Annotated in this window: 55 protein-coding genes, 1 tRNA gene and 1 pseudogene (2 of these 57 running past the window's edge); 24 read left to right on the plus strand and 33 right to left on the minus strand. The window is 69.1% G+C overall.

What is annotated here, in order from left to right:
• Both lysA and argS read right to left on the minus strand, forming a co-directional pair.
• On the minus strand, positions 1–1098 hold the 5' portion of the coding sequence (gene lysA, locus M3330_RS03875) for a diaminopimelate decarboxylase (protein WP_024103697.1). Its footprint begins 324 nt before the window's first position; only the first 1098 of its 1422 coding nucleotides appear in the window; the start codon lies at positions 1096–1098; its stop codon lies beyond the left edge, outside the window.
• On the minus strand, positions 1095–2747 hold the full coding sequence (argS, locus tag M3330_RS03880; protein ID WP_006552577.1) for an arginine--tRNA ligase: 1653 nt from the start codon (positions 2745–2747) through the stop codon (positions 1095–1097). The genes lysA and argS overlap by 4 nt, the downstream gene beginning before the upstream one ends.
• 155 nt (positions 2748–2902) lie before the next feature.
• Between argS and M3330_RS03885 the strand changes: the two genes are divergently transcribed.
• The 3 genes from M3330_RS03885 to M3330_RS03895 all read left to right on the plus strand — a co-directional run bounded on the left by M3330_RS03885 (position 2903) and on the right by M3330_RS03895 (position 4636).
• Entirely contained in the window at positions 2903–3724 is an 822-nt protein-coding gene (locus M3330_RS03885) for a DUF3105 domain-containing protein (RefSeq protein WP_255027046.1), read from the plus strand.
• A 2-nt stretch (positions 3725–3726) separates the two neighbouring features.
• Positions 3727–4440 (plus strand): DUF305 domain-containing protein, encoded by a 714-nt coding sequence (locus M3330_RS03890; RefSeq protein WP_006552575.1) that lies wholly within the window; start codon positions 3727–3729, stop codon positions 4438–4440.
• A gap of 120 nt (positions 4441–4560) precedes the next feature.
• Positions 4561–4636 (plus strand) — tRNA-Arg (locus tag M3330_RS03895).
• A gap of 68 nt (positions 4637–4704) precedes the next feature.
• On the opposite strand, the gene M3330_RS03900 is transcribed toward M3330_RS03895, so the two are convergent.
• The 6 genes from M3330_RS03900 to M3330_RS03925 form a co-directional block, all read right to left on the minus strand.
• Positions 4705–5067, minus strand: a complete 363-nt coding sequence (locus M3330_RS03900) for a limonene-1,2-epoxide hydrolase family protein (RefSeq protein ID WP_006552574.1) — start codon at positions 5065–5067, stop codon at positions 4705–4707.
• A complete protein-coding gene (locus tag M3330_RS03905; protein WP_064256599.1) occupies positions 5064–6062 on the minus strand; it encodes an MBL fold metallo-hydrolase in 999 nt (332 codons plus the stop codon). The genes M3330_RS03900 and M3330_RS03905 overlap by 4 nt, the downstream gene beginning before the upstream one ends.
• A 52-nt stretch (positions 6063–6114) precedes the next feature.
• Entirely contained in the window at positions 6115–7242 is a 1128-nt protein-coding gene (locus tag M3330_RS03910) for a 3'(2'),5'-bisphosphate nucleotidase CysQ (protein ID WP_006552572.1), read from the minus strand.
• On the minus strand, positions 7239–9074 hold the full coding sequence (cysC, locus tag M3330_RS03915; protein ID WP_024103692.1) for an adenylyl-sulfate kinase: 1836 nt from the start codon (positions 9072–9074) through the stop codon (positions 7239–7241). The genes M3330_RS03910 and cysC overlap by 4 nt, the downstream gene beginning before the upstream one ends.
• Positions 9074–10006, minus strand: a complete 933-nt coding sequence (gene cysD / locus M3330_RS03920; RefSeq protein ID WP_039587744.1) for a sulfate adenylyltransferase subunit CysD — start codon at positions 10004–10006, stop codon at positions 9074–9076. The genes cysC and cysD overlap by 1 nt, the downstream gene beginning before the upstream one ends.
• A gap of 115 nt (positions 10007–10121) precedes the next feature.
• A complete protein-coding gene (locus M3330_RS03925) occupies positions 10122–11063 on the minus strand; it encodes an IclR family transcriptional regulator (protein ID WP_255027053.1) in 942 nt (313 codons plus the stop codon).
• An 82-nt stretch (positions 11064–11145) separates the two neighbouring features.
• Between M3330_RS03925 and M3330_RS03930 the strand changes: the two genes are divergently transcribed.
• The 4 genes from M3330_RS03930 to M3330_RS03945 all read left to right on the plus strand — a co-directional run bounded on the left by M3330_RS03930 (position 11146) and on the right by M3330_RS03945 (position 14861).
• The gene (locus tag M3330_RS03930; protein ID WP_255027055.1) at positions 11146–12312 is read left to right on the plus strand and encodes a hypothetical protein; all 1167 of its coding nucleotides are present in this window, start codon (positions 11146–11148) and stop codon (positions 12310–12312) included.
• Positions 12309–13100: an SDR family oxidoreductase gene (locus tag M3330_RS03935; protein ID WP_024103690.1), complete on the plus strand. Its 792-nt coding sequence runs from the start codon at positions 12309–12311 to the stop codon at positions 13098–13100. The genes M3330_RS03930 and M3330_RS03935 overlap by 4 nt, the downstream gene beginning before the upstream one ends.
• 12 nt (positions 13101–13112) lie before the next feature.
• Positions 13113–14261 carry a sulfotransferase gene (locus M3330_RS03940; protein WP_255027056.1) on the plus strand — a complete coding sequence of 383 codons (1149 nt, stop codon included), beginning with the start codon at positions 13113–13115 and terminating at the stop codon, positions 14259–14261.
• Positions 14262–14333: 72 nt separating this feature from the next.
• A complete protein-coding gene (locus M3330_RS03945; protein WP_006552564.1) occupies positions 14334–14861 on the plus strand; it encodes a MarR family winged helix-turn-helix transcriptional regulator in 528 nt (175 codons plus the stop codon).
• Between the two features lie 76 nt (positions 14862–14937).
• Here the strand turns inward: M3330_RS03945 and M3330_RS03950 are convergent, their stop codons facing one another.
• The 8 genes from M3330_RS03950 to M3330_RS03985 form a co-directional block, all read right to left on the minus strand.
• The gene (locus tag M3330_RS03950) at positions 14938–15714 is read right to left on the minus strand and encodes an enoyl-CoA hydratase (RefSeq protein ID WP_006552563.1); all 777 of its coding nucleotides are present in this window, start codon (positions 15712–15714) and stop codon (positions 14938–14940) included.
• Positions 15711–16619: a 3-hydroxyisobutyrate dehydrogenase gene (mmsB, locus tag M3330_RS03955; RefSeq protein WP_006552562.1), complete on the minus strand. Its 909-nt coding sequence runs from the start codon at positions 16617–16619 to the stop codon at positions 15711–15713. The genes M3330_RS03950 and mmsB overlap by 4 nt, the downstream gene beginning before the upstream one ends.
• The gene (locus M3330_RS03960; RefSeq protein ID WP_255027057.1) at positions 16616–17680 is read right to left on the minus strand and encodes an enoyl-CoA hydratase/isomerase family protein; all 1065 of its coding nucleotides are present in this window, start codon (positions 17678–17680) and stop codon (positions 16616–16618) included. Before M3330_RS03960 ends, mmsB begins: the two co-directional genes overlap by 4 nt.
• Positions 17677–18831 (minus strand): acyl-CoA dehydrogenase family protein, encoded by a 1155-nt coding sequence (locus M3330_RS03965; protein ID WP_006552560.1) that lies wholly within the window; start codon positions 18829–18831, stop codon positions 17677–17679. Before M3330_RS03965 ends, M3330_RS03960 begins: the two co-directional genes overlap by 4 nt.
• Positions 18832–18842: 11 nt before the next feature.
• Positions 18843–20375 (minus strand): CoA-acylating methylmalonate-semialdehyde dehydrogenase, encoded by a 1533-nt coding sequence (locus M3330_RS03970; RefSeq protein ID WP_255027058.1) that lies wholly within the window; start codon positions 20373–20375, stop codon positions 18843–18845.
• A gap of 191 nt (positions 20376–20566) precedes the next feature.
• A complete protein-coding gene (locus tag M3330_RS03975; protein WP_200359858.1) occupies positions 20567–21118 on the minus strand; it encodes a DUF1360 domain-containing protein in 552 nt (183 codons plus the stop codon).
• A 108-nt stretch (positions 21119–21226) separates the two neighbouring features.
• The gene (locus tag M3330_RS03980) at positions 21227–21997 is read right to left on the minus strand and encodes an SWIM zinc finger family protein (RefSeq protein ID WP_255027059.1); all 771 of its coding nucleotides are present in this window, start codon (positions 21995–21997) and stop codon (positions 21227–21229) included.
• Positions 21998–24805, minus strand: coding sequence for a DEAD/DEAH box helicase (locus M3330_RS03985; RefSeq protein ID WP_255027060.1), 2808 nt, complete (start codon positions 24803–24805; stop codon positions 21998–22000). It lies immediately after the preceding gene.
• Positions 24806–24854: 49 nt separating this feature from the next.
• Between M3330_RS03985 and M3330_RS03990 the strand changes: the two genes are divergently transcribed.
• Positions 24855–25778, plus strand: a complete 924-nt coding sequence (locus M3330_RS03990; protein ID WP_255027061.1) for an NADP-dependent oxidoreductase — start codon at positions 24855–24857, stop codon at positions 25776–25778.
• 70 nt (positions 25779–25848) lie between these two features.
• Positions 25849–26520 (plus strand): HNH endonuclease family protein, encoded by a 672-nt coding sequence (locus M3330_RS03995; protein WP_006552554.1) that lies wholly within the window; start codon positions 25849–25851, stop codon positions 26518–26520.
• On the opposite strand, the pseudogene M3330_RS04000 reads toward M3330_RS03995, so the two are convergent.
• Positions 26518–26733 (minus strand): annotated as a pseudogene (locus M3330_RS04000) (enoyl-CoA hydratase/isomerase family protein); the annotation flags it as partial. The gene M3330_RS03995 and the pseudogene M3330_RS04000 sit on opposite strands and share 3 nt — an antisense overlap.
• A 104-nt stretch (positions 26734–26837) precedes the next feature.
• On the opposite strand from M3330_RS04000, the gene M3330_RS04005 reads away from it, so the two are divergent.
• Positions 26838–27656, plus strand: a complete 819-nt coding sequence (locus tag M3330_RS04005; protein WP_006552553.1) for a shikimate 5-dehydrogenase — start codon at positions 26838–26840, stop codon at positions 27654–27656.
• Here M3330_RS04005 and M3330_RS04010 read toward each other — a convergent pair.
• Positions 27593–28120: a hypothetical protein gene (locus M3330_RS04010; RefSeq protein ID WP_152641014.1), complete on the minus strand. Its 528-nt coding sequence runs from the start codon at positions 28118–28120 to the stop codon at positions 27593–27595. The genes M3330_RS04005 and M3330_RS04010 overlap by 64 nt on opposite strands.
• Positions 28117–28956, minus strand: coding sequence for a sulfurtransferase (locus tag M3330_RS04015; protein ID WP_006552551.1), 840 nt, complete (start codon positions 28954–28956; stop codon positions 28117–28119). The genes M3330_RS04010 and M3330_RS04015 overlap by 4 nt, the downstream gene beginning before the upstream one ends.
• 184 nt (positions 28957–29140) lie before the next feature.
• Between M3330_RS04015 and M3330_RS04020 the strand changes: the two genes are divergently transcribed.
• Complete coding sequence (locus M3330_RS04020; RefSeq protein ID WP_024103679.1) at positions 29141–29614, plus strand: thioesterase family protein; 474 nt, start codon at positions 29141–29143, stop codon at positions 29612–29614.
• 4 nt (positions 29615–29618) lie between these two features.
• On the opposite strand, the gene M3330_RS04025 is transcribed toward M3330_RS04020, so the two are convergent.
• Positions 29619–30107: an Lrp/AsnC family transcriptional regulator gene (locus M3330_RS04025; RefSeq protein WP_006552549.1), complete on the minus strand. Its 489-nt coding sequence runs from the start codon at positions 30105–30107 to the stop codon at positions 29619–29621.
• A gap of 166 nt (positions 30108–30273) precedes the next feature.
• On the opposite strand from M3330_RS04025, the gene pdhA reads away from it, so the two are divergent.
• Genes pdhA through M3330_RS04045 form a run of 4 tightly spaced genes read left to right on the plus strand, consistent with a single transcriptional unit; the run spans position 30274 to position 34881 of the window.
• Positions 30274–31371, plus strand: coding sequence for a pyruvate dehydrogenase (acetyl-transferring) E1 component subunit alpha (gene pdhA / locus M3330_RS04030; RefSeq protein ID WP_006552548.1), 1098 nt, complete (start codon positions 30274–30276; stop codon positions 31369–31371).
• On the plus strand, positions 31368–32351 hold the full coding sequence (locus M3330_RS04035) for an alpha-ketoacid dehydrogenase subunit beta (RefSeq protein WP_006552547.1): 984 nt from the start codon (positions 31368–31370) through the stop codon (positions 32349–32351). The genes pdhA and M3330_RS04035 overlap by 4 nt, the downstream gene beginning before the upstream one ends.
• Before the next feature lie 9 nt (positions 32352–32360).
• A complete protein-coding gene (locus M3330_RS04040; RefSeq protein ID WP_255027062.1) occupies positions 32361–33680 on the plus strand; it encodes a dihydrolipoamide acetyltransferase family protein in 1320 nt (439 codons plus the stop codon).
• Positions 33681–33711: 31 nt separating this feature from the next.
• Positions 33712–34881 (plus strand): MFS transporter, encoded by a 1170-nt coding sequence (locus tag M3330_RS04045; RefSeq protein WP_081263462.1) that lies wholly within the window; start codon positions 33712–33714, stop codon positions 34879–34881.
• A gap of 43 nt (positions 34882–34924) precedes the next feature.
• On the opposite strand, the gene M3330_RS04050 is transcribed toward M3330_RS04045, so the two are convergent.
• From M3330_RS04050 to M3330_RS04060, 3 genes are read right to left on the minus strand one after another with little or no spacing between them, the layout of a single operon-like run.
• Positions 34925–36349, minus strand: coding sequence for an NAD(P)(+) transhydrogenase (Re/Si-specific) subunit beta (locus M3330_RS04050; protein WP_255027063.1), 1425 nt, complete (start codon positions 36347–36349; stop codon positions 34925–34927).
• Positions 36349–36678, minus strand: a complete 330-nt coding sequence (locus tag M3330_RS04055; protein ID WP_006552916.1) for an NAD(P) transhydrogenase subunit alpha — start codon at positions 36676–36678, stop codon at positions 36349–36351. Before M3330_RS04055 ends, M3330_RS04050 begins: the two co-directional genes overlap by 1 nt.
• Positions 36679–37806, minus strand: coding sequence for a Re/Si-specific NAD(P)(+) transhydrogenase subunit alpha (locus M3330_RS04060; protein ID WP_255027065.1), 1128 nt, complete (start codon positions 37804–37806; stop codon positions 36679–36681).
• 437 nt (positions 37807–38243) lie between these two features.
• On the opposite strand from M3330_RS04060, the gene M3330_RS04065 reads away from it, so the two are divergent.
• Genes M3330_RS04065 through M3330_RS04090 form a run of 6 tightly spaced genes read left to right on the plus strand, consistent with a single transcriptional unit; the run spans position 38244 to position 41477 of the window.
• On the plus strand, positions 38244–38447 hold the full coding sequence (locus tag M3330_RS04065; protein WP_144376989.1) for a hypothetical protein: 204 nt from the start codon (positions 38244–38246) through the stop codon (positions 38445–38447).
• 22 nt (positions 38448–38469) lie between these two features.
• Positions 38470–39234 carry an NAD-dependent deacylase gene (locus M3330_RS04070; RefSeq protein ID WP_064256615.1) on the plus strand — a complete coding sequence of 255 codons (765 nt, stop codon included), beginning with the start codon at positions 38470–38472 and terminating at the stop codon, positions 39232–39234.
• A gap of 9 nt (positions 39235–39243) precedes the next feature.
• Entirely contained in the window at positions 39244–39684 is a 441-nt protein-coding gene (locus M3330_RS04075; RefSeq protein WP_050993456.1) for an HIT family protein, read from the plus strand.
• The gene (locus M3330_RS04080; RefSeq protein ID WP_006552911.1) at positions 39681–40535 is read left to right on the plus strand and encodes a maleylpyruvate isomerase family mycothiol-dependent enzyme; all 855 of its coding nucleotides are present in this window, start codon (positions 39681–39683) and stop codon (positions 40533–40535) included. Before M3330_RS04075 ends, M3330_RS04080 begins: the two co-directional genes overlap by 4 nt.
• A gap of 4 nt (positions 40536–40539) precedes the next feature.
• Positions 40540–41190: a Type 1 glutamine amidotransferase-like domain-containing protein gene (locus M3330_RS04085; RefSeq protein ID WP_255027070.1), complete on the plus strand. Its 651-nt coding sequence runs from the start codon at positions 40540–40542 to the stop codon at positions 41188–41190.
• The gene (locus M3330_RS04090) at positions 41187–41477 is read left to right on the plus strand and encodes a GNAT family N-acetyltransferase (protein WP_006552909.1); all 291 of its coding nucleotides are present in this window, start codon (positions 41187–41189) and stop codon (positions 41475–41477) included. Before M3330_RS04085 ends, M3330_RS04090 begins: the two co-directional genes overlap by 4 nt.
• 4 nt (positions 41478–41481) lie before the next feature.
• Here M3330_RS04090 and M3330_RS04095 read toward each other — a convergent pair whose 3' ends face one another.
• The 5 genes from M3330_RS04095 to M3330_RS04115 form a co-directional block, all read right to left on the minus strand.
• Positions 41482–43134, minus strand: a complete 1653-nt coding sequence (locus M3330_RS04095; RefSeq protein WP_255027073.1) for an ABC transporter permease — start codon at positions 43132–43134, stop codon at positions 41482–41484.
• Complete coding sequence (locus M3330_RS04100; protein ID WP_255027074.1) at positions 43131–44081, minus strand: ABC transporter ATP-binding protein; 951 nt, start codon at positions 44079–44081, stop codon at positions 43131–43133. The genes M3330_RS04095 and M3330_RS04100 overlap by 4 nt, the downstream gene beginning before the upstream one ends.
• Positions 44082–44091: 10 nt before the next feature.
• Positions 44092–44748, minus strand: coding sequence for a TetR/AcrR family transcriptional regulator (locus tag M3330_RS04105; protein WP_255027075.1), 657 nt, complete (start codon positions 44746–44748; stop codon positions 44092–44094).
• 102 nt (positions 44749–44850) lie between these two features.
• Positions 44851–46389 carry a carboxylesterase/lipase family protein gene (locus M3330_RS04110; protein ID WP_006552905.1) on the minus strand — a complete coding sequence of 513 codons (1539 nt, stop codon included), beginning with the start codon at positions 46387–46389 and terminating at the stop codon, positions 44851–44853.
• A gap of 93 nt (positions 46390–46482) precedes the next feature.
• A complete protein-coding gene (locus tag M3330_RS04115; RefSeq protein WP_228044996.1) occupies positions 46483–46797 on the minus strand; it encodes a non-ribosomal peptide synthetase in 315 nt (104 codons plus the stop codon).
• 341 nt (positions 46798–47138) lie between these two features.
• On the opposite strand from M3330_RS04115, the gene M3330_RS04120 reads away from it, so the two are divergent.
• Positions 47139–48173: an alpha/beta hydrolase gene (locus M3330_RS04120; RefSeq protein WP_255027076.1), complete on the plus strand. Its 1035-nt coding sequence runs from the start codon at positions 47139–47141 to the stop codon at positions 48171–48173.
• 25 nt (positions 48174–48198) lie between these two features.
• On the opposite strand, the gene M3330_RS04125 is transcribed toward M3330_RS04120, so the two are convergent.
• The 3 genes from M3330_RS04125 to M3330_RS04135 are packed head-to-tail and all read right to left on the minus strand — an operon-like array spanning position 48199 to position 50263.
• Positions 48199–48537 (minus strand): ferredoxin family protein, encoded by a 339-nt coding sequence (locus M3330_RS04125; RefSeq protein ID WP_006552903.1) that lies wholly within the window; start codon positions 48535–48537, stop codon positions 48199–48201.
• Positions 48534–50108, minus strand: coding sequence for an FAD-binding protein (locus M3330_RS04130; protein WP_255027077.1), 1575 nt, complete (start codon positions 50106–50108; stop codon positions 48534–48536). Before M3330_RS04130 ends, M3330_RS04125 begins: the two co-directional genes overlap by 4 nt.
• Positions 50105–50263 (minus strand): hypothetical protein, encoded by a 159-nt coding sequence (locus M3330_RS04135; protein ID WP_019288929.1) that lies wholly within the window; start codon positions 50261–50263, stop codon positions 50105–50107. Before M3330_RS04135 ends, M3330_RS04130 begins: the two co-directional genes overlap by 4 nt.
• Before the next feature lie 231 nt (positions 50264–50494).
• On the opposite strand from M3330_RS04135, the gene M3330_RS04140 reads away from it, so the two are divergent.
• A complete protein-coding gene (locus tag M3330_RS04140) occupies positions 50495–51928 on the plus strand; it encodes a hypothetical protein (RefSeq protein ID WP_006552899.1) in 1434 nt (477 codons plus the stop codon).
• On the opposite strand, the gene M3330_RS04145 is transcribed toward M3330_RS04140, so the two are convergent.
• Positions 51919–52449 carry an O-acetyl-ADP-ribose deacetylase gene (locus tag M3330_RS04145; protein WP_019288926.1) on the minus strand — a complete coding sequence of 177 codons (531 nt, stop codon included), beginning with the start codon at positions 52447–52449 and terminating at the stop codon, positions 51919–51921. The genes M3330_RS04140 and M3330_RS04145 overlap by 10 nt on opposite strands.
• A 61-nt stretch (positions 52450–52510) precedes the next feature.
• Here M3330_RS04145 and malQ point away from each other — a divergent pair, with 61 nt between their 5' ends.
• Positions 52511–54634, plus strand: coding sequence for a 4-alpha-glucanotransferase (malQ, locus tag M3330_RS04150; protein WP_255027078.1), 2124 nt, complete (start codon positions 52511–52513; stop codon positions 54632–54634).
• A 75-nt stretch (positions 54635–54709) separates the two neighbouring features.
• Here malQ and M3330_RS04155 read toward each other — a convergent pair whose 3' ends face one another.
• Positions 54710–56022: the 3' portion of a long-chain fatty acid--CoA ligase gene (locus tag M3330_RS04155; RefSeq protein ID WP_019288924.1), read on the minus strand. Its footprint extends 478 nt past the window's final position; the window shows 1313 of its 1791 coding nt (coding positions 479–1791); its start codon lies beyond the right edge, outside the window — the gene reads right to left on this strand; it ends in the stop codon at positions 54710–54712.

Consider the following 56022-nt stretch of genomic DNA (forward strand, 5'->3'; position numbering starts at 1 on the left):
GTCGCTCATGCCGCCGTCGACGCTGATGTAGCGGCGGACGTGCCCGGAACCGACCTCGACGTCCTTGAGGGTTCCCACCTCGTAGAGCGTCACTGTGCCCGGTCCGGCGATGGCGCGGCCCGGTTCGACCGCGAGGGTCGGGGCCGGCAGCCCGGCGAGCGCGGACTCGGTGCGGACGATGTCGCCCAGCTTCGCCGCGAGGTCGGCGACCGGCGGCGGGTCGTCGCTCGGCACGTACGAGATGCCCAGACCACCGCCGAGATCGACGATGTTCATCTGCGAGGTCTTGTCGACACCGAACTCGGCGACGATGTCGCGCAGCAGGCCGATGACGCGGTGGGCGGCCAGTTCGAAGCCGTCGACATCGAAGATCTGCGAGCCGATGTGGCTGTGCAGGCCGACGAGGCGGAGATTGTCGGCCGCGAAGACGCGGCGCACGGCCTGCATGGCGTTGCCACCGGCGAGCGAGAGCCCGAACTTCTGGTCCTCGTGCGCGGTGGAGATGAACTCGTGGGTGTGGGCCTCGACTCCCACGGTCACGCGGATGAGCACGTCCTGGACGACACCGGCCTCACCGGCGACCGCGTCGAGCCGGTCGATCTCGGCGAGCGAGTCGAGCACGATGTGCCCGACCCCGGCGGTCACGGCGGCCTGCAGTTCGCGGACGGACTTGTTGTTGCCGTGCATCGCGATCTTCCCGGCGGGGAATCCGGCGTGCAGGGCCACGGCGAGCTCACCGCCGGACGCGACGTCGAGCGAGAGCCCTTCCTGATGAACCCACCGTGCGATCTCGCTGCACAGGAACGCCTTCGACGCGTAGTGCACCTTCGCCGACGGGCCGAAGGCCTCGGCGATCTCCCGGCAGCGGGAGCGGAAGTCGTCTTCGTCGACGACGAACAGCGGGGTGCCGTACTTCTCGGCGAGCTCGGTCACCGGGATACCGGCGATGCGCATGACGCCGTCCTCGCCGCGCGCGGCATTGCGGGGCCACACGTGCGGGGCCAGCGCGTTGAGCGCCGCGGTGTCGGCCGGGCGCTCGGGCAGGTTGGGGGCGTGCGGGATCTGGGCGTGACGCGGTCCCGCGGGGTGCGCGTTCACATCCGCTCCGGGGCGGTGACGCCGAGCAGGCCGAGGCCGTTGGCGAGGACCTGGCGTGCGGCCGCGCACAACGCGAGTCGCGCGGTGTGCAGCGGTCCGGCCTCCTCGTCGCCCTGCGGCAGGATCCGGCAGGCGTCGTAGAAGCGGTGGTAGGTGCCCGCGAGTTCCTCGAGATAGCGGGCGACGCGGTGCGGTTCGCGCAGTTCGGCCGCCTTTGCCAGCACCCGGGGGTACTCGCCGAGGGTGCGGATGAGGTCGCCCTCGCGCTCGTGGGTGAGTAGCGAGAAGTCGGCGCCCTCGGCGGTCAGGCCGAGATCGGCGGCGTTGCGCGCGATCGACGACAGTCGTGCGTGGGCGTACTGGACGTAGTAGACCGGGTTCTCGTTCGTGGTGCTCGCCCACAGCTCGAGGTCGATGTCGATGCTCTGGTCCACCGAGGAACGCACGAGCGAGTAGCGGGCGGCGTCGACGCCGATCGCCTCGACGAGGTCGTCGAGGGTGATCACGGTGCCGGCCCGCTTGCTCATCCTCACGGCCTCGCCGCCCCGGACGAGGTTGACCATCTGGCCGATCATCACCTCGACGGTGTCGGGGTCGTCGCCGAACGCCGCCGCGGCGGCCTTCAGACGCGCGATGTAGCCGTGGTGGTCGGCACCGAGCATGTAGATGCACAGGTCGAAGCCGCGCGAGCGCTTGTCCTGGAAGTAGGCGATGTCGCCGGCGATGTAGGCGGCGTTGCCGTCGGACTTGATGACGACACGGTCCTTGTCGTCGCCGTAATCGGTGCTCTTGAGCCACCACGCGCCGTCGTCGAAGTACAGATTGCCCGACGCCTTCAGGGTCTCGACGGCCTTCTCGACGGCTCCGCTCTCGAAGAGGGAGTTCTCGTGGAAGTACACGTCGAAGTCGACGCCGAACTCGTGGAGGGTGCGCTTGATGTGCGCGAACATCAGGTCCACGCCGATCGAGCGGAACGTCTCGTGCCGCTCGTCCTCGGGGAGCTCGAGGGCGTCGGGGCGCTGCTCGAGCACGGAGGAGGCGATGTCGACGATGTACGCGCCGGCGTAGCCGTCCTCGGGGGCGGGCTGTCCGAGTGCGGAGGCGATGAGCGACCGGGTGAAGCGGTCGATCTGCGCGCCGTGGTCGTTGAAGTAGTACTCGCGGGTGACCTCGCCACCCTGGGCGGTGAGGATTCGTCCGAGCGCGTCGCCGACCGCGGCCCAGCGGGTGCCACCGAGGTGGATCGGGCCGGTGGGGTTGGCGGAGACGAACTCGAGGTTGATCCTCGTGTTCGCGAGGTCGCTGCCGGTGCCGTAGGCGGCGCCCTCGGCGAGCACCTTCGCCACGATCGCTCCCTGGGCGTCGGCGGCGAGCCGGATGTTGAGGAAGCCGGGGCCCGCGACCTCGGCGGAGTCGATGCCGTCGGCGGCGGTCAAGGCTTCGGCGAGCCAGGTGGCGAGTTCGCGGGGATTGACGCCGACCTTCTTCGCAACCTGCATCGCGACGTTGGTCGCGTAGTCGCCGTGCTCCGGATTGCGCGGGCGCTCGACGGTGAGGGTCTCAGGAAGAACGGACGCGTCGAGACCACGGTCGGTGAGGACACCGGCGGCGGTTCCGCGGAGCAGCTGAGCAAGGTCGGAGGGAGTCACAGGTGTCCATCCTATTGGCTGGTCGATCGCGGCGCCGACGCTCCCCCTACCGGCAGGTCCGGGCACCGCGCGAGAGCACGCCCGTAGAGTTGTGGGTGTTTGTGCGCCCGATGGGCGCGCGTCCGCCTGTCCACCCGTCGAAAGAGCACACAGCGATGCCCAGCGGTTCGGTTAGTGGCGGCTCCGGTAACAAGAAGACCGGAGCCAAGTCGTCGAAGGCCATTCAGGCCGCCAAGAAGAAGAGCGGCGGCGCTCCCGGGGTCCCCGCGCAGCGCCAGATCCCGTGGTTGACGATCGGCGGCGTGGCCCTGGTCGTCGTGCTGGTCGCCGTGATCGCTGTGAGCCTGATCCCGAAGTATCAGAACCAGCAGGAGATGTCGGCGTGGACGCCGTCGGAGTCCAACCAGGACCCGTCGGACGACATCGAGGGCGTGCTGAAGATCGAGTACCCGGCCGGTGTGCACGTCGCGCCGGGCCAGCGCGTCGCGTACGACCAGTCGCCGCCGTTCGGTGGCCCTCACGACTCCGTCTGGGCGACCTGCACCGGAACGGTCTACGAGCAGCCTGTGCGGAACGAGAACATGGTGCATTCGCTCGAGCACGGCGCCGTGTGGGTGGCATACAACCCCGATCTGCTCGACGACGCCGCGGTCGACACGCTCCGCGCGAAGGTCGACGGCCGCACCTACATGGTGATGTCACCGTATCCGGGACTCGAGGCTCCCGTCTCACTGCAGTCGTGGGGTCACCGGCTCGAGGTCGACAGCGTCGACGACGAGCGCATCGACCAGTTCATCAGCGCGCTGCGCCTGAACCAGTACACCTACCCCGAGGTGGGTGCGAGCTGCTCGACGATCCCCGGTTCGTTCGATCCGGCGAACCCGCCGGCCTTCGACGCCTCCGAGCCCGGCCCCGACGCGGTGCCGATGAACGCGGAGACCGCGGGCGCCATGCAGCAGGCACCGGCCGGGAGCTGACGATGAGCGAGACCTCCTCGGACATCTCCACCCCCGAGCGTGGTGGGCACAACCGGCTGCTGCTGGTGCTGCTCACCGTCGCTGCGGTCACCGTCGGTTTCCTCGCGGGGTTCCTGTCCCGGATCCCCTTCGAGGACTCCGCGCAGGCGGCGCCGGAGGCCGGCTCGGTGGACGTCGGATTCGCGCAGGACATGATCGTGCACCACGACCAGGGCGTCGAGATGGCCGCCGTGGTGGTCTCCAACTCGGAGGACGATCGGATCCGCAACATCGCGTACGACATCCTCACCACCCAGCAGAACCAGATCGGTCAGATGCAGGGCTGGTTGTCACTGTGGGGACAGCCGGCGCTGCCGACGGGCGAGTACATGGAGTGGATGACCGAGACGGAGACGGGTCACGGACACGGTGATCACGGTGCGACCGCCGAGTCCGAGGATTCGGACGGCTCGCACCTGATGCCGGGGATGGCGACCTCCGAGGATCTCGCGAATCTCCGGGCCGCTCGCGGTCCCGAACTGGACGTGCTCTTCCTTCAGCTGATGCTGCGCCACCACGAGGGTGGTCTGCCGATGATGGAGTACGGCGAGCAGTACGCGAGCACCTCGGCAGTGCGCAATCTGGCGGGCACGATGGTCGCGACGCAGCAGGGTGAGTCGGACCTGATGAGGTCGCTGCTCGCCGAGCGCGGCGCCGAACCGCTGCCCCTCAACTGAGTCTTCGCGCGGGCGAACCGCGACTTCGGGCCGAAAACCGGCTCTGACCTGGCGATGTGGAGTTGAGCGTTCGATGCGCTAGGCTAACTCCCGCACCTCCGGTCATCCGGTGGTCCGGATGCCCTCGTAGCTCAGGGGATAGAGCGCTTGCCTCCGGAGCAAGAAGTCGCAGGTTCGAATCCTGCCGAGGGCACCACGAAGGCTCCGCTTCTCATGAAGCGGGGCCTTCAGGTGTTCCAGGGCCTTCGGTGTCCCAGAGGCCGGTCAGTTTCCGGTGGTGAAGGGTGTGGGATCGAAGTAGTCGCGGCAGGCCGCGATCTTACCGTCGACGATCTCGAAGACGCCTGTGACGGGCAGCTCGATCGTCCGGCCGTTCATCGTGAACACATCGGTGCGTTCGTTGAGCACGACGTTGCCGGAGACCGCCTGGTGGTGGATGCGGTAGTCGATGGCCCCGAAGGACGTCACGAAGCCCACGATGTACTTCTCGATCGCCGCGCGGCCGCGGATCGGTTCCATTGGGATGTTGTGGAAGACCGCATCCTCGGCGAAGAAGGCCGCGAGCTCGGCAGGATCGGGATCGGCCCAGCGACGGCAGAACTCGGTGACCAGCTCGTCGGGGCTCATCGGGTCTGCACGCGCGCGAAGCGGGCGGGTTCCGTACCGGGCACGCGACGGACCCGTCCCCGCTCGATGAGCTGCCGGACGTGCGCCGAGCCCTCTGCGAGCGCCATCCGCTTGCCGTGCAAGGGAGTCTCGTCCCACGGCCGGTACCAGCGCATGCGGGCGGTGGCCTCCCACAGCGTGAGTTCCTCGTCGCCGAACGCGTCGTAGAGATCGTCGAGGCGCTGGTCGTGATGGGCGATCAATTCGCCGACGCGGTGCGGCAGGTCGTCGATCTGCTGCCGGTGCGCTGGCAGTGCGCGTCGCACGGACAGGCCGGCGACCGCGCGCAGCGAGTCGAGGTACTCCCCCAGCGCGTCGCGTTGCGGCAGAGGGAAATCGAACTCGCCGACGTGCGGGGTCGTGGTCGCGAGGACGTGGTCGCCGCTGAACAGCACGCCGTGTTTCTCGAGCAGGAAACACGCGTGACCGGCGGTGTGGCCGGGGGTCAGCACGGTGCGCAGGGATCGTCCCGTCAGCGGGATCGTCTCGTCGGCACCGAGTTTGCGGTCGGGCAGCGCGTCGGGACGGCCGACCGCCGGTACGAGGGTGGCCAGCGACTCCTCGATCGCGTCCTCGGGTGCCCCTGCGCGGCGCAGCAGTTCGGCTTCCTGGGGACGGCGATCGTCGTCGGAGAGCATGACCTCGAGGTGGGCGAAGTCGGCCTCGTTCATCGCGACCCAGCACCCGGAGGCCTCCCGGATGCGTCCGGTGAGCCCGACGTGGTCGGGATGGAAGTGGGTGACCACCACGCCCTCGACGTCGGTGACCGACAGGCCCGCCGTGGCCAGGCCGTCCTGCAGCGCCGCCCACGACCGGTCGTCGTTCCAGCCGACGTCGACGAGGACGACGCCGCGCGGGGATTCCATCACGTAGACCTGGGTGTCGCCGACGGGCAGGTCCGCCACCGGGACGGGAACGACGTGGATGCCGTCCCCGATATCACGCGCTTCGGCCATGGTGATGCCTCTCGATCATGGTGACTTTCGTTCGAAAGCTACAATAATGAATTCAACTATTACCCTGCGCGGGCTCGATGATCGCCACGATCGACCGGATCTCCCCCGCCGGGATGTCGAAGTGCTCGGTCACCGCGACCGACGTCTCGGCGCCCGGACCTGCTGCGATGTCCAGGACGAACCGCGCGACGACACTGTGGTGCCATTCGCGGAACTGCAGGTCGCGGACGCGGCGGATGGGCCGGTATTCCGGGCCGTTCTCGAGGCGGTCGCGGATCTCGATGCCGCTGTCGCCGGTGCGTTCCCCGTTCTCGACCCGCCAGGCGTCCTCGGCGAGCCGGACGTGGGACGCGTCGTGGCTGACCAGGGATCGGATGTATGCGCGTGCCATCGCGGCGCGGGGGCTGTCGGTCGGCCCGGTGGCGTGCGCGGCCAGCGCGGACATCACCTCCGGTGCCCAGTCTGCGCGGCAGATCACGAGGTCGGGCAGATACGGGTGCGGCCGGTTGTATTCGAGTTCGCTGCCGTCGATCCGCGCGCAGTGCAGACCCGCAGCGCGCGCGACCGCGACCGGCGCCGCCGAATCCCACTCCCACTGACCTCCGGCGTGGATGTAGGCGTCGGCCTCCCCGCGGACCACCGCCATGGCCTTGGCACCGGCCGACCCCATCCGGATCAGATCGGCACCGAGATCGCGGGCCAGATCGAAGACGAAGGCGGGCGGCCTGCTCCCGCTGATGACGATGCGGGGGCGACGGCGGGCCGGCCGCGGCGCCGGGACCGGATCTGCGGTGCTGTGGACGACACCGATCGCCGGTTGCGCGACCGCGGCGGCGGTGAGCCCTCGTCCTGCCTCCCAGAGCGCGATGTGGACCGCCCAGTCGACATGGTCGGGCATCCCGTACTCCTTCGACCCGTCGAGCGGGTCGATGATCCAGACGCGGTCGGCGCCGACCCGGGCCGGATCGTCCGCGGATTCCTCCGAGAGCACCGCGTCGCCGGGCCGCGCGGTCGCCAGCCGTTCGAGGATGTAGGTGTTGGCGGCGTGGTCGCCGCGCCGGCCCAGCTCGCGCCCGGTAAGGGCATCCGATTCGATGGCGCGGACCGTGAGCAGCAGTTCACCTGCGCCGGAAGCCGTCTCGGCCGCGAGCCGAGCGTCGTCGCTGTTGTCGTGCGTCATGGCCTCAACAATTCCACGACGAGGCCCGCCTGCACGGCAGGCGTGCCGTCGTGGGGGCGCACGACCAGCTCGGGATCGGACGGTGGTTCGTAGGGATCATCGACGCCGGTGAAACCGGTGATCTCACCGGCACGTGCCCGCGCGTACATGCCCTTCGGGTCGCGGGCCTCGCAGTCGGCGAGCGGCGTATCGACGAAGACCTCGACGAACCGGATCCCGGACTCCTCGTGCTGCCGGCGGATGCGGTCGCGGTCCTGACGGTAGGGACTGATGAGCGCGCAGATCGCGACGAGTCCGGCGTCGGCCATCAGCTGTGCGACCGCACCGACGCGGCGGACGTTCTCCGCGCGGTCCTCCGGACCGAAGCCGAGGTCGGCGTTGAGGCCGTGCCGGAGGTTGTCGCCGTCGAGGCGGTAGGCGGGGATGCCCTCGGCGAGCAGTCGTCGTTCGAGTTCGACGGCGAGGGTGGACTTGCCGGAGGCGGACAGCCCGGTGAGCCATACCGTCGCCCCGGCCCTCCCCCGTTCGGGCCGTGAGACCGCCGCCGAGTGCCAGACCACCGCCGTGTCGGCGAGTGTCGGGCCGGTGATCGTTCCGGCCGCGACGGTGTTGCCGGTGCGTTCGTCGACGAGCACGAAGCTTCCGGTGGTGCGGTTGCGCCGGTAGGGGTCGAACAGCAGCGGCTGTTGCGTCCACAATTGCACGCGGCCGATCTCGTTGAGACCGAGCGTCGTCGCGGCCTCGTCGCGGTGCAGGCTGTTGACGTCGAGGCGGTAGTCCAGCCGCGCGACCCGCGCGGTGGTCGAGCGCGTGGTGTGCAGCAGGGCGTAGCGGGCGTCCGGATCGAGGGCGGAGCGTTCGTCGAACCAGCACACCATGGCGTCGATCTCGTGGCCGACGAGCGGACGATTGTTGGGGCGGCACAGCATGTCGCCGCGTCCGACGTCGAGGTCGTCCTCGAGTTCGACGCACACCGCCGCACCGGCGAAGGCGTGCTCGAGTTCCGTCCCGCCCGGCCCCCACAACGTTCGCACCCGCGTTCCGAAACCGGAAGGGAGAACGACCACCTCATCGCCGGGCGCGAATCCGCCGGCGGCGACCGTCCCGGCGTAGCCGCGGAAGTCGCGGTGCTCACCCTCGCCCGGCCGGATGACGTACTGCACGGGCAGTCGGGCATCGATGAGGTTGGTGTCCGACGCGATGTGGACCTGTTCGAGATGGTGCAGCAGCGAAGTCCCCTCGTACCACGGCATGTTCGCCGTGCGGGAGACGACGTTGTCGCCGTGCAGCGCGGAGACGGGAACGAAGGCGAGGTCGGGCATGTCGAGCTTCGCCGCGAGATTCCGGAACTCGTCGCAGATCTCGTCGAACCGGCTCTGCGACCAGTCCACCAGGTCCATCTTGTTGATGCACAGCACCACGTGCCGCACCCCGAGCAGCGACGCGAGAAAGGCGTGCCGGCGGGTCTGCTCGACGATGCCGTTGCGGGCGTCGACGAGGACGAGTGCCAGGTCTGCGGTGGACGCCCCGGTGACCATGTTGCGCGTGTACTGCTCGTGACCGGGAGTGTCGGCGATGACGAATGTTCTGTGCGCCGTGGCGAAATAGCGATAGGCGACGTCGATCGTGATGCCCTGTTCGCGTTCGGCGCGCAGGCCGTCGGTGAGCAGCGCGAGATCGGCGCGGTCGGCGCCGCGGTCGAGGCTCGTGCGGGTCACCGCCTCGAGTTGGTCCTCGAAGACGGCCTTCGAGTCGAACAGCAATCGGCCGATGAGCGTGGACTTGCCGTCGTCGACGCTGCCGGCGGTGGCGATGCGCAGCAGGTGGGACATCAGAAATAGCCTTCCCTCTTGCGGTCTTCCATTCCGGCGTCGGAGATCCGGTCGTCCGCCCGCGTGGCGCCGCGTTCGGTGACCCTGCTGGCGGAGACCTCGGTGACCACCTCGTCCGCGGTGGTGGCGGCGGATTCGACGCAGCCGGTGCACGTCGCGTCACCGACGGTGCGGAACCGGACGAGACTCTCGCGCGGAGTCTCCCCGGGGAGGAGGGTAAGAAAACGGTTGTGCGCGAGCAGCATTCCGTCGCGCTCGATCACCGGTCGCCGGTGGGCGTAGTACAGGGACGGCAGGTCGACGCCCTCGTCGCGGATGTAGCGCCAGATGTCGAGTTCGGTCCAGTTGGACAGCGGGAAGACCCGCATGTGTTCGCCGCGGCGGTGCCGGCCGTTGTACAGCTGCCACAGTTCGGGTCGCTGCGCCTTCGGGTCCCACTGCCCGAACTCGTCGCGCAGGCTGAAGACGCGTTCCTTCGCGCGGGCCTTCTCCTCGTCGCGACGAGCACCCCCGAAGACGGCGTCGAATCCCCCTTCCCGCAACGCGCGCAGGAGGGTTCCGGTCTGCAGCCGGTTGCGGGTCGCGTGCGGTCCGTCGTCCTCGACGGCACGCCCGGCATCGATGTCGTCCTGCACCGAGGCGACGATCGACCGGATCCCCAGGCGCTCGACGGTGCGGTCGCGGAAGTCGATCACCTCGTCGAAGTTGTGCCCGGTGTCGATGTGCAGGACGGGGAACGGCAGCGGCGCCGGCCAGAACGCCTTGGCCGCGAGGTGGAGCATCACCGCGGAGTCCTTACCACCCGAGAACAGCAGGACGGGACGGGAGAAGGTCGCGGCGACCTCGCGGAAGATGTGCACGGACTCGGCTTCGAGCGCACCGAGCAGCGAAAGTTCGTAGGTCGGTGGTCGTTGCGGTGGCACCGTGGTCACTCGCGCCCCTCTCACCCGGCTCGGTACACATGTGTACCGATGCGGTCGAAGATTACTCCGCAACAGTAGAACGAGTTTCAATTCCAGGTCAACGGGTGGTCTCCGCAGCCCTCCGTCAGCGCGGTGGCCGGTGTCCGCCGAGATCTGCGGTGATCGCATCCGCGACCGCCACGAGCGCCGCGGCGTACCGTTCGATCCCGGCGGCGTCCACCTCCCGCTCGAGGTGCAGCGTGAGCACGAGCGACTGGTGGCCGTCGGGATCGTAGGCCGGGGCGGCCACGAGGTTGACCGCCCGCTTCTCCCCCGCGGCGAAGGCGTCGGGCAGCAGCACGCGCTCGCCGGGGCTGGCCACGAGTTCCGCCAGCATCTCCCTCATCTCGGGCGCGAGGTCGTGCGAGACCACTCCCGCCATGAGCGCGTACAGGCGACGGCCGCCGGGAGTGAGGGACTCCGCCAGATAACCTGTCCGGCGACATTCGGTGACGATCCGCCACAACTCGTCGCGGTCGACGGTCACGGGCAGGGTCGGCTCTCGCCGCAGCCACTGTTCGATGCGCTCGTCGGTGTCCCACAGCACGTACATCAGCCCCACCGGGGGCGCGAAGGGGTACACCTCCCCCACGCGTGCCGCCGCGGCCGTGCCGTGGCCACCGATGACGTCGAGCACCGCGATCCGGTCGCCGACGACCGCCGACGCAGAGCACATCACGGCGAACTCCTCGGAGAGGGCGGCGAGATGCCGGTGGGCGACCGGCCCGGACGCGAAGCCGCGCTGGGCTGCGCGTCCCGCGACGATCAGTGCCGGCCCGAGACCGTAGGTCTTGTCGACGGGGTCGCGGATCAGATAACCCGCGTCGGCGAGCACGGTGAGGATGCCCAAGCAGGTGGGCTTGCTCAGATCGAGTTCGCGCGCCAGTTCCGACAGTCCGAACCGGACGCCGGGTCGCGCGACGAGGTGGTCGAGGACCTGCACGACGCGTTCCGTGGGCGGCGACCGGCGGGCGGCTCCCGCCCCGGCGGTCGGCTTCCCGAGTGTCTCGGTCTCGCGACGAGCCATTGACCCTCCCTGGAACACGTTCTACTCTCGGCGCAACGGAAGACTACCGCAGCGGTACATATTTGGACCAGAGGAGATCGTAGTGCTCACCGATCCGCTCACCGCGGCGATAGCCGAGGCCGAGAAGCTCGTCGCCACAGCCCCGCACATCCGCACCGAACAGGACCTCGTCGAGGGATACGGATATCTGGCGGGCGGGATCTCGGCGTGCGTCCACGCCACCTTCGCGTACAGCCGATCCCATCCGGTCTTCGTCACCGGCACCGGCCCCTACGCGAAGATGGGCCTCGACAATCCCGACACCCTGTACTGGGGCGCATCGATCCGCGACGACGCCGAGTACGTCGTCGCCGGGCGCCGCGGCACGACCTGCGATCTCAGTTTCCAGGTGCTGGCCGGCAACTACACCGACGCCGAGGTGCCCGGCAACGTCACGGCCTTCGACGACCGCGCGTTGACCATCGCCGACGACGGCACCTTCCAGGTGCGGTTCGGACCCGGCCCACGAGACCCGGAACGTAACTACTTCCCGCTCGCGTCCGGCTCGTCGCAGCTCGTGGTCCGCGAGGTCTACAGCGACTGGACGCAGCGCCGCGGCATGCTGAGCATCCACCGGCTCGACAGTCTCGGCACCCCGGCACCCGAACCCACCCACCAGGACGCGGTCACCCGTTACGAACGCGCCGGTCGCGCACTGGTCTCGCGGGTGAAGACCTGGCTGCAGTTCCCCGAGTGGTTCTACCTGAAGCTGCCGGTGAACACGGTCACCGAGCCGCGCCGCACCCCAGGTGGTCTCGACACGCAGTACTCATCCGTCGGGCACTACGAACTCGGCGACGACGAGGCGATGGTCCTGACCCTCCCGGCGAGCGACGCGCCCTATCTGGGCTTCCAGATCGGCAGCCTCTGGTACATCTCCCTGGACTACATCCACCACCAGACCTCCCTGAACAACAGTCAGGCGCAGGTCGATCCCGACGGGATGGTCCGGATCGTGGTCTCGGCCCGCGATCCGGGGCTGACCAATTGGGTCGAGACCCTCGGCCGCAGCCGCGGGATCCTGCAGTTCCGCTGGCAGCGCCTCGATCGCGAACTCACCGCAGCCGACGGCCCGACCGCCGAGGTGGTGCCGTTCGACCGGCTCTCCGAGGTCCTGCCCTTCCACGATTCGAACCGCATCACTCCCGAGGCCTGGGCGCAGCGCATCGCGGACCGTCAGCGGGGCGTCGCCGATCGGATGCTCGCATGAGCGCGGCAGCGGGACTGCTCCGCGACCGCGTCGTCGTGATCTCCGGTGTCGGCCCGGGACTGGGGCGCACCCTCGCGCTGCGGTGCGCCGAACAAGGCGCCGACGTGGTGCTCGCCGCCCGGACCCGGGAGCGGCTCGAGAAGGTTGCAGCGGAAGTCGAGAGCACGGGCCGCCGGGCCCTGGTCGTGCCCACCGACATCACCGACGACGAGTCCGCCGCCGCCCTTGTCGAGTCTGCGGTCTCGGAGTTCGGTGGTGTCGACGTGCTCGTCAACAACGCGTTCTCCGTTCCGTCGATGAAACTGTTGGCGCGCACCGACTTCCAGCAGATCCGGGACAGCGTGGAGCTCACCGTCCTCGGCGCGCTGCGGCTCACGCAGTTGTTCACCCCCGCCCTCGCCGAGTCGGCCGGCGCGGTGGTCAACATCAATTCGATGGTGCTGCGGCACTCCCAGGAACGTTACGGCAGTTACAAACTCGCGAAGTCGGCGTTGCTGGCGATGTCGCAGTCCCTGGCGACGGAACTCGGACCGCAGGGAATCCGGGTGAACTCCGTTGCACCGGGGTACATCTGGGGGCCGATCCTGCAGGGGTACTTCGAACACCAGGCGGGAAAGTACGGCACCACCGTCGAACAGATCTACGAGCACACCGCCGCCACCTCCGATCTGAAGCGTCTCCCGACAACCGAGGAAATCGCGGATGCGGTGATTTTCCTGGCCTCGCCGATGGCGTCGGCGATCACCGGCCAGTGCCTCGACGTCAACTGCGGCGAATACCACCACTGAACGGGAAAGCACATGAGCGAACGCACCACCGTCGGCAGCGTCGAGGATCTGCACGCTTCCGCGACCCGCCTGACGGGCCTGACCGATTTCGGCGACGACGACTACCGTGACGGGCTCGAGGTCCTGCTCGAGTCGTATGCGCGGGACGAGAAGCTCACCCCGCTCGGCAGCAAGATGTCACGGGTCTTCCTGCGCGGCGCCCTCGTGGCGCGGTTGCTGTCGGAATCTGCCTGGTCTGCCCATCCCGAGCACGCGGACGTCCCGGTCACCCGGCCGATCTTCGTCACCGGCCTGCCCCGTACCGGCACGACGGCACTGCACCGCCTACTCGCCGCGGATCCCGCCCATCAGGGGCTCGAGATGTGGCTGACCGAGATGCCGCAACCGCGACCTCCTCGCGAGACCTGGGCGGACAATCCCGTCTTCGCCGGGATCGAGGCCGGATTCGCACAGCACCACGTCGAGCATCCCGAATTCATGGGTGTGCACTACATGTCGGCCGCCGAGGTCGAGGAATGCTGGCAGTTGCTGCGCCAGTCGTTCCGCTCGATCTCCTACGAGTGCCTGGCCCACCTGCCCACCTATTCGCAGTGGCTCGCGGAGCAGGACTGGACCGCGGCCTATGCCCGGCACCGGAGGAATCTGCAGCTCATCGGACTGCCGGACGCCGACAAGCGGTGGGTGCTCAAGAATCCCAGTCATCTGTTCGCACTGGACGAACTGCTCACGGTGTATCCGGACGCGCTCGTCGTCGTCACCCATCGAGATCCGCGCACCGTGATCCCGTCGGTGTGCAGCCTCGCGGCGCAGGCCACAGAGGGATGGTCCGACGCGTTCGTCGGTGAGACGATCGGGCGCAGCCAGCTCGACCTCTGGGCACGGGGTTTCGATCATTTCACCGAGGTGCGCCGCCGGCACGATCCCGCCCGTTTCGTCGACGTGGACTACCGGGATTTCGTCGCCGATCCGCTCGGCACCGTCGGCGGCCTGTACGACCGGTTCGGTCTGCCGTTCACCGCGGAGGCCGAACGCGCGATGGCCGACCTGCACGACGAAAGCCTCAGCGGGGCAAGGAAACCCGCGCACCGGTACACGCTCGAGGAGTTCGGGCTGAGTGTGGGCGAGGTCGACGAACGTTTCCGCGACTACGCGTACCGCTGAACCCGGCAGGAAAGGCACCGGAAACCGGTGTGCCCTGGCTACCTGCGCGTTCGTCCGTGGGATGATGGAGGCATGCCCGCACCACTCCCCCTCGACCCCATCGCCGAAGCCCACCGCCAGTGGACCGCCCACGGCTGGGGCGAAGTCGCGGACGGCATGGCCGCGGTCACCTCGGTGATGCGGGCACAGCAGATCATGATGGCGCGGGTCGAGGAGGTGCTCAAGCCCTTCGGCCTGACCTTCGCCCGCTACGAACTGCTCACGCTGCTGCATTTCACCAGGTCGGGAGCATTGCCGATGGCGAAGGCCAGCGCGCGCCTGCAGGTGCACCCCACCAGCGTCACCAATGCCGTCGACCGGCTCGAGAAGGCCGGACTGGTCCGGCGTACCCCGCATCCGAGCGATCGTCGGGCCACACTCATCGAACTCACCGACGAGGGACGGGCATTGGCGATCCAGGCGACGGAGAAGCTCAACACGGAGGTCTTCGCCCGGCCCGGCATTCCGGAGGAGCACATCGACACACTGCTGCGCATCATCGCGACGATGCGGCACGACGCCGGCGACTTCGACACCGGCGGTGCGCCTTCCAAGTGGTGAGGCGCGAGAGATTGCCGAGAAACGAGGAGGGCCGCCCCGTTCGGGGCGGCCCTTCGTCGTGTACGGGTGGTGCGGATCAGGCGTGCTTGAACTCCGGCGCGCGCTTCTCGACGAAGGCCGCCATGCCTTCCTTCTGGTCGGCGGTGGCGAACGTCGAATGGAACACGCGGCGCTCGAACTTCACGCCCTCGGCCAGCGTCGTCTCGAAGGACCGGTTGACGGCCTCCTTCGCCATGATCGCAACCGGCAGCGACATCGACGCGATGGTCGTCGCCGTCTCGAGCGCCACGTCGAACAGTTCGGCGGCGGGAACGATGCGCGAGACGAGTCCGGCGCGCTCGGCCTCCTCGGCGTCCATGTTGCGGCCGGTCAGGCACATGTCCATGGCCTTGGCCTTACCCACGGCGCGGGTGAGACGCTGCGATCCGCCGATGCCCGGGATGACGCCGAGCTTGATCTCGGGCTGACCGAACTTGGCGGTGTCGGACGCGATGATGAAGTCGCACAGCATCGCCAGCTCGCAACCGCCACCGAGCGCGTAGCCCGACACCGCAGCGACGATCGGCTTGCGGACGGACGAGAGCCGATCCCACTGCGAGAACAGGTCTTCCGCGTAGACCTCGGCGAAGGTCTTCGGAGCCATCTCCTTGATGTCGGCGCCGGCGGCGAACGCCTTCTCCGAGCCGGTGAGCAGGATCGCACCGATCTCGTCGTCCGCGTCGAGTTCCTCGACGGCGGCGACGACCTCACGCATCAACTGGCTGTTGAGGGCGTTGAGCGCCTTCGGCCGGTTGAGGGTGACGATGCCGACGCGGCCTTTGCGGTCGAGCAGGATGGTCTCGAAATCGGTCACTGGCTGTCCTTCACGGTCGAGCGGTCTCGGATGTCGGTGATGATGGCGGAGAAGTCGAGTCCTCCACCACCCTCGGTGTTGAAACGATGGTAGAGCTCGGCTGCACGCAGTCCGAGTTCGGCCTCGACACCGTTGGCGCGCACCGCGTTCGCGGCCAGTCCGAGATCCTTGTCCATGAGCGCGGCCGCGAAGCCCGGCGTGTAGTCGTTGTTCGCGGGGGTGGTCGGGACGGGGCCCGGCACCGGGCAGTTGCTCGTCAGCGCCCAGCACTGACCGGACGCGTTGGACGCGACGTCGAACAGTGCCTGGTTGTCGAGGCCCAGCTTCTCACCGAGGACGAACGCCTCGCTGATGGCGATCATCGAGATGCCCAGGATCATGTTGTTGCAGATCTTCGCGGCCTGGCCGTTGCCCGACCCGCCGCAGTGGACGATCTTACGTCCCATGGCCTCGAGCAGCGGCTTCGCGGTGGCGAAGTCGTCCTCGCCGCCGCCGACCATGAACGCGAGGGTGCCTGCGGCGGCACCGGCGACACCGCCGGAGACCGGGGCGTCGACGGCACGGTGACCGGCCTTGCGTGCCTTCTCCGCCGCCGCGCGGGCATCGGCGACGTCGATGGTCGAGCTGTCGACGAACAACGTGTTCGCCTCGGCCGCAGGCAGGATCTCGTCGTACAGGTCGAGGACGAGCTTGCCGTTGGGCAGCATGGTGATCACGACCTGGGCGCCGCGCACCGCGTCGGTCGCGGTCTCGGCGACGGTGATGCCGTTCTTCGTGGCCTCTTCCTGCGCAGCGGGAACCGGGTCGTAACCGTTGACTGTGTACCCGGCGCGGACGAGGTTCGCGGCCATCGGCCCACCCATGTGTCCGAGGCCGAGGAAGGCGACGGTGGGAAGTTCACTCATCGGTCGTTCTCCTTGGGAGCGGCGAGCCCGAGTTCGAGATCGCCGAGCGGCTGGAAGTAGGCGTCGACGTCGGCCTCGGTGACATCGGCGAGGGTCGCCGGCGACCACTGCGGGTTGCGGTCCTTGTCGACGACCTGTGCGCGGATGCCCTCGACGAGGTCGTGCGACTTCAGCGAGGCGGTCGAGACCCGGAACTCCTCGTTCAGCACCTCTTCGAGGCTGCCGAGCTGCCGGGCGTGACGCAGCGAGCGGAGGGTCACCTTCAGCGCGACAGGCGATTTCGCGAGCACCTGGCCGGCGGTCTCCCGTGCCTCCGGAACATCGGAAGCCCGAAGGCGTTCGACGATCTCCTCGACGGTGTCGGCGGAGTACGCCGCGTCGATCCATTCGCGCTGCCCGAGCAGCGCCGATTCCGGTGCGGGCTGCGAGTATTCGGCGAGCGCGTCCTCGAGCGGGCCGGATTCGAGTGCGGCGACGAACTTGTCGAGCGAATCGGACGGCAGGTAGTGGTCGGCGAAGCCCAGGATGACGGCGTCGCCGGCCTTCATCCGTCCGGTGGTCAGCGCGATGTGCGTGCCGATCTCGCCGGGGGTGCGCGAGAGCAGGTAGGTGCCGCCGACGTCGGGAACGAATCCGATTCCGGTCTCGGGCATCGCGATGCTCGAGCGTTCCGTGACGATCCGGACGTTGCCGTGCGCCGAGATCCCGACGCCGCCGCCCATGACGATGCCGTCCATGATCGCGATGTACGGCTTCGGGTAACGACCGATGGCGGCGTTGAGGATGTACTCGTCGCGCCAGAAGTCCTGCGATCCCGTGCCGCCGTCCTTGGCGTCGTGGTAGATCGAGACGATGTCGCCGCCGGCGCACAGGCCGCGCTCACCGGCACCGCGCACCAGCACGGCACGCACCGAATCGTCGTTCTCCCACGCGCTCAGGGCCTTCGACATCTCGAGGACCATGGCGTGGTTGAGGGCGTTGATGGCCTTGGGCCGGTTGAGCGTGATACGGCCGATGCCGTCCTTCACGTCGATGAGGATCTCGGGTTCCTGCCCGGTCATGCCGCTCCGTTCTGCGCTGCGGCCACCACGCTCCGCGCGACGACCACCCGCATGATCTCGTTGGTTCCTTCCAGGATCTGATGCACGCGCAGGTCGCGGACGATCTTCTCGATCCCGTACTCGGCAAGGTAACCGTATCCGCCGTGCAACTGCAGCGCCTCGTTCGCGACCTCGAAACCGGTGTCGGTGGCGAAGCGCTTGGCCATCGCGCACAGCTCCACGACGTCGTCGGCGCCACGGTCGAGAGCGTCGGCGGCACGCCACAGCATCGTGCGTGCGGCCTCGAGTTCGATCCGCATGTCGGCGAGACGGAACTGCAGCGCCTGCGAGTCGAGCAGCCGCTCGCCGAATGCCTTGCGCTCGGCGAGGTAGGCGACCGCCCGGTCGAGGGCGGTCTGGCCGCCGCCCACCGAGCACGCGGCGATGTTGATGCGGCCGCCGTTGAGGCCGTGCATGGCGATCCGGAAACCGCCGCCCTCGGTGCCGAGGAGGTTCTCGGCGGGCACGCGGGCGCCGTCGAGGATGACCTGGCGGGTGGGCTGCGCGTTCCAGCCCATCTTCTTCTCGTTGGCGCCGAAGGACAGCCCGGTGGTGTCCTTCGGGACGATGAACGCCGAAATACCGCGGGCGCCGGTATCGCCGGTGCGGGCCATGACCACGTAGACGTCGGACGTGCCGGCCCCGGAGATGAACTGCTTGACTCCGGTGAGCACGTACTCGTCGCCGTCACGAACGGCCTTGGTGCTCAGGGCCGCCGCATCGGATCCGGCGCCCGGCTCGGTGAGGCAGTAGCTCGCGAGGTGCTCCATCGTGCAGAGCTTCGGGATCCACTGCTTGCGCTGGTCGTCGTTGCCGAACTTGTCGATCATCCACGTGACCATGTTGTGGATGGAGATGTAGGCGGCGATGGACGGGCAACCCTTCGCGAGCTCCTCGAAGATGCGGACGGAGTCGAGGCGTCGCAGCCCCGATCCGCCCACGTCCTCGCGGACGTAGATCCCGCCCATGCCCAGTTCGGCGGCCTTGCGCAGCACGTCCACGGGGAAGTGCTTGCTCTGGTCCCATTCGACCGCGTTCGGGGCCAGATATTCGGTGGCGAAGTCCCGGGCGGTGTCGCGGATCGCCCGGTCGTCGTCGGTGAGAACGAACATCGATGGACCGCCTAGTTCATCGTCGGGATGACGAAGTGGTCGGTGTCGGCCACGTGCGCACCCTCGATGTCGCCTTCCTTGACACCGGACGGCCAGCGCTGCGTGACCGTCTTGGTCTTGGTGTAGAAGCGGAAGGCGTCGGGGCCGTGCTGGTTGAGGTCGCCGAAGCCGGAGGCCTTCCAGCCGCCGAAGGTGTAGTACGCGATCGGGACGGGGATCGGGACGTTGATGCCGACCATGCCGACCTCGACGCGGGCCGCGAAGTCGCGGGCGGTGTCGCCGTCGCGGGTGAAGATCGCGACGCCGTTGCCGTACTCGTGCTCGGTGGGCAGGCGCAGGGCGTCCTCGTAGTCGCGCGCACGCACCACGGTGAGCACGGGGCCGAAGATCTCCTCCTTGTAGATGGACATCTCGGGGGTGACCTTGTCGAACAGGGTGGCGCCCGAGAAGAAGCCGTTCTCGTGGCCCTCGAGGACGAAGTCGCGGCCGTCGACGACCAGCTCGGCGCCTTCTTCGACGCCCTGGGCGATGTAGCCGTGCACGCGGTCGCGGGCGGCGGCGGTCACGAGCGGACCGAAGTCGGCCTTCTCGTCGAAGCTGGTGCCGATACGCAGTTCGGCGATGCGCTCGGTGAGCTTGGCGACGAGACGATCCGCGGTCTCCTCGCCCACGGGGACGGCGACGGACAGCGCCATGCAGCGCTCACCGGCCGAGCCGTAGGCGGCGCCGACGAGTGCGTCCGCGACCTGGTCGAGGTCGGCGTCGGGCATGACGATCGCGTGGTTCTTCGCACCACCGAAGCACTGTGCGCGCTTGCCGTTCTTCGCGGCCGTCTCGTAGATGTACTGCGCGATGGGAGTCGAGCCGACGAAGCCGATCGCCTTGATGCGCGGGTCGTCGAGCAGGTAGTCGACGGCGCTCTTGTCGCCGTTGACGACGTTGAACACACCGGCGGGCAGGCCGGCCTCGAGGAACAGCTCGGCCAGACGGAGCGGCACCGAGGGGTCGCGCTCGGAAGGCTTGAGCACGAACGCGTTTCCGGCGGCGAGCGCCGGGCCGGCCTTCCACAGCGGGATCATGGCCGGGAAGTTGAACGGGGTGATCCCGGCGACGACGCCGAGGGGCTGACGCATCGAGTACACGTCGATTCCGCCGCCTGCGGACTCGGTGTACTCACCCTTGAGGAGGTGCGGGGCGCCGATCGCGACCTCGATCACCTCGAGGCCGCGCTGGATGTCGCCCTTCGCGTCGGGGACGGTCTTGCCGTGCTCGCTCGACAGCAGGTGGGCGAGCTCGTCCATGTTCTGCTGCACGAGGTACACGAACTTCATGAGGACGCGCACGCGCTTCTGCGGATTCCAGGACGCCCACACCTTCTGCGCCTCGGCGGCGTTGGCGATGACGGCGTCGACCTCGGAGTCGGCCGCGAGCGGCACGCGGGCCTGGACCTCTCCGGTGTTGGGGGCGAAGACGTCGGCGAAGCGGCCGGAGGTGCCGGCGACGTGCTGTCCGCCGACGAAGTGGGTCAATTCTCGAACGCTCATGTCCGATCCCGTCCTTTACTGGTGTGCGATGACGTGGGGTGTGCGATTTCGGCACGAACGGGCCGAGGCCCGAAGTCTTCGCTCATCCTATAGTTGGAAGTCCACGTATGTCTACCGTCACACCGGACCGGATCGGCCGGCACCCTCACGCACAGTCGATGCGCGAGGGGCCGATGCTCGAGGGGCCGATATCAGCCCTCGGCGATCTGCTGCGCCTTCGCGTACGCCAGGTGCAGGAAGTCGGCTCCGGTCAGCGCCGCGAACGAACCCGCCACCAGACGCGTGAGATTCGGAGCGTAGACGCGGCCGAAGACCATCGCCGTCACCGTCCACAGGTCGAGGCAGAAGGGACAGGCCAGCAGTTCCCCGACGGCGTGACGGACCCGCGACGACTTGCGGGGCTGCTCCATCACCTCGGCCGGACCACCGGGGCCGTCGAACTTCGTGAACGGTGCGCGGACGGGACTGGTCACCGCCGCCTTGCTCACGATCCGGGAGACCTTGTGGCTCGCGAGCGCGGTCACCACGAGATCGCCGGCATCGGGCTTCGGCATCGGCCGCCCGCGCTTTGCCGCGACGGCGCCGAGCGTGCCGACAGTGGTGAGGTACACGGACATGAGCACCGCATATCCACCAAGGGGTCGATCCTCCCCGTTCCGATAGGTGTCGACCTCCTGCTGGACCGCATCGACCGCACGTTCGGCGTTCTCCCGCGCTGTCGACGATGCTTCCGGAGTCCGCATGAATCCTCCACTCGTGGCATGTGCTGTCGGTGGCGCGACCGGAGCCGTCACCTTCACGGGCGGCATACCCCGGGGACGGACGACACAACCACCGGCGACCGATCGAGGTCAACGCATGCGGCGGTAGAGATCCTCGAGGTCGATGATCCCCCGGATCACCACGGCTTCGTCGGTTCCGCCGGCCCGCAACGCGCGGCGCAGCAGCATCGGATCGAGGTCCTCGAGCGCGGGACGGAACCGCTCCGTGGGCAGCTCGGACAACTCGGTGTCGTCGCCGTAGAAGTCCCGCGCCGCGGCCACCTCTTCGTCGGCGCCCGCATCGTCGACGCCGCCGATCAGCGTCGCGAGGTCCACCCCGCGCAGGGTCAGGACCGCGAACGGTTGGTCGTCGACGTGTTCTGCGAGCAGGTAGGCGACGGCCGCGGCGTGCTTGCAGGGCCACCCGTCGTCGGGGCAGGTGCAGTCGAAGTCGAGTTCACCCGCGCGTCGCGGGAGGAGGGCCGATCCGAGTTCCTCGGGAAGGATGCCCGCCGCAAGTCGCGCCAGCATGCCCGGCGACGAGCGGACGAGCGAGACGAGCTCTCCCACCGCCTCCTCGTCGAGCGTGCGCACCCGCACCGCCGAGGTGAACGGGGTGAGTTGACTGCCCTGCACGTCGCCGACGGCCGCTCCGGGTTCGAGCCGCATGGAGATCACCTGGCCGGCGCGTGCATACGCACGGCCCCGCGTCAGTCGCCCCTTCTCGGCGACCTCCTCCATCGCCCAGATCAGTTCCTTCGACCACCAGCTGCGGCCGATCGAGCCCCGCTTGGTGCGCGCCTCGATGCCGCCGTCGATCCGGCGGGCCGTGCCGTAGCGGCGTACGTTGCCCCGTGCCATCTAGTCCCCCACCGCGTCGTCGCCGAGGGTGAGCAGGGAGTGCAGCTGATCGGTGGACAGCTCGGTGATCCAGTTCTCCCCTGCCCCGACCACAATCTCGGCCAGTTCCTGCTTGCCGGTGAGCATCTCGTCGATACGCTCCTCCACCGTTCCCACACAGACGAGCTTGCGGACCTGGACGTCGCGACGCTGCCCGATCCGGAACGCACGGTCGGTGGCCTGGTTCTCCACCGCCGGATTCCACCACCGGTCGAGATGCACGACGTGGTTGGCGGCGGTGAGGTTCAGTCCGGTGCCGCCCGCCTTGAGTGAGAGCACCATGATCGGCGGTCCGCCCTCGCTCTGGAAGCCGTCGACCATCGCGTCGCGCCGGCCCTTGGACACTCCCCCGTGCAGGAAGGGCACCGTCGTGGCGAACCGCTCCTCGAGATAGGGCACGACGAGCTCACCGAACTCGCGGAACTGCGTGAACAGCAACACCTTCTCGCCGTCGGCCAGCACCGACTCGACAATGTCCTCGACCAGGCCGAGTTTGCCCGAGCGGTGCCGTCCGCGACGCAGGACGGGCGAGCCGTCGCCCAGATAGTGCGCGGGGTGGTTGCACACCTGCTTGAGCCGGGTCAGCGCCGCGAGCACCGCGCCCTTGCGGGCCATGCCCTCCTTGTCGCGGATCCGGCGCATCATGTCGTCCACGACGGCCCGGTACAGGGCGGCCTGCTCGGCCGTGAGGTTGGCGCGCACGGTCTGCTCGAACTTCTCGGGCAGATCGGAGATCACGTCGGGGTCGGTCTTGACGCGGCGCATCACGAACGGTGCGGACAGTGCCCGCAACCGTGCCGCGGCGACGGCGTCGTGGTCGCGCTCGATCGGCACCGCGAACCGGGCACGGAAGGACGCCGCGCTGCCGAGCAGGGACGGATTCGCGAAGTCCAGGATCGCGCGCAGTTCCTCGAGCCGGTTCTCCACCGGTGTGCCGGTGAGCGCGATCCGGTGCGCCGCGGGCACGGCGCGCGTGGCGCGGGACTGCGCGGTCGCGGTGTTCTTCACGTGCTGGGCCTCGTCGAGGACCACGCGTTGCCAGGTCAGCGTCGCAAGCTGCGCGACGTCGCGGGCGGCGATGGCGTAGGTCGTCACCACGAGGTCGTGGTCGGCGGCAGCGGCGGCGAGCGCCGGTCCGCTCAGCCGCTGGGCGCCGTGGTGGACGTGCACCCGCAGGTCGGGCACGAACCGTTCGGCCTCACGCTGCCAGTTGCCCACCACCGACATCGGGCAGACCAGCAGGGTCGGGGCGTTCCGCAGGCCCGACTCTCGTTCGTGGGCGAGCAGCGCGAGCACCTGGATGGTCTTGCCCAGGCCCATGTCGTCGGCGAGCACGGCGCCGAGACCGAGCCGGCTCATGAACGCGAGCCAGTCGAGGCCGCGCTGCTGGTAGGGACGCAGTTCGGCGTTCAGTCCCGCCGGCACGGGGACGGGCTCGGGGTGCGCCTGCCCGTCGAGCAGCATCTCGACCCAGCCGGAGGCGGAGATCTCGGTGACCTCCGCGGGCGGAGCATCGTCGCCGGTGAACTGGGCGAACAACGACCCGAGGGTCGCATCCTCGGCGGAATGCGCGGTGACGTACCGGGCCGCGCGGGCCAGTGCCTCGGCATCTGCCCGCACCCACTTGCCGCGCAGCTTGACCAGGTCGCTGTTGGCCGCGACGAGCTCTTCCATCTCCGACGGGGTGAGCAGCATGTCGCCGACGGCGAGCTGCCATTCGTACGAGACGATCGCGCTCATCCCGACGACGCTGTCGTCGGCGCTCACGGGGGCGACGGGTGACTCGACCTGCAGACGCAGGGACGGATCGACCCGGGTCCAGGCGCGCGGCAGCAGCACCGCGATGCCCGCGGCGTCGAGCTCCCGGGCGCCGTGCTCGACGAGATCGACGACGACCGGGGTGGGCAGCAGCAGGTCGAGACTGTCGGGATCGCGGGGCACGTCCTGCAGGCGGGGATAGGCCTGGAGCGCGGTCCCGAGCTTGCGCACGCCGATCTGGAGCAGGTGCGGGTCGGTGTCCTCGACGGGCAGCGGCGTCGGGGACTGTCCCTCCGGACGCAGGCACACCTCGAGCCGCCAGATGGAGTCGGCTCCGACCCCGTCGTCGACGTCGTCCGGTTCGACGAGGCGCAGCACGAGGTCGGGTTCGTATCCGGCGAGGCTGGCACGCCATTCCTCGAGCGCATCGGCCATGCGCTGGGTGCCACGGGGATGGGGACTGCCCTCGGCCAGTGCAGCGACGAGGGGGTGCAGCGAGGTCGACGAGCCGTGGAGGGTGCGCACGATGGGGTCGGTCAGTTCGCGGCACAGATCGTCGAGGAGATCGACGGGCCGTCCGAGCTGTCGTTGCGCGGGAGACATCGCGGCCGCGAGTTCGGCGGACCAGGCCCGCGTCTTCTCGCCGCCGAGCAGGCGCCACCGCGCCCACCACTGCTTCTCGACACGCACGAGCTCCGGTGCGACGCGGCCGGCCTGCGCCCACCTCTCGATGCCACGGGCGACGTGCGCGAGATATCGCAGATCGCCGCCGACACCCCCGGGACGCCGCGGCATGTCCAGCAGAAGCTCGGCTGCGTCCGCCGGTGCGACCGCGACGGCGGGCAGCGTGCTCGGCTCCGTCTCCGTAGGGAAGGTGAGGGTGACGCGATGGCGGAACGGGCGGTCGATCCACCGGCGCAGCGCAGACGGCAGCGCGTCGGGATCGGGCTCTGCGGCGGGGTCCCACCACAGCATCAGGCCGGATCCCGGTGACCACAGCCCGTGCAACATGCCCACTATCGTGCCAGCCGCACCCGACCCCGATGGCAGGCTGGGTCCCATGGCACGCGCATACGGCTACGTGGAGTACGGCGGTCCGGAGACACAGCAGCTGTTCGACACCCCCGTCCCACCGCCCGGTCCGGGGCAGCTCCTCGTGGCAGTCCGGGCCGCGGGCGTGAACCCCGCCGACTGGAAGGTGCGGTCCGGACGGCGCACAGGCAGCGTCACGGTGCACTTCCCGGCGGTCCTCGGCCGGGAGGTCGCCGGTGTGGTGGAGGCCGCCGGTCCGGACACCGGCTTCCGGCCGGGCGACGCCGTCTTCGGGGCCACCGCGGAGGGCTACGGCGGCTACGCCGAGTACACCCTCGTCGACGCGCGGGCTGCTGCGCTCGTGCCCGAGTCGGTGCCGTTCGAGGTGGCGGCGACCCTCCCGGTCGCGGCCGGAACGGCCTTCGACATCGTCGAGCACCTCGAGATCGTCGATGCGGACACCGTCCTCGTCCTGGGTGCCGGTGGTGGCGTCGGGTCGGCGACGACGCAGCTCGCGCACGCCGCAGGTGCCGCTGTGCTCGGCGTGACGAGCGCGGGGAAACGGGAGCTCGTCGAATCGTGCGGCGGTCTGTGGATCGAGTCCGGCGACGGGTTCGACGCGCGGGTCGCGGCCACCGCGGAACGGTGCGGGGCGGTGACCGCGGTCGTCGACCTCGTCGGTGGCGACGTGCTCGAGCGGGCGGTCGCGCTGACGCGGGCACCGGAACGGGTCGTGAGTGTCGCCGATCCGGCACGCGCGGAGGAGCTGGGCGGTTCGGGAATCACGCGGCGACGGACCCGGGAGGTGTTCGAGCAGGTCGTGGCGCTCGTCGAGCGTGGTGTTCTGACGCCGCGCGTCGAGCGGACCTTTCCGCTCACCGAGGCCGGGGCTGCGCTGGAACTCGTCGAGTCCGGGCACGCCGGCGGGAAGATCGTCGTCACCGTGCCCTGAAGATCCTGTCGGCAGGGCATGTCAGGATCGCCGCGTGCGTGGGGGGAACGCGACGTGGTGGGTGGCGGCAGTGGTGGTCGCGGTGGCGGTGTCCTGGTTGTGGGACCGCACCGCGCCGGGGTCCGGGACGGTGCCGGGCAGCCCCACCCGAGCCGAGGTGCATCTCCTGCTCGAGCAGGTGACGGTGGTCGATCAGCGCCGGAAGGTTCCCGGCTATCAGCGGGGCTGCGGCGCGGGCGAGCGATGCGTGTTCGGTCCGGCCTGGTCCGACGACCATCCCGGGGCCGGTGGGCACGACGGTTGCGATACCCGCAACAACGTCCTCGCGCGCGACCTCACCTCCCCCACCTTCCGGGCCGGCACCGACGACTGTGTCGTGACGAGTGGGGTCCTGAACGATCCGTACACCGGTGCGCGCGTGGAGTTCCGGCGTGCCGAGGCGAACGCCGTGCACATCGATCACATCTATCCGCTCGCCGCGGCCTGGGATCTCGGTGCCGCCGCATGGCCCGCCGAACGTCGACTCCGGTTCGCGAACGACATCACCTACAACCTCGTCGCTGTCGACGGGCAGGCCAACCTCGACAAGCGCGACGGCACGCCGGCCCAGTGGCTGCCACCGGCTCCCGGTTACCGCTGCTGGTTCGCCGGCCGGTACCTGACCGTGGCGGTGCGCTACGCGTTGCCGATCACGGTCGACGACCACCGTGCCTTGGTGGGCGCGGCGGAGTCGTGCCCGTGACATCATCGCGACCAGCAGTCTCCCCGCCTGGCAGATGCCGTTGACGGCGGAGATGACGAGGGCGGCGAGGTCGGGATCGGAATCGACCAGTCGCACCGCACGTTCGGGTCCGCAGTACATCGCCGGGGTGAACGCGTTGCGCGCTGCGGGCCGGTCGATGATGCACCAGACGATCGCGCCTTCCCGTTCGAATCTCAGTCCTCCTGCACCCAGATCGTCTCCCTTGCATCGGACAGTATCTTGTTCTTTGTTGTGAGAACAACGTGCTCTCCTGAGAAAATCGCTGCTTCCGAACATGTAGGGTCTACGGTGAGCAAATGCTCGAGCGCATCTCCAAGGACACCCGGCTGTGCATCTCGATGTCCGGCCGTCCCAGCAACATCGGCACCCGGTTCCACAACCATCTCTACGAGGAACTCGGCCTCGACTTCGTCTACAAGGCGTTCGCGCCCGCGAACATCGAGGACGCCGTGGCGGGGATACGCGGCCTGGGCATCCGCGGCGCCGGGGTGTCGATGCCGTTCAAGGAAGCCGTGCTGCCCCTCGTCGACGTGCTGCACGATTCGGCGCGGGCCATCGAGTCCGTGAACACGATCGTCAACGACGACGGCGTCCTGCACGCTTACAACACCGACTACCAGGCGGTGAGCGATCTGCTCGTCGAGCACGGCGTCGATTCCGCCCTGCCCGTCACGGTGGTGGGCAGCGGCGGCATGGCGAAGGCGGTGACAGCGGCGCTGCGCCACAACGGATTCACCGACGGAACGATCGTCGCGCGCAACGGGGACACCGGACGACCGCTCGCACGCAAGTACGGCTACGAATGGCGCGCCGACACGAGCGACGTCGCACCCGGGCTGATCGTCAACGCCACTCCGATCGGGATGGCGGGCGGTGCCGAATCGGGCGACCTGCCGCTGCCCCACGACTTCGTCGCCGCAGCGTCGACGGTCTTCGATGTCGTGGCCGTGCCGCCGGACACCCCGCTCGTCCGATTCGCCCGCGAGCACGACATCCCGGTGATCACGGGCGACGAGGTCATCGCGCTGCAGGCGGCACTGCAGTTCGAGCTCTACACGGGAGTGACCCCGACGCGCGAGCAGGTGCGCCGCGCGTCGGAGTACTCCCGTTCCTGAACGGTCGGGACGGAGGAGGACTCGGCCGTCAGACGATATGGCCCTGTTCGAGACCGTCGAGCACCACGGCGGCGGCATCGACCGCGACGGTCATCTCGACGCGGGTGATGTCGTGCGTGGCGGGGGTTCTGCAGATCGAAGTTGTTGACCCACGCGGCCGTTCGCGCCGACTGGAACACGAACGTGGTGGTCACGGTGTCGCCCCCCAGGTCGCCGACGAACCAGCCGGTGAAGAACGGGCCGAGGTCGACGCCGTAGGTCGCCTCGCACTCGCCGGCGATCACCGGTGCGGCCTCGACGAGGTGGGCGACGATCGCTCCGAGCAGGGTCGCCAGGACTGCAGCACCTACCGTGGCAGCTGTCCCATTCACGACCGGTAGTCCCGCCTCCGGAGTGCAGTTCTCGTCGGCGATGTTGCGAATCGTCGACGAGAACTGCCCATCGGCCGGCGGGTCGCCGCTCAACTGCCGGTGGCGACCTCCCGCTTCGGATCCGCCGACCACTGCGACCACGAACCCGGATACAGCGCGGCGTCGATGCCCGCGATCTCGAGCGCGGCGATCTCGTGTGCGGCGTTGATTCCCGATCCGCAGTACACGGCGACGTCGGTACGCTTCACGCCCAGCGTCGAGAAGCGGTGCGCGATCTGATCCGCGGGCAGGAACGACCCGTCCTGACGGAGGTTCTCGGTGGTCGGCGCGCTGACCGCCCCGGGGATGTGGCCCGCCCGGCGATCCACCGGCTCCTCGTCGCCGCGGTACCGTGCGTGGGCGCGCGCATCGAGCAGAACTCCGTGGGTCGCGTAGGTCGCGGCCTCATCGGGACCGATGGTGGGCATGTGGCCGGGGCTCAACGTCACGTTGCCGGGCTTCTTCTCGCCGCCCGGTCCCGCGGCGAGAGGGTGCCCGCCGGCGATCCACGCCTGCAGTCCGCCGTCGAGCAATCGCACCTCGGAGTGCCCCGCCCAGCGCAACAGCCACCACGCGCGGGCCGCGGCGAGATCGCCGCTGTCGTCGTATGCGACGACGAGAGCACCGTCGTCGATCCCCCACCGGCGTGCGATGGCCTGGAAACGGTCGATGTCGGGCAGCGGATGACGACCGAGCTCGGGTGCGGGCGGATCGGCGAGATCCTCGTCCAGGTCGACGTAGACCGCTCCGCTGATGTGCCCCTCATGGAATCGGTCCCGTCCGTGTCTGTCGCCGAGTGCCCAGCGGACGTCGAGTATCACCGGCGACCGGCCCTGCTCGATCATCTCGGCGAGTTCGACGGTGGAGAGAAGAACGGGGGTATCGGACATGACCCGATCCTGACACGAACGGCACACGCCGTTCCGGCTTTGGGGCGACACGCCGTGCGTGCCGGGACGACCCCGGCGGGCGGACACGCCCTGTGCACGTCCGATTCGGGGGTTTTGCGTCTCGGTTCGGGATTGGCGTGGGGGTTGGTCTGATTTGACGTGCGGAGAGCACTATCGTCGAGACGTGAGCAACCGCCAACCGACGAGCCCAGCCGCCCCGCCTGAGCCGGAGCAGTTCCCGGTGTTGTGGCCCATGCAGACGCGTTGGGCCGACAACGACCATTACGGCCACGTCAACAACGTCACGTACTACTCGTACTTCGACTCGGCGGTCAACGGGTGGCTCATCTCCACCACCGGTGTCGACATCCGCGAACTCGACGCGATCGGGGTCGTGGCCGAGACCTCCTGCCGCTATCTCGCCGAGCTGTCCTTCCCCGACCGCCTGCAGGTCGGACTGGCGGTCGAACGTCTGGGCACACAGTCGATCACCTATTCGCTCGCAATCTTCCGGGAGGCCGACGACACCCTGATCCCGGCGGCGACCGGCCGGTTCGTCCACGTCTACGTCGATCCGCAGACGCGCCGCCCCGTCCCGATCCCCGATCAGATCCGCAAGGCCGCCGCCCAGCTGGCCACCCCGAACGCGGGCCGCTAGTGCTCTAGGTCGCCTCGTCTCCGCTGCGCCCGGCGGCCCGGGCCAGCAGCGGCGCCGTGCGCTGCGGGACGAGGTCCTGCATGACCAGCGACATGTCCGTGCGTTCGACGCCGCGGATCTTCAGGATCCGGCCCGCGAGCCGATAGAGGTCGTCGGCGTCACGGGCGACCACCTTCACCGACAGGTCGATCTGCCCGGTCAGCCCGTAGACCTCGGTGACCTCGGGGATCTGTGCGAGTTCGTCGACGACCTCGTCGAGACGGTGCTGATCGACGCGGGTGGCCACGTAGGCGGCGAGCGGATAACCCAGGCTGACGGGGTCCACCCGCCGGTCGAACGAGGCGAGCACGCCCTCGGCCTCCCATCGGGCAAGGCGCGCCTGGACGGTGTTGCGGGACAACCCGAGACGCTGCGCCAGCTCGACTCCCGTGGCCCGCGGTGTGCGCGTGAGTTCGAGTAGCAGACGCGCATCGGTGGCATCCAGACTGGTCATTCTTCGCAGTCTGCCAGCTCGGAGCACCCCGAAACCGTGCTTTCTGCACGGTTGCAGGCTGATCGATTGCGCACGCGCGATTTGCCCGGATGATGTGATGTACGGCACACATCATCCGGTCGGGCCTCACGAGGGCACGCCGGATCCGCACCGACGAGGTGATCCGATGGTTGTACCGACCGCCTATCCGGTCCAGTTGATCCAACCCGACGGGCGACGCGTCCTCGACACCGAGTACGGCCCACTCGTCGCCGACGTCGGCCCCGACGAACTGCGCGGGCTCTACCGCGACATGGTCGTCGCGCGACGCGTCGACGCTGAGGCGACGGCTCTCCAACGGCAGGGTGAGCTCGGCCTCTGGGCGCCGCTCCAGGGCCAGGAGGCCGCGCAGGTCGGCTCCGCCCGGGCACTCGCGCCCGACGACTACGTCTTCACCAGCTACCGCGAGCACGCCGTCGCATTGTGCCGCGGCGTCGACCCCGCCGACATGACCCGCCTGTGGCGTGGGTGCGGCCTGTCCGGATGGGATCCGCAGACGGTCGCCACCACCAACCCGGCCATCGTCGTCGGAGCCCAGGGCCTGCACGCCACCGGTTACGCGATGGGCGCGAAGCTCGACGGAGCCGAGATCGCCACCGTCGTGTACTTCGGCGACGGCGCCACGAGCCAGGGCGACCTCTCGGAGGCCATGGTCTTCTCGGTCAGCTGGGGTGTCGGCGTGGTGTTCATCTGCCAGAACAACCACTGGGCGATCAGCGTGCCCACCCACGTGCAGAGTCCGGTCCCCCTCGCCCGGCGCGCCGCCGGATTCGGGATGCCGGCCGTGCAGGTCGACGGCAACGACGTCCTCGCAGTCCTGGCGGTGACCCGGCGTGCCGTCCGGCATGCCCGCGAGGGTGCCGGTCCGTTCTTCATCGAGGCACTCACCTACCGCATGGGCCCGCACACGACCTCCGACGACCCCACCCGCTACCGCACACCCGCCGATCTCGAGGAGTGGCAGGCACGCGACCCCATCGATCGGTTGCGACGACTGCTCGAACGCGAAGGGCACGCCGACGACGACTTCTTCGACGAGGTCCGGACCACTGCCGACGATGCCGCGATGCGGCTCCGGCGCGGCACGCTCGGGATGCCCGACCCCGAACCCGCCGCCCTGTTCGACCACGTCTACGCCACCGAGCATCCGCTCGTCGAACAGGAACGCGCGGACTACGCCGAATATCTGGCGAGTTTCGGCCCCACGGAGGAGGCGCGACGATGACCACCACGACGATGACCCTCGGCGGTGCCCTCAACGCCGGACTCCGCCGCGCACTCGAACGCGACCCCAAGGTCGTCATCATGGGTGAAGACGTCGGCACCCTCGGCGGCGTCTTCCGCATCACCGACACCCTGCAGAAGGATTTCGGTGAAGGTCGTGTGATCGACACTCCCCTCGCCGAATCCGGGATCGTGGGAACGGCGTTCGGGATGGCGCTGCGCGGCTACCGACCCGTGTGCGAGATCCAGTTCGACGGCTTCGTCTATCCGGCCTTCGACCAGATCGTCTCGCAGGTCGCGAAGATCCACTACCGCACGGCCGGTGCCGTGGTGGCCCCGCTGACCGTCCGAATCCCCTACGGCGGCGGCATCGGTGCGGTCGAACATCATTCGGAATCACCGGAGGTGTACTTCACCCACACCGCGGGTCTGCGGGTCGTGAGCCCGAGTACCCCGTCCGATGCGTACTCGATGATCCAGCAGGCCGTCGCGCTCGACGACCCGGTGATCTTCCTCGAACCGAAGCACCGCTACTGGGAACGCGGTGAGATCGACACGGAGACCGCACCCGACCTGCCGCTCACGTCCGCGCGGGTCGTCCGGTCCGGTTCGGACGCGACGATCGTGACCTTCGGTGCGCTGGTCGCTACCGCGCTACGCGCAGCCGACATCGCCGAAGCGGAAGGACATTCGCTCGAGGTCGTCGATCTGAGGTCGCTGTCCCCCATCGACTTCGACACGATCGAGGCGTCGGTGCGGCGAACCGGCCGGCTCGTCGTCGTGCAGGAGGCGCCGGTCTTCTGCGGCATCGGCGCGGAGATCGCCGCCCGCACGACCGAGCGGTGCTTCTACCAGCTCGAGGCACCGGTCCTGCGGGTCGGCGGATTCGACATCCCCTATCCCCCGGCCAAACTCGAATCCCACCACCGTCCCGACCCGGATCGCATCCTCGACGCGGTCGACCGCGCACTCGCAGCGTGAGGCGCACCGATGACGAATCCCACACGCGCAGTAGAGGAATTCCGTCTTCCCGATCTCGGTGAGGGACTCACCGAAGCGGACTGGGTGCACTGGGTCGTCGCGGTCGGCGATCGTGTCGAACTCAACCAGGTCATCGGGGAGGTCGAAACCGCCAAGGCCACGGTGGAACTGCCGTCGCCCTATGGCGGCACGGTCGAGGAACTGCTGGTCGAGCCGGGACAGACGGTGCCGGTCGGGGCACCCCTGCTGCGGATCGCCACCGAGGACGGGCCCGCCGAACCGGCCGGTGACAGCAGCGGCCCGTCCCGACCGTCGGTGCTCGTCGGATACGGACCCGGCGACGCCCCGCAGAGCAGACGCGCGACCCGCCGTGCCTCGGCGGACGCCGGTCGTGCCCGCGACGGTGATCCCCCTCCCGCACGACCCGACGCGAAGCCCGGCGCACGCAAACTCGCGGCTCTCCTCGAGGTCGATCTGGACACGGTGACGGGCACCGGCCGCGGCGGTGTGATCACGCGCGACGACGTGCGGCGCACCGCCGGACACGGCGACGAACCTACCGCAGGCCACGACGAAGAACCCACCGCCGAACGACCACACTCACCTGCCCCTGAGGCGTCCCCCGAACGGACCACACGGATACCCGTCGGAGGGGTGCGCAAGCGGACCGCCGAGGCAGTCTCCCGCAGCGCCTTCACCGCCCCGCACGCGAGCGTCTTCCTCACGTGCGACGCGACCGCCACCGTCGACCTGGTGTCGACCCTGCGCGCGTCGCCGGCCTTCGAAGGCGTCCGTCCGACGGCGCTGAGCATCGTCACCCGCGCACTGTTGCACGCGATCGCCGACGAGCCGTCGCTCAATGCGCACTGGGACGACGACACGGGCGAGATCGTGCTCCACCACGACGTGCATCTCGGGATCGCCACTGCGACCTCCGACGGCCTGAAGGTTCCCGTGGTCCGGGAGGCCCAGCGCCTGTCGTTGCCGCGTCTGGCCCGGTCGATCGCCGAGGTCGCCGACCGCGCGCGGACGGGCCGCTCCACGCCGTCCGAGCTGACGGGTTCGACGGTCTCGGTGACGAACGTCGGGGTGTTCGGGGTGGACGGGGGAACACCGATCCTCAATCCCGGCGAGTCGGCGATCCTCGCCGTCGGAGCGATCTCCGACCGCCCGTGGGTCGTGGACGGTGCTCTCGCGATCCGGAAGGTGGTCACGTTGTCGCTGTCGTTCGACCATCGGCTCGTCGACGGGGAGCAGGCGGGACGGGCACTCGCGACGATCGGTGCGTTCCTCGGCGATCCCGTGCCCATGCTGCTCGCCGATACGTAGGGGCCGCGAACGCTCGGTAGCGTGCCTCCACGTGGTGGATTCGCAACGGACGACGGACCGGCTCACGCACGCCCGGGCGGCGGTGTTCGCGATCTTCGGGCTCAACGGCTTCCTGCTCGCCCTGTGGGTCGTCCACATCCCGGCGATCCGGGAACGGGTGGGCATCGATCACGCGGCACTCGGATCGTTGCTGTTGCTGCTCGCCCTCGGGGCGCTCGGCGGGATGCACGTGACGGGTCGGCTCGCCGACCTGATCGGTAGCCACCGCACGACGATCGTCTTCGCTCTGATGTTGTCCCTGACGGTGGTCGGGCCGGGCCTGGCCGCGGCGCCGTGGCAGCTCGGACTCGCTCTCGCAGTGTTCGGTTTCGCGAACGGCGCGCTGGACGTGTCGATGAACTCCCAGGCGGTCGTGGTCGAACAGCGGTACCGGCGACCGATCATGTCGGCCTTCCACGGGTTGTTCTCCGCGGGCGGGATCGCCGGGTCGCTGGTGGGCGCGGCCGCCCTGGCCGCCGGGGTTCGCCCCGCGCTCACGCTCGCGGTCGCCGGGGTCGTCGCGGCCGCGGTGGTGGGCCGGGCGGGGCCGCGCCTCGTCCGGACGGAGCCGCCGATCCGATCGTCGTCACCGGGGCCCCGGGCCGGTTACTCGCGCCGCGTGGTGCTGCTCGGAGGTGTGGCGTTCGCGCTGATGCTGTGCGAGGGGGTCGCGAACGACTGGAGCGCGCTGCAGGTGCAGGAACGGCTCGGCAGCCCGGAGTCGGTGGCCGCGCTCGCGTTCGGTGCGTTCTCGGCGACCATGACGATCGGGCGCTTCGTCGCCGACCGGGTCACCGCCCGGTTCGGCAGCGCCGCCGTCATCCGGTACGGAACGCTGGTCGCCGCGGTCGGGATCGGCGCCGTGGCACTGTCGCCGTGGCTGGTCCTCACACTCGCCGGATGGGCATTGTTCGGCCTGGGGTTGTCCGGTGCCCTCCCGCAGCTGTTCAGCGCCGCGGGCAATCTCGATTCGGGATCCCCCGGCGCGAACATGTCCCGCGTCGTCGGTCTGGGTTATCTGGGTTTCCTGGCCGGCCCTGCGTGCATCGGGTGGATCGCCGAGGCGACCTCCCTCACGACGGCGATGGTCGTACCGCTCGCATGCGTGCTCCTCGCCGCACTGCTGGCTCCCGTACTGACGCCGACGGCGCCCACGCGGTGATCCGCGTGGGCGCCGTGACGGAGCAGCGACAGGTCCGGAAGGCCTACAGGGCCTTCAGTTCCTCGGTGACCTCCGAGACCATCTTCTTCGCGTCACCGAACAGCATCGACGTGTTGTCGGCGGTGAACAGCGGGTTGTCGATACCGGCGTAACCGGAGCTCATCGAGCGCTTGAGCACGATGACCGACTTCGACTGGTCGACGTTGAGGATCGGCATGCCGTAGATCGGGCTCGTCGAGTCCAGGCGGGCAGCCGGGTTGGTGACGTCGTTCGCGCCGATGACGATGGTGACATCGGTGCGGTTGAACTCGCCGTTGATGTCGTCCATCTCCTTCATCGCGTCGTATTCGACGTCGGCCTCGGCGAGCAGGACGTTCATGTGGCCGGGCATACGACCGGCGACCGGGTGGATCGCGTACTTGACCTCGACACCGCGGTCCTCGAGCAGCGCTGCCATCTCCTTGACGGCGTGCTGCGCCTGGGCGACGGCCAGACCGTAGCCGGGGACGACGATGACCTGGTTGGCGTACGCCATCTGGATGGCGGCGTCCGAGGCCGAGGTGGCCTTGACCGTGCCACCGGAGGCCGAGGCCACGCCGGCCGCCGCCTCGCCGCCACCGAAGGCGCCGAAGACGATCGCGGGGATCGACCGGTTCATGGCCTTGGCCATGAGGTTGGTCAGGATCGTGCCCGAAGCACCGACGATCATGCCCGCGACGATCATGGCCTGGTTGTTCAGCGCGAGACCGGCAGCTGCTGCCGACAGACCCGTCAGGGCGTTGAGCAGCGAGATGACGACCGGCATGTCGGCGCCACCGATCGGCAGCACGACGAACAGACCCATCAGACCGGCGGCAATGAGCAGCGCCAGGATCCACCACGAGGCCAGCGGGTCACCGTCGGCGCTGATGCCGATGTAGACGGCGATGGCGATCGACGCGAGGACGAGGACGATGTTGGCCAGCTGGAACAGCTTCGCCGACGCGACGAGCTTGCGCTCGAGATTCTTGTTCAGCAGTTCCTGCAGCTTCGCGAAGGCGACGAGCGAACCCCAGAACGAGATCGAGCCGATGATCGCGGCGAACAGTGAACCGACGATCATGACCACGGTCGGGTCGTCGTCCAACGTCGTGAAGCTGGTGGACTCGAGATATTCGGCCCACGCGATGAGTGCGACGGTGCCACCACCGACGCCGTTGAACAGCGCGACCAGCTGCGGCATCGCCGTCATCTTGGTCTTCAGTGCCGGCGGGACGCCGAGGATGATGCCGACGGCCAGACCGCCGATGATCAGACCCCAGTTCTCCGTCTCCCGGATGTCGATGAGCACCGCGACGACCGCGATGAACATACCGACGGCGGCGATGTAGTTGCCGCGGACTGCGGTCTTCGGGCCCGTCAGACCCGACAGACCGTAGATGAACATCGCGAAGGCGATGATGTACAGGACCGAGACGAGGTAGCCCATCAGGCGTCAGCCCCCTTCTTCTGTGCAGCCGGGGAGTCCTTGCGCTGCTTGAACATCCCGAGCATGCGGTCGGTGACGACGAAGCCACCGACGACGTTCAGGGTGCCGAAGACCAGAGCGACGAACAGGATGATCTTGATGCCCCAGTGGGCATCACCGGGGAGATGACCGAGCACGACGAGAGCGCCGAGCACGACGATGCCGTGGATCGCGTTGGTGCCCGACATCAGCGGCGTGTGCAGCGTGTTCGGCACCTTGGAGATGACGGCGAAACCGACGAATCCGGCCAGGACCAGAATCGCGATGTTCGCGAGTAGTTCGTTGTACATCTAGGAGTTCTCCTTCGAACGCGTCACGCAGGCGGCCTCGAGGATCTCGTCGGAGAAGTCCGGGGCCAGGGCACCCGACTCGTCGAGGAGCAGCTCGATCAGCGCGTACACGTTCTTCGAGTAGAGCTCGGAGGCATGCTCCGGCATCGTCGCGGGCAGGTTGAGCGGCGAGCAGATGGTGACGTCGTGCTTGACGACGGTCTGCCCCGGCTCAGTGAGTTCGCAGTTGCCGCCGGTCTCGCCGGCGAGGTCGACGATGACCGAACCCGGCTTCATCCCATCGACCGCGGCGGCGGTCACCAGGCGCGGCGCCGGGCGGCCCGGCACGAGCGCTGTGGTGATGACGACGTCGAAGCCCTTGATGGCGTCTTCGAGCGCCTGCTGCTGCTGGGCCCGCTCGGCCTCGGTGAGCTCGCGTGCGTAGCCGCCCTCACCCGCGGCGTCGATGCCGAGGTCGAGCCACTGGGCACCGACCGACCGGACCTGGTCGGCGACCTCGGGACGCACGTCGTAACCGGTGGTGCGGCCACCGAGACGCTTCGCCGTGGCCAGCGCCTGCAGACCCGCGACGCCCACCCCGAGCACCAGCACGGTCGCCGGCTTCACGGTGCCGGCGGCGGTGGTGAGCATCGGGAAGAAGCGGGTGGATTCGCTCGCCGCGACCAGCACGGCCTTGTAGCCGGCGACGTTCGCCTGCGACGACAGGGCATCCATGACCTGCGCGCGGGAGATACGCGGAATGGCCTCGACGGCGTACGCCTCGACTCCGGCCTGCGTGAGGGCGCCGATCTGGTTGTCTGCGTTGCGCGGGGCGAGGAAGCCGATCAGGCGCTGGCCGGACTTCAGGTGGGCGATCTCGGCGTCGCTCGGCGGAGCGACCTTGACGACGATGTCGGCGGACCAGGCGTCGCCGACGGTCGCGCCGGCTTCCTTGTAGGCCGCATCCGGAATCAGCGCGCCCTGGCCGGCACCGGACTCGACGACGACGTCGAGACCCTTGCCGATCAAGGAGGGCACGATCTTCGGCACGAGCGCGACCCGCCGTTCCCCGTCGTTCGTCTCACGAACCACGCCGACGGTCGGACGGCGGTGCGCTCCGCTCCCCGTGTTCGATCCTTCGGTACTCAATTCTTGACTCCTGCGTCGATGAAAGTGCGCGTCGTGCCGCGATCGGCGGCGAAAGATGCGTTATCGAAGGCCATGTGACGGCCTGTCATGCACTGAAAGGCTTAAGCAGACCTACCGTGCCCTCCCGTGACCTCGCAACCTGGTCAGATCATCTGAATCGAGTCCGAACAGCAAGACGGCGCAAGTTTGTGAGGCAGCTCACCTCACAAATGCCATTTTCCTCCGGTGAGCAAGACCGTGCAGGACGATCGGAATCGGTCCCGAAAACGGCCCGGGAGCGGCCCCCGATGCGAAAGAAGGCGGAGTGCAAACAAATTCGTTCCGTGTGTACCGAACGGCGGTGTGTACCGATTCAGAACACTTCGGAATCGATTCAGATGTTCGGTCACCGGACCCGGCCTTTGCGCTCGTCCGGCAGCCCGCGTAGGGGGGTGTCCGTGACACACGAACCTCGGAAGGACCCCGCGAACGACACGCCCGCCGACTTCACGGGCGACGACGACCCCGGCACGGCCGACCTCGGCGGCGACCCGGTCTGCTGGCTCCATCTCCTCTGCCCCGACTGCGGGGCGATGCTCACCTCCGAGGAGGAACCGTGCCCGCGATGCGGCAGGGAGCACCCGATCCCGGATCCCTCCTGACCCGAGCACCTAACCTGGCCCCATGAATGTGCCGGAACCCGTCCTCGACCTCGCCCGCTCGGCCCGCCGCGTCGCCGTCCTCACCGGCGCCGGGATGTCCGCCGAGAGCGGTGTCCCCACCTTCCGCGATGCGCAGACCGGACTGTGGGAGAACTTCGACGCCACTGCCCTCGCCACACCAGCGGCGTGGGCGGACGATCCCGCGACGGTCTGGGCCTGGTATCAGTGGCGGGTCGCGCTCGTCCGGCGTGTACAGCCCAATGCCGGACACCGGGCCCTCACCGACTGGGCACGGGCGGCCCACGTGCAGATCGTGACGCAGAACGTCGACGACCTCCACGAGCGGGCCGGAAGCCACGAGGTCACCCATCTGCACGGGAGCCTGTTCGCCCCGCGGTGCAGCCGGTGCGAGCGTGCCGTCGACCTCCCCGATCCGCCGGAGGATCCCGTCGCCCGTCTCGATCCGCCGTCGTGCCCCGCATGCGGAGGCGACGGCCGGCCGGGCGTCGTGTGGTTCGGCGAGATGCTGCCGCAGGACCCGTGGGAGACCGCGACCGAGTCCCTGCGCGAGGCCGACCTGCTGCTGGTCGTCGGCACCTCGGGCGTCGTCTACCCGGCGGCCGGCCTGCCGTCGCTCGCGCGCAGTCACGGCGTGCCGGTGGTACAGATCGATCCGCGCGAGACCGATCTGAGCGATCAGGTCGACCACGCCTGGCGCACCACGGCCGCCGTGGGTCTTCCCGCCCTCGTCGACGCGCTGAGGATCGGGACCGACACACCGCGTTAAGGTGACCCGGTGAGTTCCTGTGTGTTCTGCGCCATAGCCGACGGCAGCGGTCCGGCGACACGGGTGTACGAGGACGACGAGGTCGTGGCCTTCCTCGACATCCGGCCGATCGCGCGCGGGCACACCCTCGTGATCCCGCGCGTGCACGCCGCACGCCTCGAGGACCTCGATCCGGCGTCGGGCGCGGCCGTCTTCCGCGCCGGACAGCGGATCGCCCGGGCGATGACCCGTTCCGAACTCGCCACCGACGGAACCAATCTCGTCCTGAACGACGGACGGGCAGCCTTCCAGACCGTCTTCCACACTCATCTGCACGTCCTGCCCCGCTGGAACGGCGATCGTGTCCGGATGGGTATCGGTCTGGTCCGCCGTCGACCCCACGACCCCGAAACCACCGCGGCACTCATCCGCGCCGGTCTCGAACGTCTCACCGCCGAGGAGCACCAGTGACATCGCAGCCCGACACCACCCCCGATACCTCCGCTGCCGAGTTCCCGATCGACACGATCCGGCCGCTGCTGCTCGAGCAGTTCGCCGTGCTCGACGATCTGCTCTCGGGACCGACCGAGGACGAGTGGACCACCGCCACCTGCCTACCGGGATGGACGGTCAAGGACATCACTGCGCATCTCATCGGCACCGAGTCGATGCTCGCGGGCATCGAAGCGCCGCGCATCGAACGCGACGTGCGCTCGTTCGACCACGTCCGCAACGACATCGCGGCCTTCAACGAACTGTGGGTGGAGTCGCTGCGTCCCGTTCCCGGCCCGGACGTGCTCGAGCGCTACCGGGAGATCGTCGCCCTACGCACGGAGCAACTCGGCGCGATGACCCAGGCGGACTTCGGGAAGCAGTCGAACACTCCCGTCGGGCCGGCGCCCTACGGACGCTTCATGCGGATCCGCGTGTTCGACTGCTGGCTCCACGAACTCGACATCTGCGACGCTCTCGGCAGGACGGGCAGCGAGGGCGGCCCGCGTGCCGAACTCGGATCCGCGGAGGTCTTCGGTGCGGTTCCGTTCATTGTGGGCAAGCGCGGCAAGGCCCCCGAGGGAGCACGCATCACGATCGAGCTCTCCGGTCCCCTCGCACGCACCGTCCACGTCGAGGTGCACGGACGGGCCACCGAGGTCCCGGCCCTCTCCGAACCGGCCACCACGACGATCGCGATGGACTCGGGACTGTTCGTTCGGCTCGCCGGAGGACGCGTGCGCGCCGAGGACCGAATCGACGAGATCACCCTCGGCGGCGACACCGAGGTCGGGCGCCGCATCGTCGACAACCTCGCGTTCACGATCTGACGTCGTGCGGCTGTTCCTGTCCTCCTACCGGTTCGGCGCCGACCCGGACACCTTCGTCCGTCTGGTGGCGCCGGGCCGGATCGCGGTGATCGCCAACGCCGCCGACGCGTGGCCGGCCTCCGCCCGCGCGGCGGCGGTCACGAGCGAGATGGGCCCGCTGCGGTCGCTCGGCTTCGCTCCGGAGGAGGTGGATCTGCGCGATCACCTCGACGATCCCGACTCGCTGCGGCAGCGACTGTCGGGCTTCACGTCCGTGTGGGTGCGCGGCGGCAACACCTTCGTCCTGCGAGCGCAATTGGCCCGCAGTGGAGGCGACGCCGTGTTCACGGATCTGGTGCGCAGCAACCGTCTCGTGTACGGGGGATACAGCGCCGGGGCCTGTGTCGCGACACCGTCGCTGCGCGGCATCGAGTTCTCCGACGACCCCGACGAGGTCGCCGCGACCTGCGGTATCCCGGTGGTGTGGGACGGACTCGGCTGGGTCGAGCACGCGATCGTGCCGCACGCCGGCGACTCGCTGCTGGCCGACGACGGGATACAGCGGACCCTGCTGTACCTGCGCGAGCACGGCGTCGAGCACGTGGCGTTGACCGACGACGACGCGATCGTCGTCGACACTCCTCCAGAGCACGCCCCGAGTACGGTGACATCATGACGCAGAACATCGACGGCACCGAACCCCGGATCGAGCACGACGCCGACAAGGCCCGCTTCGCGCTCTATCTCGGCGACGACCTCGCGGCCTACGCCGACTACACGCAGCACGGCGACCTGCGGGACTTCGACCACACCGTCACCGACCCGCAGTTCCGCGGTAAGGGTCTCGCCGGGATCGTGGTGAAGCACGCCCTCGACGAGACCAAGAAGCAGGGACTGAAGATCGGTACGTCCTGCTCGTACGTCGAGAAGTTCGTCTCCGAACATCCCGAATACCGCAACTGATCCGTCACACCTGCACGTCGCGGCGGCGGAAACCCACGATCGCCGCTGCGACGAGCAGCACCGCCGCGACCGCCTGGATGATCAGCGGCATCGCCGTCGCATTCTCTGCGGGCACCAGCGGGATGTGCGAGAACGGCGACAGTGCGACGAGTTCGTCGGGTAGGTCGAGCATCTCGCCGAGCCACGCGACGAACACCGTCCACACCACCAGCACCCACACCAGCCCGGTCGCGCGCGGCACGCAGCCCAGCAGCGCGAACGCCACGGCGACGACGAGGATCGCCGCCGGCGCGTAGGCCAGGGACGCCGCGATCATCCGCAGCACCCACGCCCAGTCGCCCACCGCGAGTGCGACCCCCAGTCCGGTCGCGGCGCCGGAGACGAGCAGCGCCACGACCGTCTGGACGACGATCACACCGAGTGCCGCGGATAGCCATGCGCTGCGCCCGGTTCCGGTGATGATCACGAGACCGGACCGTCCGCCGTCCTCCTCGCTGCGCATTCGCACCACCGCGGACACACCGAAGGCGGTGGCGCCGAGGGCGAGGAACATCAGCATCATCCCGGCGAAGGAGGCGGTGAGGGCGTCGGGATCCACGCCGACCATGTCCAGCACCTGAGGCATCTCGTCGATGAGATCCTCCACGGAACTGGCGAGGGCGCCCATCGCGACACCGAACAGCACCAGTCCCGTCAGCCATCCCACGAACGCTCCGCGCAGCAGGCGCCGGATCAACCCCACCGGACCGAGCAACGCGGAATCGGCCTCGGCGGGGCCTGGTTTCGGCGCCCGTAGACCGGCTCCGAGGTCGCGGCGCCGCGACAGCGCAACGGCGACGGTGAGCAGCACGACCGTCGTGGCGACGGACAACAGCAGCGGCCACCACCGCTCGTCGACGTAGAGCCGGGTCTGCTGGGCCCAGGCGATCGGCGAGAGCCACGACAGCCACGACCCGGTGGCCTCGATGATGTCGCCGGCTCCGCGGACGAAGAAGGCCGCGGCGAGCACTGCGAGCGCGGTGCCCGTGGCCGAGCGGGAGTGCTCGCCGAACTGGGCGGTCACCGCGGCGACTGCGCCGAAGAGCACCCCGGTGACGGCGGAGGCCACACCGAAGGCGATCGAGCCGACGACATCGAGTCCGCCGGCGATGAGCGCGACGGTGATGCCGGTACCCACCACGAGATTCGCGACCGAGACCAACAGCAGGGCGGCCGCCGGCGGGGCGTAGGCCCCGACGGGCAGAGCCCGCAGGAGTTCGAGCCGGCCGGATTCCTCCTGCGCTCGGGTATGCCTGACGACGAGCAGGATGCTCATGATCGCCGTCGCGACGAAGACGGTCAGACTCAGCTCGTTCGCAGTCATCGCCCCGAGCGTGTAGTTGTCGATCCCGTAGGCCGGTCCCGTCATGAGCACGGCTGCCGGATTCTCCAGCAGGGCCGCGCGGGCCTGCCGGGAGGCCTCGTCGGGATAGACCGCGGCCAGGCTGAGGACGGTCGACCATACCGTGAGGGCGAGCGCGAGGGTCCAGACGGTGATGCGCACGCGGTCCAACCGCAGGTAGAACCGCAGCAGTGTGCCGAGCCCGGTGAACGGTGCCGCGGACGTCGCGGAGGTACCGCTCGGGGTCGGCACTGCTGTCGGTGTCGTCGTGGTCATCGTGAGGACACCTCCTCCACGGCACCGGCACCGGCACCGTTCCCGTCACCGGTGTCGAAGGTGTCGCCGTAGTGCCGCATGAACAGCTCTTCGAGTGACGGGGGTGTGATGGTGAGGTTCTCGACGCCGAGTCCGGCGAGTTCCTGCAGGACCGGTGCGAGGGCGGTGTTGTCGACGTCGAACGCGAGCCTGCCGTCGTCGGTGGAGAGGTCGTGGACTCCGGAGAGCCCGGCCAGTCGCTCGGCAGGGGCGGTGGTCGTGGCCCGCACGGACGAGCGGGTCAGGTGCCGCAGTTGTGCGAGGGTGCCGGTCTCGACGTCGCGTCCGGCCCGGATGATCGTCACCGTGTCGCAGAGCTTCTCGACCTCGGCGAGGATGTGGCTGGACAGCAGCACGGTCGCGCCGCGGTCGCGGAGCCTTCGCACCTCGTCGGTGAAGACCGCCTCCATGAGCGGGTCGAGACCCGAGGTGGGTTCGTCGAGCAGGTAGAGCTCGGCGTCCGATGCGAGGGCGGCGACGAGTGCGACCTTCTGCCGGTTGCCTTTCGAGTAGGTGCGGGCCTTCTTCGTCGGGTCGAGTTCGAACCGTTCGAGGAGTTCGGCGCGACGACGCGTGCGCGCCTCTCCCCCGCGGATGCGGGTGAGGACGTCGATGATCTCGCCCCCGGTGAGGGTGGGCCACAGATTCGTGTCGCCGGGCACGTACGCGAGTCGGCGGTGGATCGCGACGGCGTCGGTCCACGGGTCGAATCCGAGGACACGGGCGGTGCCGGAATCGGCACGCAGCATTCCGAGCAGCACGCGGATCGCCGTGGACTTGCCGGCGCCGTTCGGTCCGAGGAATCCCGCGACGGTGCCGCGTTCGACGGTCATCGAGAACCCGTCGAGAGCTCTGGTGGTTCCGAATGTCTTGACGATGTCGCGGATTTCGATAACAGGGGTGTCCATCTTTCCTCCGTCAGGAGTCGGGGGGTGCCTCACGCGCTGCCAGACAGGCGTCGAGAAGGGTCGAGTCCGTCAGCAACGGCTCGGTGTAGAGCTCGAGCATCGGCAGCGCGAGGCGTTCGGTGTAGGCGCGCAGCCTGGCAGGAAAGGTTTCGAGGTCGAGGTATTCGTCGGGACCGGGAAGGTCCATGAGCACGGCGCCGACGCTGAACGAGATGAGGGCACGTGCTCGTTCGGAGGGGAACCGGCTGGGCCGCACGGTTCCGGCGGCCACTGCCTCCTCGAGATAGGCCTCGGTGTCGGCGACGAGCCGGTCGAGGAAGTCGGCGGCGGGGGCGCCGCCGGTCCGGAGGGTGCGGAAGAGGTAGGCGACCGTGGTCGCGTAGTTCTCGATGTGTTCCATCTGGTCGTTCAGCGCGGCCGGTCCGGCCTTCGGGTCGAGGACGGCACTCTTCGCCTGCCGGATCCCGTCGAGCACGTACCGGTCGCAGTGTTCCTTCAATCCGGCGCGGGATCCGAAATGGTGCACGATCAGCGAGGCGCTGACGCCGCACTCGGCGGCGATGGTCCGCAGCGGCACGCCGACCCCGTACGCGGCGATGCACCGGATGGCAGCGTCGCGGATCCGTGCACGGGTGGTGAGGTCGTCACCGGCGGCGGTTGAACGCACGTTTCAAGGATTGCACACGTGTTCAACCCGGTCAACGCACCGTATGTGTCATCTCACGGCATGTGCCATCGGAGCACGTGCCGCACCGGTGCGCGGGCGCGCTCAGGTGAAGGCCATGACCTCGGTACCCCAGACCCGGCGCATCTCGCCGTCCGGATCCGACTCGACCCTGTCCGTGGAGTCGATGAGCAGGGTCGAGCGTTCCTCCGCCTCGTACTGCGGCCAGTGCTTCGAGCCGTCCAGTGCCGCCGGCACACCGTGGTGCGCGAACGCGAACCAGCGCCGCTGCACACGACCGGAGACCTCACCGGCGGCCTTGCGGCCGCCGAGCCAGAAGGACGGATCCCGGCCGAGAGTGCCGAAATTTCCGAAGACATATGGCAATTCGGTCGCGTGCCCGGCTCCGATCCGGGCGGCCTTGAGCATCGGGGTGGCGTGGTCGAAGCGGTACACCCAGGTCGGCGAATGCGCGCTGTGCGCTTCGGCGACCCACAGCACCGGCATGCGGAAACCGGCGTCGCGCGAGAGCGCCATCGCCCCGATGGGTTTGGGCAGGTCGGGATACGCCGCGACGATCTCGGCGAGTCGCTCGGCAGGCAGATCCGTCCGGTCGTCGGCCAACGCCGCCAACATGGCCTGCACCGCCGTGTCGTCGACGGGCATCAGCGGGGACTTCATGAAGCGGAAGATGGACGGCTCGTCCTTGTTCGAGCCGATGATCAGCGGGATCCGGTGCGACAGCCCCTTCTGGAAGGCCGCGACCGGATATTTCGGCACCAGGCCGCGGTCGACGACCGGTGTCATGGCGAGCGTCCCCGGCACCTTCGTCGGAGTCTCGGCGACGAGCACCTCCGACGCCTCGACCAGCGTGTCGGTCGACATCGTGAGTAGTTCGGCGGCCCGGGACGGCGACAGGTCGAGGATCTCGAGGAAGCGCTGTGCGACGGTCGCGGCACGGTCGCTGCCGTACACCGAGGTGGCGGGCGGCGACTGGGCGATCGCACGATGGAAGAGGCCCTTGGCCTTCGGGACCGTCATGAGCGTGGTGATCGACCCCGCACCCGACGATTCACCGAAGAGCGTCACGCAGTCCGGATCGCCACCGAAGTCGGCGATGCAGTCGCGCACCCATTCGAGGGCGGCGATCTGGTCCCGGAGGCCGACGTTGGATTCGAAGGTGGTCCCGGGCGTGGAGAAGGACGACAGGTCGAGGAAGCCGAGCGCGCCGAGCCGGTAGTTGATCGTGACGATCACGACATCGCCGCTCTCGCACAGGTTTCGGCCGTCGTAAATCTTCTGACCGGAGTAACCGAGCACGTAGGCGCCACCGTGGATCCAGACCATGACGGGGCGTCGGCGTCCGTCGGGCGACGGCGCCCAGATGTTGAGCGAGAGACAGTCCTCGCTCAACGTCATCTCGGGGTCGATCCCGATCGGGCTCTGCCGGCTCTGCGGAGCTATCGGTCCGAACCGTGCGCCGTCGAGGACGCCGTCCCACGGTTCGGGCGGTAGCGGCGCTCGAAACCGCCGGGAACCGGTCGGGGCCGCGTACGGGATGCCCTTCCAGACGTAGACCTCGCCGTCGCGATACCCCCGGACTTCGCCGTACTTGCAGGCGACGGTGAGCGTGTCGTCGTCCATGTGACCTCCCACCCGAACCGGTACTGTCGTGCAGCACCGATCACTTCATTCGTCGACCTACCGATTCAATGATGGTGGATACCGGGCGGTTCGTCAGCCGGCCGCGGAAAGAGGCGCGGGGGCCACGCAGTCGACGAGGTCGATCACGAGTGCGTCGAGCACGTTGCGCAGGTCGCCGCGCGCCGAGTCGGCCAGCGCCGGGAAGACGGTGGCGAGCGCGATGGGCACGAGCGAGGCCTGTCCCAGCAGGATCCCCATGGCCGCATCGAGCTTGACGACCTCATCGTGCAAGCGGGCGTAGGTGGTGGTGTCCATGCCGTGCGCCACGGCGATCCGGTCGGGCTCGCATGCCGCGGCGTCCGCCACCATCCGGGGCAGGTCCGCCGCGGTGATCTCGTCGGCACTCATGCTTGCAACGTCGAATTTACGCAACATCTCGCCTTCGTTCGTCCCCCAGGAGCGACGCCGGGCCGCGCGCCGCAGTCGAAACATACAGTCAGTGTGGCCCGAAAAGTACGGGATGTGTAGAAGGTCCGGAAAACTTTTTGCACTGCCGGTACCTGACAGAAGGTACATCGCCGAGAACCCGCCTCCGCCCGGAATCGTCACTCTGAGACCAGGACCACAACGATTGCTCAGCAAACCCTCGCGACCTGGATGAACGGGCGTATCCTCGTAAATCCGAAGTTCGTGCAGCCACCCCGACCGGGTCCGACCACGACTCCGGGCAGACCGAGGAGGTGCTGGTCATGAGCGTCGCCCGCACCGAGTTGCTCCCTCTGCCCACGCACCACGCGACCACGCGCGAGTTCGCGGGGGTGAGCACTCGGTCCCGTGCCTTGTCCTTCTCGGTGCGCCGTACCGTGCGGCCGTTCATCGAGGCATGGTCGTACGCCCCGACCCTCCCCTGGCCGGCGTCGGCGATAGACCACCTCGCGTTCCCTCTCGTGCCCGTGCCCGGCACACACCGCCGGCGGGTCGACCTCCCGACGTGCCCCGCGGAACTGCTCTGGGCGCCGGGTGCCGCACCCCCGGCCGCGCAAGTCGGTATGGACGGCACCGCCGTCGGGGGCGGTATGGACGGCACCGCCGTCCTGTACCTGCACGGCGGCGCGTTCCTGTGCTGCGGCCTCACCACGCACCGCCATCTGGTCTCCCGCATCTCCGCCACCACCGGCGCGCCGGTCCTGGCCGTCGGTTACCGCATGCTGCCCCGCCATCCGATCCGGCGCGCGGTCGAGGACGGCCTCGACGGATTGCGCTGGCTCGTGGCGCACGGCCACCCGGCCGAGCGTGTCGTGATCGCCGGGGATTCCGCCGGCGGCTTCCTCACCTTCGCCGTCGCCCACGAAGCCGTACGACTCGGCATCGGCCGCCCGGCCGGCACCGTCGCACTGTCGCCGCTCACCGATCTCGACCCGCGGGGCAAACTCGACCATCCCAACTCGCACCGGTGTGCCGTCTTCCCGCGACGCGCCGTCGCTGTGCTGTCCACCCTCGTCGAACGCGCCGAACGCCTCGGCGGCGAAGGCGCCGAACCGGTCCCCTCCCCCGTCGATCTCGATCTGTCGGAGATGCCTCCCGCACTCATCCAGACCGGATCCGAGGAGATGACCTACGTCGACGCCGAGCTGATGGCCCGGCGACTGCAACTCGCCGGGGTCTCCGCCGAACTCCAGGTGTGGGAGAAACAGGTGCACGCCTTCCAGGCCGCGGCGGGGGTCGTCCCGGAGAGCGGCCGCGCGATCGCCGAGATCGGCCGCTTCGTGCGTGAACTGCGGTGAACCCGCTCCCCGGGTGCCGCTGCCCTCAGGCCCGGCCCGTGAACAGGTCGTTGCGGTCCTCACGGGCACCGGCTCGTCGTCCCCGACCCCATCCGACGACGGCGCGGTAGCGCCCGAGCGCACCGGACTCCGTGAGCGCATCGACGTCCCGGTGTGGCGAATCCTCGCTCACCGCAGCCGAATAGGGTGCGACGTAGAGAGCGTCGGCGGGGCAGTTGACCTCGCACATGAAGCAGGTCTGGCAGTCCTCCTGGTGCGCGACAACGGGAAGCCCGTCGGGTGCACGCTCGAAGACGTCGGTCGGGCACACCGCGATGCAGATGTCGCACGAGATGCACCGCTCCGCGACGATCACCTCGATCATCGGTTCGCTCCTCGTCGCACGAGGTGTCCTTCGGCACGGACGTCCACGCGGTCCAGACCGCTCGTCACGAGGCGGTACTGCAGGTCGGGGTCGGTGTCCGGGTGGTCGGTGCGCACGTGCATGCCCCTCGTCTCCGTACGCGCGAGGGCGGTGCGGCTCACCCACCGGGCGACGGCGAGGAGCGCGGCACCGGACCGGGCTCGTACCAGCTCCCGCCCTCGTCCGCCGAGCACGACGGGCGCCGCGGTCCACGCGTCGTCGAGTGCGGCGATGCTGTCCTCGAGACTGCGGGCCGTCCGCCGGAAACTACGTCGGAGCGGGAGCGTGTGCTCCTGCACCAGGCCGATGATCGCGCGGGTCGCGGCGCGGTCCGGGTCACCCTCGAGGCCGACCCCGCCGATCGGTCTCGCCACGTCCGGGACACCGCGGTTCCGGGCGAACTCTGCGGCGGCCGCCCCGGACCACGAACCCGACGACATCGCCCAGGCCCCGTTGTGACTGCCTCCACCGCTGCGGCCCCCGGTGATCAGCTCGCGCGTGGCGACGTCGCCGGCGGCGAACAGACCAGGGACCGTCGTGCTGCAGTCCGTCCCGGTGATCCGTAGGCCACCGGTATCGCGCACCGTTCCCTCGAGGACCGCCCGCACCGGGTACATCTCGGTGAACGGGTCGATCCCGGCCTTGTCCAGAGGCAGGAAGTAGTTGGGCTGGGAACGACGCATCGCTTCGCGGTGGTCGGGATGTGCCCGGTCGAGACGGGCGTGGACCGGGATACCGTCGAGCAGGTACCGCATGGCGGTCGCGCGGTCGTCGCCGAGCCGCACACGGGCGTCGTCGTAGAACGTCGCGAACTGCATGAACAGTCCCTTCGTGTGCCCACTCCAGGAAGGCGCGAGCGCGTAGGCCGAGGAGAACTCCATCCCGGAGAACTCGGCACCGGCCTCGGCGGCCATGAGGTGACCGTCGCCGGTGTCGACGTCGGTACCGAAGCTGCCGGAGAGGAAGGCACAGCCTCCCGTGGCGAGGACGACCGCACCGGCACGCGCCGTCCACGGCTCGTACCCCTGCCGGCGGTGGACACCGGTCGCGCCGGCCACCGCACCGTCGGTGTCGACGAGCAGCTGCAGGGCGGGCGACTGATCCAGGATGCGCACGCCGGCGCGGTGGACGAGGCGGCGCATCCGCCGCATGTACTCGGGTCCCTGCAAGCTGCTGCCCCGGCGACGTCCGGTCTCCGGGTCCACGCCGAAGGGATAACGGCCGTGGACGGCGAGGTCGTCGACGCGTCGATAGGTCTCGTCGAGCACCCGGTGCATCCAGGCGGGATCGGAGAGCAGTCCCCCTTCGATGTGGCGGCGGTCGACAGCCGCGGCGCGCTCGGGTCCGGGCGGCAGGTACCAGAGATTGTTGCCGCCGGACGCGGTCGGGCCGCTCGTCCCGCAGTAGCCCTTGTCGGCGAGGACCACGCGACTCCCGGCCCGGGCGGCCGCGAGCGCCGCCCAGGTACCGGCCGGTCCCCCGCCGAGCACGAGGACGTCGGTGTCGATCTCCGTCCCGTCGCTGACGGTCATATCGACACGCGGATCGCGTAGTCCGCCACGGCATCTGCGGTGCATTCGGCCACCCCGGCCGATATGGCGACGATCTCCACGAACGGATCTGCCGACTGTACTGCGGGGATGCGGGCCGGCAGCGTCCGGACGAGACGGATGATGGCGTCGATCATGCGTCGATGGTCGACCATCTCCGGACGGATCGACACGGTTTCGCTCGCCGGGATCGGAACACTCCGGCGGGCCGTCGGCGGCCGAGAACCGTGCGCTCGCGCGGGCCGCCGGCGACCGCGCACCGTGCGCTCCGGCGAGCTGTCGCTCGTGCGACCGAGCGGAGGAATGCCTGTCGGTACCGGCGACTAGTCTTTCTCTCGGCTCGACCGCACAGAGAAGGGGGTCCGATCATGGCCGACGCGCAGACCCGGTTCGACCAGGACGTCGATGCGGCCTGGCGCGAGTTCCGCACGCGCCTGGCCGACCATGTCGCGGCCATGAGCGACGGCGACGGCCTGGTCCTCGAACCCTTCACCGACGAGGCCGGCGGCCCGGCGGGGCCGTGCGTGCAGTTCTACGCGTGGGGAGACCGGCTCGTCCGCTGCGAGGTCCCGTCCAACGCCCACCTCGCCCCCGACCGGCACCTCACGCCGGTCGACGAGCAGATGCTCCTCGAACTCGGGCTGAAGGCGCCCTCCCGCGGACCGGACGATCCGGAGGACGACGGATCCCCGGCGTTCTGGATCGATCGTCCGGGCAGCTGGGCCGATCAGCTCGCCGTCATCGCCGTGCGTGCCCTGCGCTCGGTGTGGGGCGTTCCCCATCCCCTCTTCCTGCGGGCCGAGACATTCGGGACGGAGCGCTCGGTCGCCGAGCTCACCTCGTTCCTCGTGCCCGAGACGCCGCAGGCCGGTCGCACGCAGGCCCCGGAGGTGCCGCTCGCGGTCGTCCCCAGCGGCGACGACCACGTGCGCGAACTGATCGAATCCACCCTGCACGAGCGGATCGACGATCTGCCCGCCTGGGACGAGGACGGCGATCTCGTCCTGCGGATCGCCGGGGTCCTGGTGTTCGTCGGTGTCGGCCCCGGAGGCGGCACCGTCGACCTGTTCGCACCGATCGTCCATTCCATCACCGGACGCACGCGGGCAGCCGAGATCTGCGTCGACCTCAACCGCCGGTGGCCGCACCTGAAGTTCGTGCTGGTCGACGACCGCCTCGCGATCGTCGACCACGTTCCGGCCGCGCCGTTCGCTCCGGCGCACCTGCTCGGATCGCTCGAGACCATCACTCGGTTCCTCGACACCGTCGACAGTTCGTTCGCCACCCATATCGGTGGCTCGCTGCTGCGCGATCAGGGATTCGACGGGGCGACTGGTGGTGCGGCCGATCCGCCCTGGGGCGACGTCTCGCAGTTACCCGACGCCGAGGACGATCTGCCGGTGGCCCTGCTCGCGGTGCGCGACTTCCATCTCGACGGCGCGACCGATGTCGCCGCGAGCACCGTCGCGGCGATCGGCGATCGCAATCCCGAGCAGTTGCGGCGGTTCCTCACCATCAGCACCGAACTGCAGGTGTGGTGGGACGGCGAGTCGCAGACCCGCGAGGCGGCGCTCAACACCGACGGTGCTCGCGAGGCACGGGCGCGGGCACTCGAATGGGAGGCGACGAGCCGCTCGCTCGCGGAGGCCCTGCAGTTCCTCGAACAGGGCGAGGGCACCGATTCGGCCGGCTCACGCGCGTCGAAGCCGAGCGCCGGCCGTGAGTCGGCGCCCGAGCAGCCCGCACTGTTCGACAACCCCGACGAACCGACCCTCTTCGACGGCTTCGGCGATTACTCCTGAGCCGATCCCGCCCGGGACACGGCGCGACGGAGCGCGTCGACAGCGGCGTTGTCGAGGCCGACGAGTACGACGGTCTCCACGCCCGTCTGTGTCTCCCGGATGGTGGTGACGGCCTGCAGGGCGGCGTCGTCGAGCGGCCAGCCGTAGACGCCGGCCGAGACGAGCGGGAACGACACCGTACGGGCACCGAGATCGTGCGCGACGAGCAGACTGTTGTGGTACGCCGAACGCAGGATCCCGGATCGGTCCTCGTGCGCCGACCACACCGGGCCCACGGTGTGGATCACCCATCGCGCCGGGAGACGCCCCGCGGTTGTCGCCACTGCACGGCCCGGTTCGAGTCCGTCGGGTAGCGAGGTCGCGCGGAGTTCGCGGCAGGCCGCGAGGATCTCCGGGCCTCCGGCCCGGTGGATCGCACCGTCCACTCCCCCGCCACCGAGCAGGGAGGAGTTCGCGGCGTTGACGATCGCATCCACCGCGATGGTGGTGATGTCGCCGTGCGCGATGTCGAGAGCGGTCACCCTGTCGACCATATGTTCCGCGCGCTGCCCCCGAGTCGTTTTGCTGGCATGATTCAGGACCGTGACGTCCTCGGCGAAGCTGCGCGAACTGGCCGGAAAGCACGGCATCACCACCACCTACACGGGATGGGGGGGACGCGACCACGATGTCTCCGACGAGACATTGCGGCGCGTACTCGCCGCGCTCGACGTCCCGGCCGGGACGGACGAAGAGGTCGTGGCATCGCTCGCCGACTTCGACGACCGCCCGTGGCGCTGCATGCTCCCGCCCGCGCTCGTGGTCGTCGAGGGCGACGACCGGACGTTCCCGGTGCATGTGCCGCACGGCGACCCGGTGTCGGTGTGGGTCGTCGCCGAGGACGGGGCGGAGGTCGATGTCGAGCAGCTCGACGTGTGGGTGGACCCGCGTACGGTCGACGGCCGGCTCGTGGGCCGCGCGACCTTCGCCGTTCCGCGGCTGTCCCTCGGCTGGCATGTCGTGCACGCCCGCAGCAACGACATCGAGACCACCGCGGTCCTGGTCGTGACCCCGCGCCGGTTGTCGACCGCCGACCGACTGCTCGAGAAGAAGCGCTGGGGCCTTGCGGCCCAGATCTATTCGGTACGCAGCCGCAGGTCGTGGGGCATCGGTGATTTCGCCGACCTGGCCGATCTGGCGGCGATCACGGCCGGTTACGGCGGCGACTTCGTCCTGATCAACCCCGTGCACGCGGCCGAGCCCGTGCCCCCGCACGAACCGTCGCCCTACCTGCCGTCGTCGCGGCGTTTCGTCGACCCGCTGTACCTGCGGATCGAGGATATCCCGGAGGTGGCCTACCTCCCCGCGAAACACCGCAAGGAACTCGACGAGCACGCGCAGCGCGCGGCGAAGGCGAACCGGAAGGCGCGGCGTCTCGACCGGGACGCGACCTTCCGCGCGAAACTCGACGTCCTCGAGCGCGTGTACCGGGTGCCGCTCGGCCCGGCCCGCCGCGCACGGTACGAGGCGTTCTGCGCCGAGGGCGGGCAGGCGCTCGACGACTTCGCGCTGTGGTGCGCGCTGTACGAGAAGTTCGGCGACCGCGCCGACCGGTGGGCGTCACGCGCTCCGAGCCCCGACGACCCGAAGGTCACCCGGTTGCGCGAGCGACTGGCCTCGCGGATCGACTTCCACCGCCGGCTGCAGTGGTTGTGCGACGAGCAGCTCGCGAACGCTCAGGCTGCTTCGCTTGCAGCAGGTTCCGATATCGGAATCCTGCACGACCTCGCAGTGGGTGTCGGTCCGCACGGCGCCGACGCCTGGACGCTGGGCGACGCGCTGGCGTCGGGCGTCACGGTGGGCGCCCCCGCCGACGACTTCAACCGCAACGGCCAGAACTGGAATCAGCCGCCGTGGCGGCCGGATCGTCTCGCGGAGCTGGGATACATCCCCTTCCGCGATGTGGTGCGCTCGGCGTTGCGGCACGCGGGTGGTGTCCGGGCCGATCATATCCTGGGACTGTTCCGCACCTGGTGGGTACCGGAGGGGATGTCGCCCGCCGACGGCGCGTACGTCCGCAGCGACCACGAGGCACTCGTCGGCATCCTGGCGCTCGAGGCGCATCGCGCCGGCGCCGTGGTCGTTGGTGAGGACCTCGGGGTCTTCGAGGAGTGGGTGCAGGAGTATCTCGCCGAGCGGGGGATCGCCGGGACGTCGATCCTGTGGTTCGAACGCGACGAGGACTCCCCACGCGGGCCGGAAACCTACCGCACCCTGTGCCTGACCTCGGTGACCACACACGACCTCGCGCCCACCGCGGGATACCTTGCGGGCGACCACATCCGGCTGCGGTCGGAGCTCGGCCTGCTCGAGGGCGACCTCGACGCCGAACTCACCGATGCGACGGCCGAACGCGACTCGGTTCTGGCGCTCGCGGTCGAACGGGGTCTGCTCGACGAAGGCGAGACCGACGTCGATCGCCAGGTCGAGGCGCTGCACCGGCTGATCGCGGCGAGTCCGTCTGCGCTGCTGGGCGTTTCGCTGGCAGATGTGACCGGCGAGCGTCGCAGCCAGAACCAGCCGGGCACCGTCGACGAGTATCCGAACTGGCGGGTTCCGCTCGCCGATGCCCGCGGCAAGGTCGTGCTCGTCGAGGATCTCGTCGACCACGACGGATTCGCGCGACTGGCCCGGGCGGTCTCCGGAGACACCTCACCGGTGGAGTGACACCACACGAACACTGCGGCCGCCGATCCGGATGCCGGATCGGCGGCCGCTGCTCGGGTACGCGCCCCTAGGGCATCACTTCGCGTACAGGGCGTCGATCTCGTGGGCGAAATGCTCGGTGACGACGTTGCGCTTGATCTTCAGCGTCGGCGTGAGCTCGCCGGACTCCTCGGTGAGATCGCGGTCGAGAATGGCGAACTTCTTGATCGCCTCGCTGTGCGAGACGAGGGTGTTGGCGTCGTCCACGATGGTCTGCATCGCGTCCCGCAGCGTGGCGTCGTGGCGCAGGTCGGCGATCGTCGCACCGGTGGGCTTGCCGTTCTCGTTCTTCCAGTTCTCGAAGACGTCCGGATCGACGGTCACCAGAGCGGTGACGAAGCTGCGTCCGTCGCCGACGACGACGGCCTGGGAGACGAGGGTGTGCGACCGCATGCGGTCCTCGAGCGGCCCGGGTGAGACGTTCTTGCCGCCGGCGGTGATGATGAGGTCCTTCTTGCGCCCGGTGATGGACAGGTAGCCGTCCTCGTCGAGCGAGCCGAGGTCGCCGGTGCGGAACCAGCCGTCGTGGAAGGCACCGGCAGTGGCCTCGTCGTTGCGCCAGTAGCCGTCGAAGACGACCATGCCGCGCAGCTCGATCTCGCCGTCATCCGCGATGCGCGCCGAGTTCCCGCCCATGGGACGCCCGACGGTGCCGATCTTCTGCGCGCCGGGCGTGTTCACGCTGTGTGCGGCCGTGGTCTCGGTGAGGCCGTAGCCCTCGTAGATCGGCACGCCGACGCCGCGGAAGAAGTGACCGAGACGGGCACTCAGGGCACCGCCGCCGGAGATCGCGTACCAGCACTCGTTGCCCATGGCCTCGCGCAGCTTGGAGTAGACCAGCTTGTCGGCGAGGGCGCGCTTGGCCTTCAACGTGAAGGTGGGGCCGCCGTGGTCGAGCGATTCGCTGTAGGCGATGGCGGTGCGCTCGGCGAAATCGAAGATCGCCGCTTTGACCGGTCCGCCGGCCACCGCCTTGCCCGCTGCCGCGTCACGCACCTTCTCGAAGACGCGCGGCACACCGAGGATGATGTTCGGCGAGTACCGGGCAAACTGCGCGGAGACGGTCGAGAAGTCCGCCCAGTGAGCCTGCGCCGTGCCTGCTTCGAAGAGCGCGAGCGACACCGCGCGCGCCAGCACGTGCGCGAGGGGCAGGAAGGTCAGGCCGCGGTTGCCGGGCTTGGCGACGATACCGATGTCCGAGGTGAGGATGGACCGGACCTCGGCGAGGAAGTTGCGGTGGGTGAGCATGCAGCCCTTGGGTCGCCCGGTGGTTCCCGAGGTGTAGACGAGGGAAGCCAGGCCGCCGGAACGGATTCCGGCCAGACGCGTGGTGATCTCGGCGTCGTCGA

The organism is Rhodococcus sp. GA1 (assembly GCF_024321955.1).
GTDB classification, from domain to species: Bacteria; Actinomycetota; Actinomycetes; order Mycobacteriales; family Mycobacteriaceae; genus Rhodococcus; species Rhodococcus pyridinivorans.

What these genes read in the sequence shown, in the direction of transcription:
- M3330_RS03885 (WP_255027046.1), top strand. Translation starts at nt 2,903, where the DNA reads ATGCCCAGCGGTTCGGTTAGTGGCGGCTCCGGTAACAAGAAGACCGGA.
- M3330_RS03890 (WP_006552575.1), top strand. Translation starts at nt 3,727, where the DNA reads ATGAGCGAGACCTCCTCGGACATCTCCACCCCCGAGCGTGGTGGGCAC.
- M3330_RS03900 (WP_006552574.1), bottom strand. Translation starts at nt 5,067, where the DNA reads ATGAGCCCCGACGAGCTGGTCACCGAGTTCTGCCGTCGCTGGGCCGAT.
- M3330_RS03905 (WP_064256599.1), bottom strand. Translation starts at nt 6,062, where the DNA reads ATGGCCGAAGCGCGTGATATCGGGGACGGCATCCACGTCGTTCCCGTC.
- M3330_RS03910 (WP_006552572.1), bottom strand. Translation starts at nt 7,242, where the DNA reads ATGACGCACGACAACAGCGACGACGCTCGGCTCGCGGCCGAGACGGCT.
- cysC (WP_024103692.1), bottom strand. Translation starts at nt 9,074, where the DNA reads ATGTCCCACCTGCTGCGCATCGCCACCGCCGGCAGCGTCGACGACGGC.
- M3330_RS03925 (WP_255027053.1), bottom strand. Translation starts at nt 11,063, where the DNA reads ATGGCTCGTCGCGAGACCGAGACACTCGGGAAGCCGACCGCCGGGGCG.
- M3330_RS03935 (WP_024103690.1), top strand. Translation starts at nt 12,309, where the DNA reads ATGAGCGCGGCAGCGGGACTGCTCCGCGACCGCGTCGTCGTGATCTCC.
- M3330_RS03940 (WP_255027056.1), top strand. Translation starts at nt 13,113, where the DNA reads ATGAGCGAACGCACCACCGTCGGCAGCGTCGAGGATCTGCACGCTTCC.
- M3330_RS03945 (WP_006552564.1), top strand. Translation starts at nt 14,334, where the DNA reads ATGCCCGCACCACTCCCCCTCGACCCCATCGCCGAAGCCCACCGCCAG.
- mmsB (WP_006552562.1), bottom strand. Translation starts at nt 16,619, where the DNA reads ATGAGTGAACTTCCCACCGTCGCCTTCCTCGGCCTCGGACACATGGGT.
- M3330_RS03960 (WP_255027057.1), bottom strand. Translation starts at nt 17,680, where the DNA reads ATGACCGGGCAGGAACCCGAGATCCTCATCGACGTGAAGGACGGCATC.
- M3330_RS03965 (WP_006552560.1), bottom strand. Translation starts at nt 18,831, where the DNA reads ATGTTCGTTCTCACCGACGACGACCGGGCGATCCGCGACACCGCCCGG.
- M3330_RS03970 (WP_255027058.1), bottom strand. Translation starts at nt 20,375, where the DNA reads ATGAGCGTTCGAGAATTGACCCACTTCGTCGGCGGACAGCACGTCGCC.
- M3330_RS03975 (WP_200359858.1), bottom strand. Translation starts at nt 21,118, where the DNA reads ATGCGGACTCCGGAAGCATCGTCGACAGCGCGGGAGAACGCCGAACGT.
- M3330_RS03980 (WP_255027059.1), bottom strand. Translation starts at nt 21,997, where the DNA reads ATGGCACGGGGCAACGTACGCCGCTACGGCACGGCCCGCCGGATCGAC.
- M3330_RS03985 (WP_255027060.1), bottom strand. Translation starts at nt 24,805, where the DNA reads ATGTTGCACGGGCTGTGGTCACCGGGATCCGGCCTGATGCTGTGGTGG.
- M3330_RS03990 (WP_255027061.1), top strand. Translation starts at nt 24,855, where the DNA reads ATGGCACGCGCATACGGCTACGTGGAGTACGGCGGTCCGGAGACACAG.
- M3330_RS04005 (WP_006552553.1), top strand. Translation starts at nt 26,838, where the DNA reads ATGCTCGAGCGCATCTCCAAGGACACCCGGCTGTGCATCTCGATGTCC.
- M3330_RS04015 (WP_006552551.1), bottom strand. Translation starts at nt 28,956, where the DNA reads ATGTCCGATACCCCCGTTCTTCTCTCCACCGTCGAACTCGCCGAGATG.
- M3330_RS04025 (WP_006552549.1), bottom strand. Translation starts at nt 30,107, where the DNA reads ATGACCAGTCTGGATGCCACCGATGCGCGTCTGCTACTCGAACTCACG.
- pdhA (WP_006552548.1), top strand. Translation starts at nt 30,274, where the DNA reads ATGGTTGTACCGACCGCCTATCCGGTCCAGTTGATCCAACCCGACGGG.
- M3330_RS04035 (WP_006552547.1), top strand. Translation starts at nt 31,368, where the DNA reads ATGACCACCACGACGATGACCCTCGGCGGTGCCCTCAACGCCGGACTC.
- M3330_RS04040 (WP_255027062.1), top strand. Translation starts at nt 32,361, where the DNA reads ATGACGAATCCCACACGCGCAGTAGAGGAATTCCGTCTTCCCGATCTC.
- M3330_RS04050 (WP_255027063.1), bottom strand. Translation starts at nt 36,349, where the DNA reads ATGGGCTACCTCGTCTCGGTCCTGTACATCATCGCCTTCGCGATGTTC.
- M3330_RS04055 (WP_006552916.1), bottom strand. Translation starts at nt 36,678, where the DNA reads ATGTACAACGAACTACTCGCGAACATCGCGATTCTGGTCCTGGCCGGA.
- M3330_RS04070 (WP_064256615.1), top strand. Translation starts at nt 38,470, where the DNA reads ATGAATGTGCCGGAACCCGTCCTCGACCTCGCCCGCTCGGCCCGCCGC.
- M3330_RS04090 (WP_006552909.1), top strand. Translation starts at nt 41,187, where the DNA reads ATGACGCAGAACATCGACGGCACCGAACCCCGGATCGAGCACGACGCC.
- M3330_RS04095 (WP_255027073.1), bottom strand. Translation starts at nt 43,134, where the DNA reads ATGACCACGACGACACCGACAGCAGTGCCGACCCCGAGCGGTACCTCC.
- M3330_RS04100 (WP_255027074.1), bottom strand. Translation starts at nt 44,081, where the DNA reads ATGGACACCCCTGTTATCGAAATCCGCGACATCGTCAAGACATTCGGA.
- M3330_RS04110 (WP_006552905.1), bottom strand. Translation starts at nt 46,389, where the DNA reads ATGGACGACGACACGCTCACCGTCGCCTGCAAGTACGGCGAAGTCCGG.
- M3330_RS04115 (WP_228044996.1), bottom strand. Translation starts at nt 46,797, where the DNA reads ATGAGTGCCGACGAGATCACCGCGGCGGACCTGCCCCGGATGGTGGCG.
- M3330_RS04120 (WP_255027076.1), top strand. Translation starts at nt 47,139, where the DNA reads ATGAGCGTCGCCCGCACCGAGTTGCTCCCTCTGCCCACGCACCACGCG.
- M3330_RS04125 (WP_006552903.1), bottom strand. Translation starts at nt 48,537, where the DNA reads ATGATCGAGGTGATCGTCGCGGAGCGGTGCATCTCGTGCGACATCTGC.
- M3330_RS04130 (WP_255027077.1), bottom strand. Translation starts at nt 50,108, where the DNA reads ATGACCGTCAGCGACGGGACGGAGATCGACACCGACGTCCTCGTGCTC.
- M3330_RS04135 (WP_019288929.1), bottom strand. Translation starts at nt 50,263, where the DNA reads ATGATCGACGCCATCATCCGTCTCGTCCGGACGCTGCCGGCCCGCATC.
- M3330_RS04140 (WP_006552899.1), top strand. Translation starts at nt 50,495, where the DNA reads ATGGCCGACGCGCAGACCCGGTTCGACCAGGACGTCGATGCGGCCTGG.